Annotated in this window: 47 protein-coding genes and 1 pseudogene (2 of these 48 cut by a window edge); 30 read left to right on the top strand and 18 right to left on the bottom strand. The window is 63.0% G+C overall.

Annotated elements, in window-relative coordinates; genetic code table 11:
• The 5 genes from lpdA to FQ668_RS19860 all read left to right on the top strand — a co-directional run.
• Nucleotides 1–1,260, top strand: the 3' portion of a protein-coding gene (gene lpdA / locus FQ668_RS19880; RefSeq protein ID WP_010954949.1) for a dihydrolipoyl dehydrogenase. It extends 177 nt beyond the left edge of the window; the window shows 1,260 of its 1,437 coding nt (coding positions 178–1,437); its start codon lies off the left edge, out of view; the stop codon is at nt 1,258–1,260.
• A 171-nt stretch (nt 1,261–1,431) separates the two neighbouring features.
• Nucleotides 1,432–2,598: an ADP-forming succinate--CoA ligase subunit beta gene (sucC, locus tag FQ668_RS19875; RefSeq protein ID WP_003254205.1), complete on the top strand. Its 1,167-nt coding sequence runs from the start codon at nt 1,432–1,434 to the stop codon at nt 2,596–2,598.
• Entirely contained in the window at nt 2,598–3,482 is an 885-nt protein-coding gene (gene sucD / locus FQ668_RS19870; RefSeq protein ID WP_003254203.1) for a succinate--CoA ligase subunit alpha, read from the top strand. The genes sucC and sucD overlap by 1 nt, the downstream gene beginning before the upstream one ends.
• A 403-nt stretch (nt 3,483–3,885) precedes the next feature.
• Nucleotides 3,886–5,199, top strand: coding sequence for a branched-chain amino acid transport system II carrier protein (brnQ, locus tag FQ668_RS19865; protein ID WP_010954948.1), 1,314 nt, complete (start codon nt 3,886–3,888; stop codon nt 5,197–5,199).
• Between the two features lie 235 nt (nt 5,200–5,434).
• Nucleotides 5,435–6,184, top strand: coding sequence for a DUF599 domain-containing protein (locus FQ668_RS19860; RefSeq protein ID WP_019437948.1), 750 nt, complete (start codon nt 5,435–5,437; stop codon nt 6,182–6,184).
• A gap of 67 nt (nt 6,185–6,251) precedes the next feature.
• Here the strand turns inward: FQ668_RS19860 and FQ668_RS19855 are convergent, their stop codons facing one another.
• Nucleotides 6,252–6,524 (bottom strand): hypothetical protein, encoded by a 273-nt coding sequence (locus tag FQ668_RS19855; protein WP_019437947.1) that lies wholly within the window; start codon nt 6,522–6,524, stop codon nt 6,252–6,254.
• Between the two features lie 154 nt (nt 6,525–6,678).
• Here FQ668_RS19855 and FQ668_RS19850 point away from each other — a divergent pair, with 154 nt between their 5' ends.
• The 4 genes from FQ668_RS19850 (at nt 6,679) to FQ668_RS19835 (ending at nt 10,397) form a co-directional block, all read left to right on the top strand.
• Nucleotides 6,679–7,155, top strand: a complete 477-nt coding sequence (locus FQ668_RS19850) for a PaaI family thioesterase (RefSeq protein ID WP_014590271.1) — start codon at nt 6,679–6,681, stop codon at nt 7,153–7,155.
• Complete coding sequence (locus FQ668_RS19845) at nt 7,152–7,634, top strand: PaaI family thioesterase (RefSeq protein WP_014590272.1); 483 nt, start codon at nt 7,152–7,154, stop codon at nt 7,632–7,634. The genes FQ668_RS19850 and FQ668_RS19845 overlap by 4 nt, the downstream gene beginning before the upstream one ends.
• 69 nt (nt 7,635–7,703) lie before the next feature.
• Nucleotides 7,704–9,608 carry a molecular chaperone HtpG gene (gene htpG, locus FQ668_RS19840; protein WP_014590273.1) on the top strand — a complete coding sequence of 635 codons (1,905 nt, stop codon included), beginning with the start codon at nt 7,704–7,706 and terminating at the stop codon, nt 9,606–9,608.
• 63 nt (nt 9,609–9,671) lie between these two features.
• Nucleotides 9,672–10,397 carry a dienelactone hydrolase family protein gene (locus FQ668_RS19835; RefSeq protein WP_014590274.1) on the top strand — a complete coding sequence of 242 codons (726 nt, stop codon included), beginning with the start codon at nt 9,672–9,674 and terminating at the stop codon, nt 10,395–10,397.
• 138 nt (nt 10,398–10,535) lie between these two features.
• On the opposite strand, the gene FQ668_RS19830 is transcribed toward FQ668_RS19835, so the two are convergent.
• On the bottom strand, nt 10,536–11,399 hold the full coding sequence (locus FQ668_RS19830; protein WP_014590275.1) for a pirin family protein: 864 nt from the start codon (nt 11,397–11,399) through the stop codon (nt 10,536–10,538).
• A gap of 117 nt (nt 11,400–11,516) precedes the next feature.
• On the opposite strand from FQ668_RS19830, the gene FQ668_RS19825 reads away from it, so the two are divergent.
• Nucleotides 11,517–12,524, top strand: coding sequence for an amidohydrolase family protein (locus FQ668_RS19825; RefSeq protein ID WP_019437945.1), 1,008 nt, complete (start codon nt 11,517–11,519; stop codon nt 12,522–12,524).
• Nucleotides 12,525–12,681: 157 nt separating this feature from the next.
• Here the strand turns inward: FQ668_RS19825 and fabB are convergent, their stop codons facing one another.
• The 5 genes from fabB to FQ668_RS19800 form a co-directional block, all read right to left on the bottom strand.
• On the bottom strand, nt 12,682–13,902 hold the full coding sequence (gene fabB / locus FQ668_RS19820; RefSeq protein WP_003251511.1) for a beta-ketoacyl-ACP synthase I: 1,221 nt from the start codon (nt 13,900–13,902) through the stop codon (nt 12,682–12,684).
• 11 nt (nt 13,903–13,913) lie between these two features.
• Entirely contained in the window at nt 13,914–14,429 is a 516-nt protein-coding gene (gene fabA / locus FQ668_RS19815) for a 3-hydroxyacyl-[acyl-carrier-protein] dehydratase FabA (RefSeq protein ID WP_003251509.1), read from the bottom strand.
• Between the two features lie 207 nt (nt 14,430–14,636).
• Nucleotides 14,637–16,568: an ATP-binding protein gene (locus FQ668_RS19810; RefSeq protein WP_014590277.1), complete on the bottom strand. Its 1,932-nt coding sequence runs from the start codon at nt 16,566–16,568 to the stop codon at nt 14,637–14,639.
• Nucleotides 16,565–17,455 carry an ABC transporter substrate-binding protein gene (locus FQ668_RS19805; protein ID WP_019437944.1) on the bottom strand — a complete coding sequence of 297 codons (891 nt, stop codon included), beginning with the start codon at nt 17,453–17,455 and terminating at the stop codon, nt 16,565–16,567. Before FQ668_RS19805 ends, FQ668_RS19810 begins: the two co-directional genes overlap by 4 nt.
• Nucleotides 17,455–19,569: a TonB-dependent siderophore receptor gene (locus FQ668_RS19800; RefSeq protein ID WP_014590279.1), complete on the bottom strand. Its 2,115-nt coding sequence runs from the start codon at nt 19,567–19,569 to the stop codon at nt 17,455–17,457. Before FQ668_RS19800 ends, FQ668_RS19805 begins: the two co-directional genes overlap by 1 nt.
• A gap of 226 nt (nt 19,570–19,795) precedes the next feature.
• Here FQ668_RS19800 and FQ668_RS19795 point away from each other — a divergent pair, with 226 nt between their 5' ends.
• From FQ668_RS19795 to FQ668_RS19725, 14 genes are all read left to right on the top strand, one after another.
• Entirely contained in the window at nt 19,796–20,821 is a 1,026-nt protein-coding gene (locus FQ668_RS19795; RefSeq protein ID WP_014590280.1) for an NAD(P)H-dependent glycerol-3-phosphate dehydrogenase, read from the top strand.
• Nucleotides 20,822–20,857: 36 nt separating this feature from the next.
• On the top strand, nt 20,858–21,205 hold the full coding sequence (locus FQ668_RS19790; protein WP_003251499.1) for a DUF4389 domain-containing protein: 348 nt from the start codon (nt 20,858–20,860) through the stop codon (nt 21,203–21,205).
• Entirely contained in the window at nt 21,202–21,660 is a 459-nt protein-coding gene (gene sixA / locus FQ668_RS19785; RefSeq protein ID WP_019437943.1) for a phosphohistidine phosphatase SixA, read from the top strand. Before FQ668_RS19790 ends, sixA begins: the two co-directional genes overlap by 4 nt.
• Nucleotides 21,661–21,822: 162 nt before the next feature.
• Complete coding sequence (locus FQ668_RS19780; protein ID WP_019437942.1) at nt 21,823–22,197, top strand: hypothetical protein; 375 nt, start codon at nt 21,823–21,825, stop codon at nt 22,195–22,197.
• Between the two features lie 92 nt (nt 22,198–22,289).
• Nucleotides 22,290–23,078 (top strand): alpha/beta fold hydrolase, encoded by a 789-nt coding sequence (locus FQ668_RS19775; protein WP_026031896.1) that lies wholly within the window; start codon nt 22,290–22,292, stop codon nt 23,076–23,078.
• A complete protein-coding gene (locus FQ668_RS19770) occupies nt 23,075–23,929 on the top strand; it encodes an alpha/beta hydrolase (protein WP_019437941.1) in 855 nt (284 codons plus the stop codon). The genes FQ668_RS19775 and FQ668_RS19770 overlap by 4 nt, the downstream gene beginning before the upstream one ends.
• A 109-nt stretch (nt 23,930–24,038) precedes the next feature.
• A complete protein-coding gene (locus FQ668_RS19765) occupies nt 24,039–24,833 on the top strand; it encodes a DUF4892 domain-containing protein (RefSeq protein ID WP_010954931.1) in 795 nt (264 codons plus the stop codon).
• Between the two features lie 12 nt (nt 24,834–24,845).
• The gene (locus FQ668_RS19760; RefSeq protein WP_014590285.1) at nt 24,846–25,898 is read left to right on the top strand and encodes an AI-2E family transporter; all 1,053 of its coding nucleotides are present in this window, start codon (nt 24,846–24,848) and stop codon (nt 25,896–25,898) included.
• A gap of 217 nt (nt 25,899–26,115) precedes the next feature.
• Nucleotides 26,116–26,205, top strand: coding sequence for a K(+)-transporting ATPase subunit F (gene kdpF, locus FQ668_RS19750; protein WP_003251485.1), 90 nt, complete (start codon nt 26,116–26,118; stop codon nt 26,203–26,205).
• Nucleotides 26,206–26,214: 9 nt separating this feature from the next.
• The gene (gene kdpA / locus FQ668_RS19745; protein WP_019437940.1) at nt 26,215–27,909 is read left to right on the top strand and encodes a potassium-transporting ATPase subunit KdpA; all 1,695 of its coding nucleotides are present in this window, start codon (nt 26,215–26,217) and stop codon (nt 27,907–27,909) included.
• Between the two features lie 9 nt (nt 27,910–27,918).
• Nucleotides 27,919–29,973 (top strand): potassium-transporting ATPase subunit KdpB, encoded by a 2,055-nt coding sequence (gene kdpB / locus FQ668_RS19740; RefSeq protein ID WP_019437939.1) that lies wholly within the window; start codon nt 27,919–27,921, stop codon nt 29,971–29,973.
• Between the two features lie 10 nt (nt 29,974–29,983).
• A complete protein-coding gene (kdpC, locus tag FQ668_RS19735; protein ID WP_014590289.1) occupies nt 29,984–30,535 on the top strand; it encodes a potassium-transporting ATPase subunit KdpC in 552 nt (183 codons plus the stop codon).
• Between the two features lie 143 nt (nt 30,536–30,678).
• Nucleotides 30,679–33,333 carry a sensor histidine kinase KdpD gene (locus tag FQ668_RS19730; protein ID WP_014590290.1) on the top strand — a complete coding sequence of 885 codons (2,655 nt, stop codon included), beginning with the start codon at nt 30,679–30,681 and terminating at the stop codon, nt 33,331–33,333.
• On the top strand, nt 33,330–34,025 hold the full coding sequence (locus FQ668_RS19725; RefSeq protein ID WP_014590291.1) for a response regulator: 696 nt from the start codon (nt 33,330–33,332) through the stop codon (nt 34,023–34,025). The genes FQ668_RS19730 and FQ668_RS19725 overlap by 4 nt, the downstream gene beginning before the upstream one ends.
• A 57-nt stretch (nt 34,026–34,082) precedes the next feature.
• On the opposite strand, the gene FQ668_RS19720 is transcribed toward FQ668_RS19725, so the two are convergent.
• Nucleotides 34,083–34,988: a LysR family transcriptional regulator gene (locus tag FQ668_RS19720; RefSeq protein ID WP_014590292.1), complete on the bottom strand. Its 906-nt coding sequence runs from the start codon at nt 34,986–34,988 to the stop codon at nt 34,083–34,085.
• Between the two features lie 71 nt (nt 34,989–35,059).
• Complete coding sequence (locus tag FQ668_RS19715; RefSeq protein WP_144180596.1) at nt 35,060–37,990, bottom strand: aminotransferase; 2,931 nt, start codon at nt 37,988–37,990, stop codon at nt 35,060–35,062.
• Between the two features lie 191 nt (nt 37,991–38,181).
• Between FQ668_RS19715 and FQ668_RS19710 the strand changes: the two genes are divergently transcribed.
• A complete protein-coding gene (locus FQ668_RS19710; RefSeq protein WP_053868047.1) occupies nt 38,182–40,371 on the top strand; it encodes a TonB-dependent siderophore receptor in 2,190 nt (729 codons plus the stop codon).
• A 123-nt stretch (nt 40,372–40,494) separates the two neighbouring features.
• Here the strand turns inward: FQ668_RS19710 and FQ668_RS19705 are convergent, their stop codons facing one another.
• From FQ668_RS19705 to gloB, 7 genes are all read right to left on the bottom strand, one after another.
• Nucleotides 40,495–42,102, bottom strand: coding sequence for an ABC transporter ATP-binding protein (locus tag FQ668_RS19705; protein ID WP_014590295.1), 1,608 nt, complete (start codon nt 42,100–42,102; stop codon nt 40,495–40,497).
• A gap of 1 nt (nt 42,103) precedes the next feature.
• Nucleotides 42,104–43,123 (bottom strand): ABC transporter permease, encoded by a 1,020-nt coding sequence (locus FQ668_RS19700; protein WP_144180594.1) that lies wholly within the window; start codon nt 43,121–43,123, stop codon nt 42,104–42,106.
• A 1-nt stretch (nt 43,124) separates the two neighbouring features.
• Nucleotides 43,125–44,198, bottom strand: coding sequence for a microcin C ABC transporter permease YejB (locus FQ668_RS19695; protein WP_014590297.1), 1,074 nt, complete (start codon nt 44,196–44,198; stop codon nt 43,125–43,127).
• 1 nt (nt 44,199) lies between these two features.
• The gene (locus tag FQ668_RS19690; RefSeq protein WP_053868046.1) at nt 44,200–46,035 is read right to left on the bottom strand and encodes an extracellular solute-binding protein; all 1,836 of its coding nucleotides are present in this window, start codon (nt 46,033–46,035) and stop codon (nt 44,200–44,202) included.
• Nucleotides 46,032–47,861, bottom strand: a complete 1,830-nt coding sequence (locus FQ668_RS19685; protein ID WP_041166876.1) for an extracellular solute-binding protein — start codon at nt 47,859–47,861, stop codon at nt 46,032–46,034. Before FQ668_RS19685 ends, FQ668_RS19690 begins: the two co-directional genes overlap by 4 nt.
• A 220-nt stretch (nt 47,862–48,081) precedes the next feature.
• Entirely contained in the window at nt 48,082–49,509 is a 1,428-nt protein-coding gene (locus tag FQ668_RS19680; protein WP_014590300.1) for a lytic transglycosylase domain-containing protein, read from the bottom strand.
• A gap of 100 nt (nt 49,510–49,609) precedes the next feature.
• Nucleotides 49,610–50,389 carry a hydroxyacylglutathione hydrolase gene (gloB, locus tag FQ668_RS19675; protein ID WP_014590301.1) on the bottom strand — a complete coding sequence of 260 codons (780 nt, stop codon included), beginning with the start codon at nt 50,387–50,389 and terminating at the stop codon, nt 49,610–49,612.
• 85 nt (nt 50,390–50,474) lie between these two features.
• Here gloB and FQ668_RS19670 point away from each other — a divergent pair, with 85 nt between their 5' ends.
• From FQ668_RS19670 to FQ668_RS19655, 4 genes and pseudogenes are all read left to right on the top strand, one after another.
• Nucleotides 50,475–51,248 carry a class I SAM-dependent methyltransferase gene (locus FQ668_RS19670; RefSeq protein WP_014590302.1) on the top strand — a complete coding sequence of 258 codons (774 nt, stop codon included), beginning with the start codon at nt 50,475–50,477 and terminating at the stop codon, nt 51,246–51,248.
• A 15-nt stretch (nt 51,249–51,263) separates the two neighbouring features.
• On the top strand, nt 51,264–51,710 hold the full coding sequence (gene rnhA, locus FQ668_RS19665; protein WP_003251460.1) for a ribonuclease HI: 447 nt from the start codon (nt 51,264–51,266) through the stop codon (nt 51,708–51,710).
• A gap of 50 nt (nt 51,711–51,760) precedes the next feature.
• A complete protein-coding gene (dnaQ, locus tag FQ668_RS19660; RefSeq protein WP_014590303.1) occupies nt 51,761–52,519 on the top strand; it encodes a DNA polymerase III subunit epsilon in 759 nt (252 codons plus the stop codon).
• A 277-nt stretch (nt 52,520–52,796) separates the two neighbouring features.
• Nucleotides 52,797–55,045 (top strand): annotated as a pseudogene (locus FQ668_RS19655) (Orn/Lys/Arg decarboxylase N-terminal domain-containing protein).
• Here the strand turns inward: FQ668_RS19655 and FQ668_RS19650 are convergent.
• Nucleotides 55,029–55,247, bottom strand: a complete 219-nt coding sequence (locus tag FQ668_RS19650; protein WP_010954911.1) for a hypothetical protein — start codon at nt 55,245–55,247, stop codon at nt 55,029–55,031. The pseudogene FQ668_RS19655 and the gene FQ668_RS19650 overlap by 17 nt on opposite strands.
• Nucleotides 55,248–55,404: 157 nt before the next feature.
• Here FQ668_RS19650 and chrR point away from each other — a divergent pair, with 157 nt between their 5' ends.
• On the top strand, nt 55,405–55,965 hold the full coding sequence (gene chrR / locus FQ668_RS19645) for a class I chromate reductase ChrR (RefSeq protein ID WP_014590305.1): 561 nt from the start codon (nt 55,405–55,407) through the stop codon (nt 55,963–55,965).
• A gap of 102 nt (nt 55,966–56,067) precedes the next feature.
• Here chrR and FQ668_RS19640 read toward each other — a convergent pair whose 3' ends face one another.
• Nucleotides 56,068–57,671, bottom strand: the 3' portion of a protein-coding gene (locus FQ668_RS19640; protein WP_019438100.1) for a TonB-dependent receptor. The gene runs 469 nt beyond the window's last position; only the last 1,604 of its 2,073 coding nucleotides appear in the window; the start codon falls outside the window, past its right edge; its stop codon occupies nt 56,068–56,070.

Raw genomic sequence — 57,671 nt, 5'->3', positions numbered from 1 at the left:
CTGTTGGACAGCTCCTGGAAGTACAAGGAAGCCAAAGAGAGCTTCAACGTCCACGGTATCTCCACTGGCGAAGTGAAGATGGACGTCGCCGCGATGGTTGGCCGCAAGGCCGGTATCGTCAAGAACCTGACCGGTGGCGTTGCCACCCTGTTCAAGGCCAACGGCGTCACTTCGATCCAGGGCCACGGCAAGCTGCTGGCCGGCAAGAAAGTCGAAGTCACCAAGGCTGACGGCACCACCGAAGTCATCGAAGCCGAGAACGTGATCCTGGCTTCCGGCTCGCGCCCGATCGACATTCCGCCGGCCCCGGTCGACCAGAACGTCATCGTCGACTCCACCGGCGCCCTGGAATTCCAGGCCGTACCGAAGCGCCTGGGCGTTATCGGTGCAGGCGTGATCGGCCTGGAGCTGGGCTCGGTATGGGCTCGCCTGGGTGCTGAAGTGACCGTCCTTGAAGCCCTGGACACCTTCCTGATGGCTGCCGACACCGCCGTGTCGAAAGAAGCCCAGAAGACCCTGACCAAGCAAGGCCTGGACATCAAGCTGGGCGCTCGCGTCACCGGCTCGAAAGTCAACGGCAATGAAGTCGAAGTGACCTACACCAACGCCGAAGGCGAGCAGAAGATCACCTTCGACAAGCTGATTGTTGCAGTCGGCCGTCGCCCGGTGACTACCGATCTGCTGGCTTCCGACAGCGGCGTGACCATCGACGAGCGTGGCTACATCTTCGTCGACGATTACTGCGCCACCAGCGTTCCGGGCGTGTACGCCATTGGTGACGTGGTACGCGGCATGATGCTGGCCCACAAGGCTTCGGAAGAGGGCATCATGGTCGTTGAGCGCATCAAGGGCCACAAGGCCCAGATGAACTACGACCTGATCCCTTCGGTCATCTACACCCACCCGGAAATCGCGTGGGTCGGCAAGACCGAACAGGCCTTGAAGGCCGAGGGCGTTGAGGTTAACGTGGGCACCTTCCCGTTCGCGGCCAGCGGCCGTGCGATGGCTGCCAACGACACCGGTGGTTTCGTCAAGGTCATCGCCGATGCCAAGACCGACCGCGTTCTGGGTGTTCACGTGATTGGCCCATCGGCTGCCGAACTGGTGCAGCAGGGCGCAATCGCAATGGAATTCGGCACCAGTGCCGAGGATCTGGGCATGATGGTCTTCAGCCATCCAACCCTGTCCGAAGCGTTGCATGAAGCAGCGCTGGCGGTGAATGGCGGCGCCATTCACGTGGCCAACCGTAAGAAGCGTTAATTATAAGAAACCACGGCGGGCTGCCCGTCGTGAGTCTTGCGTGCATGACTCACCGCGGAAAGTCCGCCGGACCGGATCACACGGGAAACCCGGGGTCAACGGTCACAGGTGGTGCGGCGCCACTGATGGCGCAGCGCCGAAGCGCAGTACCTAACGAAGACGGTAAAAAGCATGAATCTTCACGAGTATCAGGGTAAGCAGCTGTTCGCTGAGTACGGCCTGCCAGTTTCCAAGGGTTTCGCAGTCGATACCCCTGAGCAAGCTGCAGAAGCCTGCGACAAGATCGGCGGGAACGAGTGGGTTGTAAAAGCCCAGGTTCACGCGGGTGGTCGCGGTAAAGCGGGCGGCGTAAAGCTGGTTCGCAGCAAGGAAGACGCCAAGGCGTTCGCTGCACAGTGGTTGGGCAAGAATCTGGTCACCTACCAGACCGATGCCAACGGTCAACCCGTCTCCAAGATTCTGGTCGAATCCTGCACTGACATCGCCAAAGAGCTGTACCTGGGCGCTGTAGTCGATCGTTCGAGCCGCCGTATCGTGTTCATGGCTTCCACCGAAGGTGGCGTGGACATCGAGAAAGTCGCTCACGAAACGCCTGAGAAAATCCTCAAGGCCACCATCGACCCACTGGTCGGCGCTCAGCCGTTCCAGGGTCGCGAGCTGGCTTTCCAGCTGGGCTTGGAAGGCAAGCAAGTTCAACAGTTTGCCAAGATCTTCGTTGGCCTGGCCAAGCTGTTCAAGGATCATGACCTGGCGCTGCTGGAAGTGAACCCGCTGGTGATCAAGGCCGATGGCGACCTGCACTGCCTCGATGCCAAGATCAACATCGACGCCAACGCCATGTACCGTCAGCCGAAGCTGAAAACCTTCCACGACCCGTCGCAGGACGACGCCCGTGAAGCCCACGCTGCCAAGTTCGAACTGAACTACGTTGCCCTTGAAGGCAACATCGGCTGCATGGTCAACGGTGCCGGCCTGGCCATGGGTACCATGGACATCGTCAACCTGCACGGCGGCAAGCCGGCCAACTTCCTCGACGTTGGCGGCGGTGCTACCAAAGAGCGCGTTACCGAAGCGTTCAAGATCATTCTGTCCGACAGCAATGTCGCGGCCGTTCTGGTCAACATCTTCGGCGGCATCGTTCGCTGCGACATGATTGCCGAAGGCATCATCGGTGCGGTGAAAGAAGTCGGCGTAAAAGTTCCGGTCGTCGTTCGCCTCGAAGGCAACAACGCCGAACTGGGCGCTAAAGTACTGGCAGAAAGCGGTTTGAACATCATTGCGGCAACCAGCCTGACCGACGCTGCTCAACAAGTTGTCAAAGCTGCGGAGGGCAAGTAATGAGCGTCCTGATCAATAAAGATACCAAAGTCATCTGCCAGGGCTTCACCGGCTCGCAGGGTACTTTCCACTCCGAACAGGCCATTGCCTACGGCACCAAGATGGTCGGCGGCGTAACCCCAGGCAAGGGTGGCACCACCCACCTGGGCCTGCCGGTGTTCAACACCGTCAAGGAAGCCGTGGAAGCTACCGGCGCTGACGCTTCGGTCATCTACGTACCGGCTCCGTTCTGCAAAGACTCGATCCTGGAAGCTGCCTTTGGCGGCATCAAGCTGATCGTCTGCATCACCGAAGGCATTCCTACCCTGGACATGCTGGATGCCAAGGTCAAGTGCGACGAGCTGGGCGTGACCCTGATCGGCCCTAACTGCCCAGGTGTCATCACCCCGGGCGAGTGCAAGATCGGCATCATGCCAGGCCACATCCACTTGCCAGGCAAGGTCGGTATCGTTTCGCGTTCCGGCACCCTGACCTACGAAGCTGTGAAGCAGACCACCGACGCCGGCTTCGGCCAGTCGACCTGCGTCGGCATCGGCGGTGACCCGATCCCGGGCTCCAACTTCATCGACATCCTGAAGCTGTTCCAGGAAGACCCGAAGACCGAAGCGATCGTGATGATCGGTGAGATCGGCGGTTCGGCTGAAGAAGAAGCTGCGGCCTACATCAAGGCCCACGTCACCAAGCCTGTCGTTTCCTACATCGCCGGTGTTACTGCACCTGCGGGCAAGCGCATGGGCCACGCTGGCGCCATCATCTCCGGCGGCAAGGGCACTGCGGACGAGAAGTTCGCCGCCCTGCAGGACGCGGGTGTGAAAACCGTGCGTTCCCTGGCTGACATCGGCAAGGCCCTGGCCGAGCTGACTGGCTGGGAAGCCAAGAAGTAATACTGCTACACCCCCCACGCGCACAGAGGCCACCTTCGGGTGGCCTTTGTCGTATGTGGGGTTCGTAGGAGCGGGTTTACCCGCGAAGAGGCCGGTGCTGGCAATAGAGATTCTTCGATAGGTTTGATAGGAATTTTCACGCAGACGAATGTTTCAATCCGAGGATAATACCTGCCGTCCTCGGTCACACAGACGACAAACATGTACGCACATCGGACAAGCAGCACTGTGCCAGTGCGTTTGACTGACAAACCAGTTACATTACGCGTTCACTCTGTGCCCGTACCCCAAAAGGGAACGACACGCTAAACGGGTCTGGCCTATCAAGCCGGGCAGCATTTCCCCTTACCCAAAGGGAAATCCCCTCTCGAATCCCGATTTCAGCAGTGTGGTACTACCTTAAATGAAAGTTCTCAAAGGCCAGGATATCCTGGCGCTTGGCTTTATGACGTTTGCGCTTTTCGTGGGTGCAGGCAATATCATCTTCCCGCCTATCGTCGGCCTGCAGTCTGGCCCGCACGTCTGGATGGCGGCCTTGGGCTTCCTGGTCACTGCCGTGGGCCTGCCGGTCATCACGGTGGTCGCTCTGGCCAAGGTCGGTGGCGGCATGGATGCACTGAGCAGCCCGATCGGCAAGTTCTTCGGCGGCCTGCTGGCAGCCGTGTGCTACCTGTCGGTCGGCCCATTGTTCGCCACCCCGCGTACGGCCACCGTGTCGTTCGAAGTGGGCGTTGCACCGCTGACCGGTGAAAGCCCGCTGGCGCTGTTCATCTACAGCCTGGTGTACTTCATCGTCGTGCTGGCCGTGTCCATGTACCCTGGCAAGTTGCTCGACACCGTGGGCCGCTTCCTGGCACCGTTGAAGATCATTGCCCTGGCAGTACTGGGCATCGCTGCCTTCGCGCTGCCCGCCGGTAGCATTGGTGACGCACAGCCTGCCTATGCCGCCGCTGCGTTCTCCAAGGGCTTCTCCGATGGCTACCTGACCATGGATACCCTGGGTGCCCTGGTGTTCGGTATCGTCATTGTCAATGCCATTCGCTCGCGCGGTGTCGAGTCGCCGAGGCTGATTACCCGCTACGCCATCATCGCCGGCCTGATCGCCGGTGTCGGGCTGGCCCTGGTCTACATCAGCCTGTTCCGCCTGGGTGCCACCAGCCACGACATCGCGGCTGACGCCACCAACGGTGCGGCGGTGCTGCATGCCTACGTACAGCACACCTTCGGCTCCCTGGGCAGCGGCTTCCTCGCCGTGCTGATCGCGCTGGCCTGCCTGGTGACCGCGGTTGGCCTGACCTGTGCCTGCGCCGAGTACTTCAGCCAGATCCTGCCGCTGTCCTACCGCGCGCTGGTGGTGATCCTTGCCGGCTTCTCGCTGCTGATTTCCAACCTTGGCCTGACCAAGCTGATCATGTTCTCGATCCCGGTGCTCACCGCCATCTATCCGCCGTGCATCGTGGTGGTTGGCCTGAGCTTCGTGAAAGACCTGTGGAACTCGCCAACGCGCATCCTGGCGCCCGTGATGCTGGTCTCGCTGCTGTTCGGTATGGTCGATGCGATCAAGGGCAGCAGCCTTGCCCACGTGTTGCCAGACTTCATGGCGCACCTGCCATTGAGTGATGCCGGCATGGCCTGGCTGGTACCTTCGGTGGTGACCCTGGTGGGTGCCGTGGCCTGCGACCGCATGCTCGGCAAGCCGCGCGAGGCGCTGGCCTGACTGGACAAGTTGAAGCCTGAGGGCGGCACCGGCCACAAGCCGAAGGGTGCCCGCCAAGGGTGAAAACAAGAGAGCCCCGTATCCGAAAGGATGCGGGGCTTTTTGCTGTTTGCCGGTTTCGGCCTCTTCGCAGCAGGTAAGGTATTTTTCAGTGTGCAGGTGTGCCTTTTGCCGCTTGCCAGCGTCGAAATCCGGTCCCTATCCTTTAGGCACATGGCCCTTTCGGTAACCCTGCATGAACTTCATCCAAAGCAACCTCAACAACCTGCTGGCCATCGCCTGGTTCGCCCTGTGCTGGGGTGGCTATACCCGCTATGCGATCTGGAAGGGGCGCGACACCGCGTGCCTGGCCAGCGTGCTGCACTTGTACCGCGAAGACTGGATGCGCCGCATGCTGCTGCGCGACAACCGCATCGCCGATGCCAGCGTGATCGGTAACCTGGAGCGCAACGCTTCGTTCTTTGCCTCCAGCACCCTGATCATTCTGGCTGGCATCCTCACCGTGCTCGGTGCCTCCGACCGGGCACTGTCGTTGCTGGCCGACCTGCCGCTGGTTCAGCAAACATCCCAGGGCATGTCGGAGATCAAGCTGCTGTGCCTGGCCATGGTATTTGTCTACGCCTTCTTCACGTTCAGCTGGTGCATGCGCCAATACAACTTTGCCGCCGTGCTGGTGGGCTCGGCACCTATGATCGGCGAACGGCTGGTCAATGAGCTGGAGCGCAAGGCGTTCGCCTCCCGCGCGGCGCGGGTATTGTCGTTGGCGGCTAACCAGTTCAACCTGGGGCTGCGTTCGTATTACTTCGGCATGGCCATGTTGAGCTGGTTTATCAGCCCATGGTTGTTCATGGCGATGAGTGTGGGCGTAGTGCTGATTCTGTACCGTCGAGAGTTCCATTCGGATGTACTCGATGTGATGGTGTTCACGCCGACCGAAAGTGTACTGTCGGAGCCGGCCAAGGAAAGCTCGGTTGTCTCCAGCTGAAACGATTAATCGAAAGTTCGCAGGCACAAAAAAACCCGACATCGTCGGGTTTTTTTGTTTTAGCCAATTACTGCTTGGCAGGTTCTGCCGGTGTAGTTGGAGCCGGAGTAGCCGGAGCGGCTTCTTCGGCAGCCTTCTGCTCGGCTTCGGCCTGATCTTTGGCAGCTTCGGCGTTTTCCTCGGCGGCTTCGTTCATCTTATCCTGAGCTTCACCCATTTTTTCCTGGGCTTGCTCGGCGTGTTGCTGTGCGTCCTGGGCTTTGTCTTCGCTCGCTTTATCGCAAGCAGCCAGGCCCATGGCAGCGGCCAGCATCAGAGCAAAAGCAAAAGGTTTACGCATGGGGGTGTTTCTCCTTGGTGGAATAAGTGACTTGTTCCTTCGAGTACAACTACGCGGAATAAGTTCAACGAAGATTACAGATATATAACGTCCCGTTCTACATGGACTTTTTAACGAATTTATGCCGCTGCCCTGCGGCCGATGGGAACAGCCGATGAGCGATTCAACCTTGATGGCAATGGCCGAGCGCTTTCTCACGGCGTTAAAACATTGTCAGTTGTTGCAGATGCGCGTGGCGCAGGCTGATGGCAATGGCATGACCCTGGTCCTGCCGTGGTCGCCGGCGATTGTCGGCAACCCGCAAACCGGTGCCGTGCACGGCGGTGCGCTGACCACGCTGATGGACACCACCTGTGGCATGGCCACGTTGTGTGTGCTGCCGCGCTTCGAAGTGTGCCCGACGTTGGACCTGCGCATCGACTACATGCACCCGGCTGAGGCCGGCAAGGACATCTATGGCCACGCCCAGTGCTACCGTGTTACCCGCGACGTGATCTTCACCCGTGGCACCGCCTATCAGGACGACCCCGACCAGCCCATCTGCCAGGTGGTGGGCACGTTCATGCGCCTGGGCCAGGACATCAAGGGCGGCATCCGTTTCGGCGACAGTCTGAAGGAGGGCAAGGCATGATTCCGCACGCGGTGCGCCAGCAGCTCAACGCCGCCCATGCGGTGGGCGACTATCGACCATTGCTGGCACTGATTCCCTATGCCGGGCTGATCGGCATCGAATGCGAGCGTCAGGGCGATGACCTGTTGTTCCGCCTGCCGGCCAGCCCGGACAATATCGGCAACCCACTGCTACCGGCCATCCATGGCGGCGTGATTGCCGGCTTCATGGAGCTGTCGGCCGCGCTGTACCTGCTGATCTACAGCGAGAGCGCAAGCATTCCGAAGATCATCGACTTTTCCATCGACTACCTGCGCGCCGGGCACTTTCGCGATACCTACGCCCAGTGCCAGCTGTGGCGCCAGGGCCGGCGTGTGACCAACGTGGCCATCACCGCCTGGCAGGGCGACAGGCAGTCGCCGATTGCCACGGCCCGTGCGCATTTCAAGATCGAACCGGAAAAGCCCTTGAAATCATCCGGGCAGCCCCCATCTGCATGACATCCGCCGTTAACGCTGGCCGAACCGGCCGCCAGGCGCCAACGCCATCAGATCGGAGTTTCGAAGACCATGACTGTGGAAACACAAAAGGAAACGCTGGGCTTCCAGACCGAGGTGAAGCAACTGCTGCACCTCATGATTCACTCGCTGTACTCGAACAAGGAAATCTTCCTGCGGGAGCTGATTTCCAATGCTTCCGACGCCGCCGACAAGCTGCGTTTCGAAGCCCTGGCCAAGCCAGAGCTGTTCGAGGGCGATGCTGACCTGAAGATTCGCCTGAGCTTCGACAAGGACGCCGGTACCGTCACCCTCGAGGACAACGGCATCGGCATGAGCCGCGAAGACGTCATTGCCCACCTGGGCACCATCGCCAAGTCCGGCACTGCCGACTTCATGAAGAACCTCACCGGTGACCAGAAGAAGGACTCGCACCTGATCGGTCAGTTCGGCGTGGGCTTCTACTCCGCGTTCATCGTTGCCGACAAGGTCGACGTGTACAGCCGCCGTGCGGGCCAGCCAGCGGCCGAAGGTGTGCACTGGTCGTCGAAAGGCGAGGGCGAGTTCGAAGTCGCCACCATCGACAAACCGCAGCGCGGTACCCGTATCGTCCTGCACCTGAAGAAGGACGAGCAGGAGTTTGCCGATGGCTGGCGCCTGCGCAACGTGGTCAAGAAGTACTCCGACCACATCGCCCTGCCGATTCAGCTGCCGAAAGAGCAGGCTGCCGCCGAAGGTGAAGAGCAGCCGGCTGAAGAGTGGGAAACCGTCAACCGCGCCAGCGCCCTGTGGACCCGTTCGCGCACCGAGGTGAAGGACGAGGAGTACCAGGAGTTCTACAAGCACATCGGCCATGACTTCGAAAACCCGCTGGCCTGGAGCCACAACAAGGTCGAAGGCAAGCTCGAATACAACTCGCTGCTGTACGTGCCGGCCCGTGCGCCGTTCGACCTCTACCAGCGCGAAGCGCCGCGCGGCCTGAAGCTGTACGTGCAGCGTGTATTCATCATGGACCAGGCCGAGTCGTTCCTGCCGCTGTACCTGCGCTTCATCAAGGGTGTGGTCGATTCCAACGACCTGTCGCTGAACGTGTCGCGTGAAATCCTGCAGAAAGACCCGATCATCGATTCGATGAAGACCGCGCTGACCAAGCGCGTGCTGGACATGCTGGAGAAGCTGGCGAAGAACGAACCCGAGAAATACAAGGGCTTCTGGAAAAACTTCGGTCAGGTGCTGAAAGAGGGCCCGGCCGAAGACTTCGCCAACAAGGAGAAAATCGCCGGTCTGCTGCGCTTTGCGTCCACCCAGGACGACAGCGGCGAGCAGAGCGTCGCCCTGGCCGACTACCTGGCCCGCGCCAAGGAAGGTCAGGACAAGATCTATTACCTCACCGGCGAGTCATACGCGCAGGTCAAGAACAGCCCGCACCTGGAAGTCTTCCGCAAGAAAGGCATCGAAGTGCTGCTGCTCACTGATCGCATCGACGAGTGGCTGATGAGCTACCTCAACGAATTCGACGGCAAGGCCTTTGTCGATATTGCCCGTGGTGACCTGGACCTGGGCAAGCTGGATTCGGAAGAAGACAAGAAAGCCCAGGAAGAAGTCGCCAAGGACAAGGAAGGTCTGGTCGAGCGACTGAAAGGTGCGCTGGGTGACAGCGTGGCCGAAGTACGCGTATCGCACCGCCTGACCGACTCGCCGGCGATCCTGGCCATCGGCGAACAGGACCTGGGCCTGCAGATGCGCCAGATCCTGGAGGCCAGCGGGCAGAAAGTGCCGGAGTCCAAGCCGATCTTCGAGTTCAACCCGAGCCACCCGCTGATCGAGAAGCTGGATCACGAGCAGAGTGAAGACCGTTTCGCCGAGCTGTCGCACATCCTGTTCGATCAGGCGGCCCTGGCGGCCGGTGACAGCCTGAAGGACCCTGCGGCGTACGTTCGTCGCCTGAACAAGCTACTGGTCGAGCTGTCTGCTTGAGTTGATGCACAGCAAAGCCCGCTTCGGCGGGCTTTTTTATGACGAGTGCCAAAGGAGTGCTTGATGAGCAAAGTAATCGTCGAATCGCTGGTTTATCACCTGTCTGGCAAGACCTACGAAAGCCGTTTGGTCTATGAGCCGGGTGCGCTGGGCCGCCCAGGGCTGGTGATGGCGCCGAACTGGATGGGCATTGGCGAAGGTGCCGAGCGCATTGCCAAGGAAGTGGCCGAGAAGGGCTATGTGGTGCTGATCGCCGACCTGTACGGGCAATCGGTGCGCCCGTCCAATGCCGATGAGGCAGGCGTGGCGATGATGCCGCTGAAGAATGATCGTGGCGAACTGCGCAAGCGCATGCAGGAAGCCTTGGCGCAATTGCTGGGGCAGTCGAAGGCGTTGCTGGAGCCTGGCAAGGTGGCCACCTTCGGCTTCTGCTTCGGTGGCTGCTGTGCCTTGGAACTGGCCCGTAGCGGCGCCGACCTGCGTGCGGCAGTGTCGTTCCACGGCACCCTGGACACGCCGAATCCTGAAGATGCCAAGCGCATCAAGGGCTCGGTGCTGGTGTTGCATGGTGCCTCCGACCCATTGGTGCCTAAAGAGCAGCTGCCGGCATTCGAAGATGAGATGAACGCAGCCAAGGTGGACTGGCAGTTGCTCAGTTTTGGCGGCGCGGTGCACTCGTTTACCGACCCGAATGCCAATATGCCGGGCAAGATGCAGTATGACCGACGCACTTCCGAGCGAGCGTTCCGTTCGATGCATAATCTGCTGAGTGAAGTGTTCCAGCGCTGAGATTGCAGGGGGCTGCTTTGCAGCCCTTCGCGGGTGAACCCGCTCCTACGCGACGGCCTGTGTCCAATCACCAATGTGTCCACCCTTGATTGGGCGTAGGAGCGGGTTTACCCGCGAAGGGCCGCAAAGCGGCCCTGATCACCGAGGCAACTCGATCCTAGAATGTTCCCCCGGCACCACCGGCCAATCCCCCGCAGCCCACCTGGCCCGGGCCCGCTCGATCAGTTCCGGGTCGCTGGCCACGAAATTCCAGTTCATCCGACGCGGCCCATCCAGCGGTGCACCGCCAATCAGTACCAATTGGCATTCACCCTCCGCATACAGCGTCACCTCTTCTCCCTCCGGCAGCACCACCAGGCTGCACGGTTCTACATCTTCATCGTTCATCGTCAACTCACCATCGAGCAGGTACAGCGCCCGCTGCACATGCTCATTCGGTACCAGCAAGGTGGTCGCCGGTTGCATCCGGACATGCGCATAAAGGGTAGGGGACAGCACCGGCACCGGTGACGCCAGGCAGAACCCGCTGCCAGCAATCATGCAGATACGTACACCCAGGCTGTCACTGACGGGCAAGCTCGCGGCGGGGTGATGGCTGTAGCTTGCCGGGCCTTGCTCAAACTCGCGTGGCGATGCCAGCCATACCTGTAGCCCATGCAGGCGCGACCCATGGGCCAGGCCATCTTCCGGGGTGCGCTCGACATGGGCGACGCCGCTGCCCGCAGTCATCCAGCTGACATCACCGGGCAGCACCCGCTGCGCCGAGCCAAGGCTGTCCTTGTGCAGGATTGCGCCTTCGAACAGGTAGGTCAGGGTCGACAAGCCGATATGCGGATGCTGGCGGATATCCATGCCATGCCCCGGGGCATAGTCTGTTTCGAGCATGTGGTCGAAGAACACGAACGGGCCGACGCTGCGGCACTGGGCTGACGGCAGCGGGCGCAGGATCGGCTGGCCCTCGACCGTCTCGGCTCGGGGGTGGATGACCAGTGGGCTGCTCATGGGGAAGGCTCCAGGCACGGTGGAAGTGCCTCAAGCATAGCGGTTTGCCCGCCGTGGCTGAACCGTCTTGGCGGCCGCCTGGTCTACTGGGTTCGTACTTGCATGAGGAAGATGACCATGACCGCCAGAGCGCTGGCTTGTGTGCTGTTGTTCGGCTGGCTGTGCCAGGCGGCCCAGGCGCGCGAGTACCGCTACAGTGATGCCCACCTGCACTATGTGGACTTCTTCCAGGAAAGTGAAGGCATGCCGGCGCTGATCAAGGCCATGGATGCCGCCGGGGTTGAGCAGTCGATGATTTCAGGCATACCGGTGGCCAAGAAATGGCACGAAGACGAGCCCAAGCGCCCGCGCTACTACGCCGGTGATGACGCCGACGCCTATTGGTACAGCGCCACCGATACTTACGTGGCGGCGGCGCTGCAGCAATTGCCAAGTGAGCAGCGCAAGCGCTTCCACCCGTTCCTAAGTGGTTTCAACCCGGTGGACAAGAATGCGGTCAGCCATATCGAGCGCATGCTCGATTTGTACCCGGGCCTTTGGCAGGGCATCGGCGAGGTGTTCACCCGACATGATGACCTGACAGCGCTGACCAGTGGCGACACGCCACGTGCCAATAATGAAGCCATGACGCGTATCTACCACCTGGCGGCCGAGCGCGACCTGCCCGTGCTGTTGCATTCCAACATCACCTCCAAGCGCGAGCGCAACCCGCTCTACCTGGCGGAGATCGAAGAGCCACTGCGCAATCATCCGCATACGCGATTCATTTGGGCGCATGCGGGCACCAGCATGGAGATACACCGCCACCAGACGCAGATGGACTTTCTACTGCCGGTACTGAGGCGATTGCTGGAGGACTACCCGAACCTGTATGTCGATCTGTCGTGGAGTGTGCTGCAGCCGTATTTGCTGGATGAGCAGAGTGTGCCGCGCAAGGAATGGCTGGCGCTGGTCGAGAAGTACCCGGAGCGGTTCATGCTGGGTTCGGATGTGGTGGGGCGGTTTGGCAGCCTGGGGGAGCAGATGCACGGGTTCAAGCCGTTTCTGGATGCCTTGCCGGAGTCGGTGGCGCACAAGGTGGCCCTGGAGAACTTTCTGGCGGTGTTGCCCAGGGTACAGCAGTGACCTGTGCTGGCCTCTTCGCGGGTAAACCCGCTCCTACAAGGTGGGCACAGCGCTGAAGGCTTGTGTGGTGGGTTTGCCCGCGAAGAGGCCAGCACAGGCAACACAAACAAAAACGCCCCGAACCAGTCGGGGCGTTTTCATTTACAGCGGCAGCGTCTTACTTGCCTTCCCAGCGCTTGAGCACCAGAGTGGCGTTGGTGCCGCCGAAGCCGAAGCTGTTGCTCATGACCGTGTCGATCTTGGCGTTTTCTTCGGTTTTACGCAGGATTGGCAAGTCGGCGACTTCCGGATCCAGCTCGTCGATGTTGGCAGAGCCGGCGATGAAGTTGTTTTCCATCATCAGCAGGCAGTAGATCGCCTCGTGCACACCGGCAGCGCCCAGCGAGTGACCCGACAGGCTCTTGGTAGAGCTGATCTTCGGAGCCTTGTCGCCGAACACGGCACGCACGCCCTTGATCTCGGCCACGTCACCTACCGGGGTCGAGGTACCGTGGGTGTTCAGGTAGTCGATCGGGGTGTCGACAGTGGACAGCGCCTGCTGCATGCAGCGGATGGCGCCTTCGCCGCTCGGTGCAACCATGTCGTAGCCGTCGGAAGTCGCACCGTAGCCAACGATTTCGGCGTAGATCTTGGCGCCGCGGGCCAGGGCGTGTTCCAGCTCCTCAACCACGACCATACCGCCACCGCCAGCGATGACGAAACCATCACGGTCAGCGTCGTAGGCGCGCGAGGCCAGTTCAGGGGTTTCGTTGCGCTTGGTCGACAGGGCGCCCATGGCATCGAACAGGAACGACTGGCTCCAGTGCTCTTCTTCACCACCACCGGCGAAGACGATGTCCTGCTTGCCCCACTGGATCTGCTCCAGTGCGGTACCGATGCAGTGAGCCGAGGTGGCGCAGGCCGACGAGATCGAGTAGTTGATACCCTTGATCTTGAACGGGGTGGCCAGGCATGCCGAAACGGTGCTGCCCATGGTGCGGGTAACGCGGTATGGACCGACGCGCTTGACGCCTTTTTCACGCAGGGTGTCCAGCGCTTCCATCTGGTTCAGGGTCGAGGCGCCGCCGGAACCCGCCACCAGGCCGGTACGCGGGTTGGAAACCTGCTCTTCGGTCAGGCCAGCGTCCTTGATCGCGTCCTGCATGGCCAGGTAGGCGTAGGCAGCCGCATGGCCGACGAAACGGTAAACCTTGCGGTCGATCAGTTCTTCGAGGTTGAGGTCGATGGACCCGGAAACCTGGCTACGCAGCCCCATTTCCTTGTATTCCGGGTTGAAGCGGATACCCGGACGGCTGTTGCGCAGGTTTTCGGTGACGGTAGCTTTGTCATTGCCCAGGCACGATACGATGCCCAGACCAGTGATAACGACGCGGCGCATGCGAATAACCCTTAGAAATTGTCAGTGGAGGTGAACACGCCGACCCGCAGGCCTTCGGCAGTGTAGATCTCGCGGCCGTCGACGCTGACCGAGCCATCGGCGATGGCCATGTTCAGCTTGCCCTTCAGGACGCGCTTGATGTGAATGTTGTACGTGACTTTCTTGGCTTCAGGCAGTACCTGGCCAAAGAATTTCACCTCGCCCGAACCCAGGGCGCGGCCACGGCCCGGCAGGCCCTGCCAGCCGAGGAAGAAGCCAACCAGTTGCCACATGGCGTCGAGGCCCAGGCAGCCCGGCATTACCGGATCGCCTTCGAAATGGCAGGCGAAGAACCACAGGTCCGGGTTGATATCCAGCTCGGCGACCAACTCACCTTTGCCGTACTTGCCGCCTTCTTCGCTGATATGGGTGATGCGATCGACCATCAGCATGTTCGGCGCGGGCAGTTGCGCATTACCTGGGCCGAACAGCTCACCGCGACTGCAGCGCAGCAGGTCTTCCCGAGTAAAGGCGTGTTGTTTGGTCATGCGAGCTCCTCAATAACCCCCTGCGGCAGGGGATGAATCTTCCCGGCCGGCCCGAAAACCAAGCGCTTCGAGACGGCAGCCTACAGGTAGACTATTGCGTTGTGGTGAAAGTCACAGCGCACCTGGTGAAAGAAGTACAGGTGTGCACTGAAACGTCTATTTTCAGGTCCGATGAAGGTCCTGTCCAGTGTTTAAGACTGCCGCACTTTAGCATTTATCGCCAGTCGCGGTTGTCTGACCGGGTAACCAGCGCTGCAGCACCTGCTGCAATTCGGTGCGGCGCAAGGGTTTGCTCAGGTAATCGTCCATACCGGCGGCCATGCAACGTTCACGGTCGCCCTGCAAGGCATTGGCGGTCAGGGCGATGATCGGTAGCCCAGCGCCGTTGGGCAATTGGCGGATGCGTCGGGTGGCTTCATAGCCGTCCAGGTGTGGCAGGCGGCAATCCATCAGTACGGCAGCAAAGCGCTGCCGGCCGACCAGTTCGACGGCTTCAAGGCCATCTTCTGCCGTGCATACTGCCAGCCCCAGGCTGCGCAGCATGGCTTCTACGACACTCCGGTTGACCGGATTGTCCTCCACCAGCAGTACCTGATCATTGTCCGGCACCGTCGTTCGTGCAGTCGTTGGCGGCGTCAACGGGACGGGGGCAGGGTTGGCGAGGGCCAACGGCATCTCCAGGGTGAAGGTCGAACCCAGGCCCTCACGGCTTTCACCGCGTAGCTTGCCGCCCATGCGCTCGGCCAGGGTACGAGCGATCGACAGCCCCAGCCCGGTGCCGCCATAACGACGGGAAATCGAGCTGTCGGCCTGCTGGAAGGCGACGAACATCATTTCCAGGCGGTCGCTGTCGATGCCGATGCCGGTGTCGCGCACGCTGCAGGTCAACCAGATCAACTGCCGGTCGAGCACCTGCCAGCGTGCGTCGACTTGCACCTGGCCGCGTTCGGTGAACTTCAGGGCGTTGCCTACCAGGTTCAGCAGGATCTGGCGGATGCGCGTGGGATCGCCGTTCACCTGCAGCTGCTCGATGCCGGCCGGCAGTTGCAGGTGCAGGCCCAGGCCGCGTTGCTGGGCGCTGTGCTGGAACGACTGCACACTGTTGGTGATCAGCTCGCCGAGGTTGAAGTCGATGTGCTCCAGTTGCAGCGCGGCGCGTTCGATGCGCGAAAAATCGAGGATGTCGTTGATGACCTTGAGCAAATGCCCGGTGGACTCGCTGGCCACTGCCGTGTAATCGGCCTGTTCACTGCTCAGCGGTGTGGTTTCCAGCAGTTGCAGCATGCCTAGCACGCCATTCATCGGGGTGCGCAACTCATGGCTCATCATCGCCAGGAAATCCGATTTGGCACGGTTGGCCTGTTCGGCCTCCTCGCGGGCCTGGATCAGTTCGGCGATGGCCTGCTTCTGTTCATCGCTGGCCTGTTCCAGGGCGCTGGCCAGGTTATTGATGTGGCGGGCCAAGTGGCCCAGCTCGCTGTCGTCGACGACCGGCAAGGGGGTGTCGTACTCGCCTTGCTGAATAGCCTTGACCGCATGGCCCATGTCGCTGATCGGCTTGGCCAGGCTCATGGCCAGGCGGCGTGCCAGCAAGAAGGTGAACAGCAGGGCGAACAACGCCAGGATCCCGGCCTTGATCACGATTTCCTGCTGACGCTGACTGAAGGCGTCATCGGACATGCCGACGATCACGCGGCCCAGGTAGTCGTCACCGATGGCCGGGGTGGTGGCTTTGCCCTGCTGCAGGAAGTCGTTGTCCAGGCGGATTTGCTGCAGGCGAATGGGCGCCTGGAAAACCTCGACCTGTTGCGCGCGGTTGGCACTTTCATCGGACTGCTCAACGTACACGAGGATGTGGTTGCGGCTGTCCTGCACTTCCAGAAAGCGCACATGCGGGATGCTGAGGGTTGCACGCATCAGCCCTTCAAGCACTTCGTTGTTGCCCGAAATCACCCCATATTCCGACGCCGGTGCCAACTGGTTGGCGATCAGTTGCCCGGTGTGGTTGAGTTCCTGGCGCAGGTCCTGGATGCGTACGAAGGTAAAGAAGCTGATCAAGAGCAAGGTCAGTAGCAGGGCGGGGCCGAGACTGATGATCTGCGTGCGGGTATGAATGTCCCAGCTCAAGCGTTTGCTCATGGGGTGGGTTCTCCCTCGGCCAGGGCCTTGACGGCGGCGTTCTGATCGATTGGTTCAAGACCCAGGGCACGGGCCACCTGCTGGTTGCCACTGACGCCGTAACGCACCGGGTACAGGCTGCGCGGCCAGCGCGTCGGCGGCTGGTCGAGCAACTGGTCGAGCACCCACAGCCAGTCGTCCTGGTCGCTGTAGGTACTGGCCAGGGCGCCGGCGCGAACGAAGCCGGCGTTCGGGCCGATCAGTGCCATCTGCCGGCCATAACTGCTCAACAGCAGGTTCTTTGCAGTCTTGGAGTTGTACAAGTCAGGGTCGTCCAGGCCCAGTAGCACATCGCTATTGCCCAGCAGGTGCTGCAGCGGCCGGTTGTCACGCGGGTCGGACCAGTCCTGGGCAACGATCTCCAGGCCTAGCGGCCGTGCAGCATGGCGCAGTTCGTCCAGCAGAAAGCTGCTGTGCTCGCCATACAGCACGCCAACGCGCCTGGCCTGCGGCAACAGGTAGCGTGCCAGGCGCAATTGCCGTCCCAACGGTGCGTCGCTCCACAACAGTGTGAGGAACGCGGGGCGGGACTTTCCCAGGCGCTGTTCAGCCTGTACTCGGCTGACCCGCATGACCAGTGCCGGCGGGCCGGCGGTTTCCACCAGGCGCCATTCAAGTGCTGCGTTGTCGAGCAGGATCAGGCGTTGGTCGGCTTTGAGCTTGCCCGGGCGTGGCAGGTTGGCGGTGGTTTGAAACTGCACATGATCGTGGGGCCGGCGGCTTTCCAGTGCGGCGATGAAGCTGCGGACACCGGGCTGGTCCTCAGCCCCCACCAGCAGGACTTCGCTGGCGGACAAAGGCCCCAAAGGCCACAGGCAGAGCAGCAACAGGCGCAGCAGCAGGGCCATCAGAACTCCAGCTCCGCGCTCACGCTCAGGCGGTGACGGCTGTCGTAGCGGTTCTGCAGGGCCGAGGTCGGTTCATCGTCCAGGCGCTGCTGCCACAGCGCCGCCAGCTCCAGGTTGCTGCCATACACCCGAAAGCGCTTGGCCAGGCGCAGGTCAAGACGCTCGTAGCGGTACTGGTTGAGGGCATCGTCGCCGTAGTAGAACAGCGCGCTCGACCAGCCGGAACCCCATTCGCGCATCCACCCGGCCGAGCCGCTGTTACGGGCGCTGAGGCGACGGTCGTCGGGGTTGCTGGCCCACGCATCGACGTAGGCATAGGTCAGGCGCAGGCGGTCGCGCAGGGTGGGGCGCCAGTCCATTTGCGCCTCGCTGCCGCTGAAACGGGCCTTGTTGGCGTTGCTGGCGATGTACTGGTTGTTCCTCAGAGGCTCGCTGATCATGCCGGTGATCTCGTCGTAGAACAGCTTCACATCCAGGCTTAGGTCGAGGTCGCTGAAATAGCCGTTGTAGCCTAGCTCGCGCGAGCGCATGCGCTCCTGTTCAAGGTCGCCAGGGCCACGGGTCTTGACGAAATACTCACCGTTTTGCAGCCCGAATGAATTGGGGGTGAGGTTCTTGACTGTGTAACTCCAGTTGACGTTGTTCTCGAACATGTCGGGCGAGCGCACCGCTTCGGAGTACACCGCACGCAGGCCGTGGCGCGGGGTGATCAGGTAGTTGACCGCGACGCGCGGGGTCAGCGAACTGCCAGACAGGCGCGAGTCTTCGAACATGGCCCCACCTTGCAGTATCCAGTGCTCGTCGGCGCGCCATTCCAGCTGGCCGAACAGGCGCCAGGTCTGGTCGTCGATGCTGCCGTTGAAGTAGGTCTGCGAGTCGGCGCGATCATAGCGGTAGTTCATGCCACTGAGCAGACGCAGGCTGTCGGTCAGGCTCAGGGTGTCCTGGATTTCCAGGTCATAGCGGGTTTCACGGGTGCTCTGATCGACATCGCCGCAGACCTGCTCCCGTCCTCCCTGCTCCCATTGCTGCTGCACTTTCTGCAGAAGCCCTTCAAGGGCAGGGTCGTCAGTGGAAAGGGGGGCGCCAGTCGCAATGCCGCGCGCCACTTTCTCGGCGAAGTCGGGGTTCATCTGCCAGAGCTGGGTCAGTTCGGGGCTGAACGACTGCAAGGCATCACAGGCGCGCCACACTTGCTGGCGATCAAAATGCTGGGCGGAACCCTGGATATAAAGGCTGTGTTCAGCGCTGAAGTCTTTGGTCCAGCGCAACGAGCCCGCATAGTCCTTGGCGTTGACGTCGGCATTGTTCCCGGACTCGTACTGCTGGAACACCGGCTGGTAGGTGTAGGGCCGCTGATTGCTGCCTTCCTTGGCCGCCAGTTGCCACTCCAGGGTCTGGTCGACCGCCAGGTTGTGGTTGGCGCTGAGGTTGAAGCGAGTCAGGCGGCGGCTGTCGCGGTAGTCCTGGCCGAACTGGTTCTCATCGAAGCCGTCGTCCTGTTGGCCCGACAGCGACAGGCGCAGGTCGCCACCGTCCCAACCCAAGCCGTGGCTGGCATAGAAGTCGTTGATGCCGTCCTGGCCGCGTGTCACTTTCAGCCGCGTACCGTGGCTGTCGGCGGGTTTGCGGGTGAGGATGTTGACCACCGCCATCAGCGCGTTGGCGCCATAGCTGACTGTATTCGGGCCGCGGAACACCTCGATGCGCTCGATATCCTCCATGGCCAAGGGGATGTCGCTCCAGTCCACCGTGGCCAGGCCTGCGCGGTATACCGAGCGGCCATCGATCAATACCTGCATGCGCCGTGCGTCGTTGACGTTGCTGCCGTGGTAGTTGACCGTGGGTTGATTACCGGCACCGTAGCCGATCATCATGCCCGGTACCAGGCGCAGCAGTTCGGGGATGTCACGGGCACCGCTGGCGCGAATCAGTTCGCTGTCGAGGACGGTCATGCTGCCCGGGACAGCGGCGGGGGATTGTTTCAGGCGTGTGGCGGTCAGAACCTGTGGCAGGTCGGTGTTGTCGATGAACAGGTCGTCGGCCACGGCCTGACCGCCGAGCAGGGCGGTCAATAACAGCAGGCGCGGGTACGGGGGCGTGCCAGGGAACACGGAGCGGCCTTTGTTTCAGGATTGAAACAGGCATGGTAACTGACCGTGGGGGTTTTGCCAGTGGTTGTCGGGCGTACATCTTGAAATGTGCTGCGTGGCGGCGCTCGATCTCGACGGCCCCGAAATGCCATGGCGAGTACCGCAAACGCCCAGACACTGGTTCTGTAGCAGGCGAGCCGTATAATGGCGGGGTCGCCACTTAACTTTTGGCTTTAATGGATTGGATATGACTGAACAGCAACCTGTTGCGGTTCTGGGCGGCGGCAGCTTCGGCACCGCCGTGGCGAACCTGCTGGCGGAAAACGGTGTGCCGGTGCGCCAATGGATGCGCGACCCGGCGCAGGCCGAGGCCATGCGTGTGAATCGCGAGAATCCGCGCTACCTCAAGGGTATCCGCCTGCACGATGGGGTTGATCCGGTCAACGACTTGCTGGCCACCCTGCAGGCCAGCGAGCTGATCTTCGTTGCCCTGCCATCGAGTGCCTTGCGCAGCGTGCTGGCACCGCATGCCGAGCTGCTGCGCGGCAAGGGCCTGGTCAGCCTGACCAAGGGCATCGAAGCGCAAAGCTTCAAGTTGATGAGCCAGATCCTCGAAGAAATCGCCCCCGAGGCGCGCATCGGCGTTTTGTCGGGGCCCAACCTGGCGCGCGAAATCGCCGAACATGCGCTGACTGCCACAGTGGTGGCCAGTGAGCACGAAGACCTGTGCCAGCAGGTACAGGCCGTGCTGCACGGGCGCACCTTCCGCGTCTACGCCAGTGCCGACCGTTTTGGTGTCGAACTGGGCGGTGCACTGAAAAACGTCTACGCGATCATCGCCGGCATGGCTGTTGCCTTGGGGATGGGCGAGAACACCAAGAGCATGCTGATTACCCGGGCCTTGGCCGAGATGACCCGTTTCGCCGTCAGCCAGGGCGCCAACCCCATGACGTTCCTCGGCCTGGCCGGTGTCGGTGACCTGATCGTCACCTGCTCCTCGCCCAAGAGCCGCAACTATCAGGTTGGCTACGCACTGGGGCAGGGCCAAAGCCTGGAAGAGGCGGTCAGCCGCCTGGGCGAAGTGGCCGAGGGGGTCAACACGCTCAAGGTGCTCAAGACCAAGGCCCAGCAAGTGCAGGTGTACATGCCGCTGGTGGCTGGTCTGCATGCCATCCTGTTCGAAGGACGCACGCTGAACCAGGTGATCGAGCACCTGATGCGCGCCGAGCCCAAGACCGATGTCGATTTCATTTCCATCAGCGGTTTCAACTGAGCCCTTGGCGGCTCTGACACGAGCAAGGAGCAACACATGAACGATACGCCCGAACGCGCCCAGCGCGAGTCGATCATCCTGCGGGTGCTGTGGATGCTGGTGTTCCTGGTGGTCTGGCAACTGGCCGAGTTGCTGCTGGGTGGCCTGGTGCTGGTACAGCTGATCTACCGACTGGTGTATGGCGCGCCCAGCGCCAGCCTGATGAACTTCGGCGACAGCCTGAGCCAGTACCTGGCACAGATCGGCCGCTTCGGCAGTTTTCACAGCGACCAGAAGCCATGGCCGTTCGCAGACTGGCCGGCCCCGCGTGCGCCGGAAGGTGAAGCAGCGCACGCCGTGGCACCGGCCGCGCATCCGGTGCGTGACGAGGAACCCAAGCTGTGAAGCTGTGGGTGCTGCGCCACGGTGAAGCTGAGCCGCGGGCCAAGACGGATGCCGAGCGCCGGCTGACTGCCCATGGTCGCGAGCAGGTGCTGCACAGTGCGGCTTACCTGATCGGGCAGCCATTGCAGGCGATTGTCGCCAGCCCTTACGTACGCGCCCAGCAGACCGCCGCGCTGGTGCATGACACTTTGGGCTTCGCCGAACCCGTGCGCACCGTGCCCTGGCTGACGCCCGAGGGTGATGTGCAGCAGGTCATCGGCGAAATCGAGCGACTGGGGCTTGAGCATGTGCTGCTGGTCAGCCACCAGCCGCTGGTAGGTACCTTGGTCGGTGCGCTGGAGCACGGCCACAGGCAACAGCCGGCAGCCATGAGCACTGCCAGCCTGGCGGAGCTGGAAGGTGAGTGGCCGCTGGCCGGGTTGATGACGCTGCAGGCCATCCACTCACCCGCTTGAACTTCCCATGGCTTGTGCAGGCCACTGTTTCGCTCGCGTCTGCATGCTGGCATGGGTAAAGATCGATAAGGCAACTGGCATTTTTGTCAGTTGTCGCGCTTCACCACCGCTTGCTAGCGTTGCCACATGGCAAACATCAGGGAACGGCGAATGAGGGGTGAAATGCTGGAGCTGTTGCGCTCCCTGGACCTGCAACCCACCCTGGAACAGGTTGACCAAGGTACTTCGCTGGATTTCGCCCAATACAGCCGGCTGCGTGAATCGGCCGATGCCAAGCTTTACCACCTGATGCGCAAGGTGAACGACAACCCTGGGCTGGACCCTGCTGCGAGGCAACAATGCGAGCAGGACCTGCGTACGCTGCAGGATGCCTGCCTGCGGGTCTCGCACCTGCTGCAAACCAGTTGTCTGGCCTTGCGCCGCCTGCAACTGGACTACCAGGACCAGCGTCTGGCCCGCGAGGCGCTGGAGAGCCAAGTGGCCTACATGCAGGCCTGCCTGCGTCGGTCGCTGAGCAGTTTCGACCGCTCGGCATGACCTGATCCCCCTCGCCGATGACCTTTATGGACATTGCCGAACTGCCCCGCGATGCCGACAATGGGCCATCATTCCGGTCCGGACCAGGCGCCATGTCGCAGCAGATCTTCTTCGCCCATGCCAACGGTTTCCCATCGGCCACCTACGGCAAGCTGTTTGCAGCGCTGGCGCCGGACTATCAGGTGCAGCACCTTGCCCAGCATGCACATGACCCGCGTTTTCCCGTGGATGAAAACTGGCAAAGCCTGGTCGATGAATTGTTGCATCACCTGGCGCAGCAGGACCAGCCGGTCTGGGGCGTCGGCCATTCGCTGGGTGGCGTGTTGCACCTGCACGCGGCATTGCGCTGCCCCGAGTACTATCGGGGGCTGGTGATGCTCGACTCTCCGGTGCTCACCCGCGCTGATCAATGGCTGCTGCGCACAGCCAAGCGCTTTGGTTTCATCGACCGCATCACACCGGCCGGGCGCACCTTGGGGCGTCGCGAAACGTTCAATGACCGCGACAGCGCCCGGGACTATTTCGCTGGCAAATCACTGTTCCGCCATTTCGATCCCGATTGCCTCGACGCATATGTAGAACATGGTCTGCAGGTGGTGGGGCAAGGGCTGCAGTTGCGCTTCGACCCTGCTACTGAAATCAGCATCTACCGCAGCATCCCGCACACCAGCCCCGCCCCCGCGCACCAGTTGCAGGTGCCGCTGGCCATGGTGCGCGGCAACCGCAGCAACGTCATTCGTCGCCACCACACCTTGGCTGTGCGCGGCATGCCCAAAGGTGAATACCACAGCGTACCGGGTGGGCACATGTTCCCGCTGGAGCGCCCGGCCGACACTGCCAGCCTGATCAAGGGCCTGTTCGACCGCTGGAGCCAGGCATGAGCGCGCACGTAGAGGAAATTCGCCTGAGCCTGGGCCATATCGAGCTGGCTGCACACCTGTTCGGCCCCGAAGACGGGCTGCCGGTGATTGCCCTGCATGGCTGGCTGGACAACGCCAACAGCTTTGCCCGCCTGGCACCGCAACTGAAAGGTCTACGCCTCGTCGCCCTGGACCTGGCCGGCCATGGTTATTCGGAGCACCGCCCGCTCGGCGCCGGGTATGCCCTGGCCGACTATGCCCATGACGTGCTGCGCGTGGCCGAGCAATTGGGTTGGCCGCGTTTTGCCCTGCTGGGGCATTCGCTGGGCGCGATCATTTCGGTGCAACTGGCCGGTGCATTGCCCGATCGGGTCAGTCACCTGGCGCTTATCGACGGCGTCATCCCGCCGACCGGCGCCGAGCAGGACGCAGGCGAGCGTTTGGGGATGGCGCTGCAAGCCCAGTTGCGGCTGGATGGCAAACGCAAGTCGGTGTATGCGACATTGGAAGCAGGGGTGCAAGCCCGGATGAAAGGCATGGTCGCGGTCAGCCGTGAAGCGGCCGAGCTGCTGGCCCAGCGTGGCCTGATGCCGGTGCCCGGTGGCTACAGCTGGCGCAGCGACAGCCGGCTGACCCTGCCCTCGCCGGTGCGCCTGAGCGAGGCCCAGGCCATGGCCTATGTGCGGCGGGTGAGTTGCCCGGCGCTGTTGGTGGTGGCCGCCGACGGCATGCTGGCGCGCCACACAGAGTTGCTGGAGCAGCTACCCTTTGAACAGGTGACGCTGCCCGGCGGCCATCACCTGCACCTGAACGATGCGCAGGGCGCGGCCCTTGTTGCAGACTGTATCAATCGCTTCTTTGGCTTTGCTTGACTTGCACCGGACAAGTGTCGAGGCTTGGCGGGTTGAACAGGGAGACAACCATGCAACTGCCAGACATCCTGGAGCTTCAATTCGGCGCTGAGCGCCGCCTGGTTCGCCAATGAGCGTGCCCGTTTCCATACGCACTGCCTTGGCTGCCTGCCTGGTGCTCGCCACCCCCGTGTCGTGGGCCGGCAGCCTGCCGGTCCCGCAGGACGCCAAGGTGGTCGATCAACGCCCGGCGACGGAGCAGGAGCGGGTCTACCCGATGGGCCCGCTACGCAAGATCAGTGGCCGCCTGCGGGTCGATGACAAAGTCGAGAGCCGCGGTCAGGTCAGCTCGGTGACCTACGAATTGCCCGTCGAGCGGACTGCACGCGAGGCCTTCACCAGTGCCCGCGAAGCACTTGTACGCGAGGGTGGCTACCCGTTGTTCTGGTGTCAGGGGCGTGATTGCGGTGAGGCCAGCCTGTGGGCCAATGATGTGTTCGCCAATGCCCGCCTTAACGGAGGCGACGAGCAGCAGGCGTTCATCCTGCTGCGCCGCTCGGCAGACGAGGCCGACACCCTGGTCGCGCTGTACAGCGTTACCCGTGGCAACCGCCGTGCCTATCTGCATGTGGAAGAGTTCATCTCAGGCAGCCCGCTGGGCGAGCTGCTGCCAACCGCCGCTACGGTGCTGCGCGAAATGCGTGACACCGGCAAGCTCGACTACCCTGACCTTGCTGCACCGCAAGACGCCTGGGTAAACCTGCTGGCCCGCAGCCTGAACCTTGACAGCACCTTGCGCGTCAGCCTCAGTGGCGCCCAGGCTGAGGCCTGGCGCGAGGCGCTGGTCAAGGCCGGGGTGCGCAATCGCCGTCTTGAAGTCGGCAGTGCGCCTACAGACGGCCTGCACCTTGAACTGATCCCTTGAACGAGCACCCTCATGGTTAACAATGATCGCCTGCTGGTCCAGATTCTGCTGGTGGCATTGCTGGGGGCCGGCCTGTGGGTGATGGCACCCTTCATATCGGCATTGCTGTGGGGGGCCATCCTGGCCTTTGCCAGCTGGCCGTTGATGCGCTTTCTTACGCGCCTGCTGGGCGGTCGCGAGACGCTGGCCGCCGGCCTGCTGACCATGGCCTGGATCCTGATCGTGGCACTGCCGCTGGTGTGGCTGGGGTTCAACCTGGCCGATCACATTCGCGACGCTACGGCGTTCGTGCGTGACGTGCAGGTCGACGGCCTGCCCGATGCACCGGCCTGGCTGGGTGGCATTCCTTTCGTTGGCGAGCGTCTGGTCAACGGTTGGCAATCGCTGGACCAGCAAGGCGCAGCCTTGCTTGCCTCGATCAAGCCTTACTTTGGGCAGGTGGGCAACTGGTTGCTGGCGCGCAGCGCGCAGATCGGCAGCGGCGTGCTGGAACTGACCCTGAGCCTGGTGTTCGTGTTCTTCTTCTACCGCGACGGGCCACGCTTGGCGGCATTCGTGCTGCGCTTGCTGCACCGGCTGGTGGGCGAACGCGCCGAGTATTACCTGGACCTGGTAGCCGCTACCGTGCAGCGGGTGGTCAACGGGGTGATCGGCACGGCGGCCGCGCAGGCCCTGCTGGCACTGATCGGCTTCCTGATCGCCGGGGTGCCTGGGGCGATCGTGCTGGGGTTGGTCACCTTCATGCTCAGCCTGATCCCCATGGGGCCGCCACTGGCCTGGATCCCGGCCACCGCTTGGCTGGTGTGGAAGGGCGAATACGGCATGGCGGTGTTCCTGGGTGTGTGGGGCACGTTCGTCATCAGCGGCGTGGACAACGTGCTCAAACCTTACCTGATCAGCCGTGGCGGCAACCTGCCGCTGGTGATCGTGCTGCTGGGCGTGTTCGGCGGCTTGCTTGCCTTTGGCTTCATTGGCCTGTTCATCGGGCCGACCTTGCTGGCGGTAGGCTACAGCCTGCTGCTGGACTGGAGCCGTAACGCGGCGCAGCAGCCGCCACAACAATAAGCCTGTAACGGCCCTTTCGCGAGCTTGCCCGCTTCCACAGGTACCACACAGGCCTTGAAGGCTGTGCAGTACCTGTGGGAGCGGGCGTGCCCGCGAAGAACGCTGATTTTTACGCATTCTTTATACCCACCCCCACCCCCCGATCTCGCCCCTTTACGCCTCTCCCTCGGACAATTTCCCCAAAGCGGCCCAAGCCGTAACACGGGGAGATCCACACATGAACATGCTCGACGGGCTGTCACTGCTACTGGCAGTGGCATTGGCGTTTTATCTGCTGGTGGCGCTGCTGCGCGCCGATCGCAGCTAGGGAGCGGCCATGCACAGTTACGATTTCGCCTTGCTCTTGGCATTCTTTGCCATCGTGCTGCTACCTGCACCCTGGCTCGGGCGGTTCTACTACAAGGTCATGGAAGGCCAGCGTACCTGGCTGACCCCTGTGCTGGGGCCGGTCGAGCAGGGCTGTTACCGGCTGGCGGGTGTGAACGCCAGCCAGGAGCAGAACTGGCGGCAATACGCCCTGGCCCTGTTGGCGTTCAACCTGGTCGGTTTCCTGCTGCTGTTCGCCGTGCTGCTGTTGCAGGGCTACCTGCCACTCAACCCTCAGCACCTGCCTGGCCAGGAATGGTCACTGGCGTTCAACACCGCCGTCAGTTTCGTTACCAACACCAACTGGCAGGCCTACAGCGGTGAGGCGTCGGTCAGCTACCTGAGCCAGATGCTTGGTCTGACCGTGCAGAACTTTGTCAGCCCTGCCACCGGCCTGGCCGTGCTGGTTGTCCTGTGCCGCGGTATCGCCCGGCGCAGCGCGACGACGCTGGGCAACTTCTGGGTCGACATGACCCGTGCCACCCTCTACGGCCTGCTGCCGCTGTGCTTGCTGCTGGCGCTGCTGCTGGTATGGCAGGGCGTACCACAGACCTTTGCCGACTACGCCCACGCGCTGACTTTGCAAGGTGCCGACCAGACCATTCCGCTGGGGCCGGCCGCCAGCCAGATCGCCATCAAGCAGCTGGGTACCAATGGCGGTGGCTTCTTCGGCGTCAACTCGGCGCACCCGTTCGAAAACCCAACGGCCTGGAGCAACCTGTTCGAGGTGGCATCGATCATCCTCATTCCGGTGGCGTTGGTGTTCACCTTCGGTCACTACGTGAAGGACCTGCGTCAGAGCCGCGCCATCCTCGCCTGTATGCTTGCCCTGTTCCTGATCGGTGGCAGCACGGCGCTGTGGTCCGAGCATCAGCCAAACCCGGCCCTGGAAAGCACGCAGGTGCAACAGACCGCCCCCCTGGAGGGCAAGGAAAGCCGCTTCGGCACCACCGGTTCGGTGCTGTGGGCGGTCACCACCACCGCCGCCTCCAACGGTTCGGTCAATGCCATGCACGACAGCCTGAACCCGCTGACCGGTATGGTGGCGATGGTCAACATGATGGTCGGCGAGGTGATATTCGGCGGCGTCGGCGCGGGCCTCTACGGCATGCTGCTGTTTGTCCTTATCGCGGTGTTCCTGGCCGGGCTGATGATTGGCCGTACCCCGGAATACCTGGGCAAGAAGCTGCAGGCCCGTGAAGTGCAGCTTCTGGTGGCAACCCTGCTGGTGATGCCGGTTGGCGTGCTGGTACTTGGCGCCATCGCCGCCAGCCTGCCCGGCCCGGCCGGGGCGGTCACCAACCCGGGGGCGCATGGTTTCAGCCAGTTGCTGTACGCCTATACCTCGGGCTCGGCCAACAACGGCTCGGCCTTTGCCGGGTTTGGCGCCAACACCGTGTACCACAACCTGATGATCGGCCTGGCCATGCTCATCGGCCGCTTCGGCTACATCCTGCCGATACTGGCGTTGGCCGGCAGCCTGGCGGCGAAAAAAAGCGCGACGCTGGGGCAGAACAGCTTCCCGACCCACGGCCCGCTGTTCACCGGCTTGCTGCTGGTGACCATCCTGCTGGTCGGTGGCCTGACCTTCCTGCCGACCCTGGCCCTTGGGCCAATCGCCGAACACCTTAGCCTGGGTTTTTGAGGACCGATCATGAACATGCCCATTCCTGAAGTGAATAGCCGGCACAGTGCCAAGGACCAGACCCGCTTCGCCGCGCTGTGGCGCCCGGCGCTGGTGCAGGCGTTCGTCAAGCTCGACCCGCGTCAGCTCAAGCGCTCCCCGGTAATGCTGGTGGTGGCCCTGACCGCGGTGCTGACCACCGTGCTGTGTTTTGCCCCCGGCGGCGGCGTGAGCACCGGCGTTGCGGTACAGATTGCCCTGTGGCTGTGGTTCACCGTGTTGTTCGCCAACTTCGCCGAGGCGTTGGCCGAAGGCCGTGGCAAGGCCCGCGCCGACAGCCTCAAGGCCGGCAGCCAGGGCCTGACCGCCCAGCGTCGTCTGCGTGATGGCAGCTACGAGACGGTGGCTGCCAGTGCGCTGCGCAAGGACGACGTGGTCCGCGTGGTCGCCGGCGAAGTGATCCCCGGCGACGGTGAGGTGATTGAAGGCATCGCGGCCGTCAACGAGGCCGCCATTACCGGCGAATCCGCACCGGTAATACGCGAATCAGGTGGCGACCGCTCGGCGGTGACCGGCAATACGCGGCTGGTCTCCGACTGGCTGCTTATCCGCATCACCAGCAACCCCGGCGAGTCGACCCTGGACCGGATGATCGCCCTGGTCGAAGGTGCCAAGCGGCAGAAGACCCCGAACGAAATCGCCCTCGACATCCTGCTGATCGGCCTGACCCTGATTTTCCTGATCGTGGTGGTGACCTTGCAGCCGTTCGCCCACTTCGTGGGTGGCAGCCTGCCGCTGATCTTCCTGGCCGCGCTGCTGGTGACGCTGATCCCGACCACCATCGGCGGCCTGCTGTCGGCCATCGGTATCGCCGGCATGGACAGGCTGGTACGGCTGAATGTCATTGCCCGCTCGGGCCGCGCCGTCGAGGCGGCCGGGGACGTGCATACGCTGATGCTCGACAAGACCGGCACCATCACCTTCGGTAACCGCCGCTGCAGCGCACTGCATGCTGCACCGGGCATTACCGCCAAGGAACTGGGGGAGGGCGCATTGCTGGCCTCGCTGGCCGACGACACCGCCGAAGGCAAGTCGATTGTCGAATACCTGCGCCAGTTGCATGACTTCGTCGACCCGCCTGCCGGGCAGTTCGAAGCGGTGGCTTTCAGTGCCGAGACACGCCTGTCGGGCATCGACTTCGAACAGCACCGCTACCGCAAGGGCGCCGTCGATGCGGTGCTGGCATTCGTCGGTATGCAACGCCTGGAAATGCCGGCGGCGCTGGCCCGTGAAGTCGAACGCATCGCGCAGAGTGGCGGCACCCCGTTACTGGTGTGCGTCGACAAGCGCTTGCTGGGTGTGATCCACCTCAAGGACGTGGTCAAACCTGGTATCCGCGAGCGCTTCGCCGAGCTGCGCAAGCTGGGCATCCGCACGGTCATGGTGACCGGCGACAACCCGTTGACTGCGGCCGCCATCGCCGCCGAAGCGGGGGTCGATGACGTGCTGGCCGAGGCCACGCCCGAGAAGAAGCTGGCGCGCATTCGCCAGGAGCAGAATGAAGGCCGCCTGGTTGCCATGTGTGGCGACGGTGCCAACGACGCCCCGGCACTGGCCCAGGCTGACGTAGGCATGGCCATGAACGACGGCACTCAGGCTGCGCGGGAGGCCGCCAACATGGTCGACCTGGACAGCGACCCGACCAAGCTGCTGGACGTAGTCCAGGTCGGCAAGGAGCTGCTGGTCACCCGCGGTGCGTTGACAACGTTCTCCATTGCCAACGACGTGGCCAAATACTTCGCCATCCTGCCGGCGCTGTTCGCTGCCATCTACCCGCAACTGGGTGTGCTCAACCTGATGCAACTGGCCAGCCCGCAGAGCGCCATCCTGTCGGCGATCGTGTTCAACGCGCTGATCATCATCGTGCTGATCCCGCTGGCGCTGCGTGGGGTGCGCGTGCAGGCGGCCAGTGCGGCGCACCTGTTGCGGCGCAACCTGCTGATCTACGGGCTGGGTGGCATTGTGGTGCCGTTTGCCGGGATCAAGCTGATCGACCTGCTGCTCAACGCCCTGAACCTGGTCTGAGGAGGCCGCCATGACTGCTTATCTACGCCCGGCATTGAGCCTGGCTTTGTTGATGACCCTGGTGACGGGCGCTCTGTATCCGCTGGCGGTGACCGGTATTGCCCAAGTCGCTTTTCCGAACCAGGCCAACGGTAGCCTGGTACGCGATGCGCAAGGCCAGGTGCGGGGTTCGGCACTGATCGCCCAGGACTTCCAGGGCGATGGCTGGTTCCACTCGCGGCCCTCGGCAGGTGCCTACGCGACCGTGGCCAGCGGCGCCAGCAACCTGTCGCCGAGCAACCCGGCGCTGGCTGAGCGGGTAAAGGGCGATGCGGCCACGTTGTATCAGGCGCAGCAGGGGCCAGTGCCGCAGGCGCTGCTGACCACCTCGGGCAGCGGCCTGGACCCGCACTTGCCACCGGAGGCCTTGGCCTATCAGATCCCGCGGGTGGCGGCGGCACGGCAGCTGCCGGTAGAGCGCTTGCAAGCCTTGCTGGAACAGGCCACCCTCCACCCATTGATCGGCCCGCCGGTGGTCAACGTGCTGGCGTTGAACCAGGCCTTGGAAAAGCTCGCCAGGTAACGCTGGCAGGAAGCCTGTAGGAGCGGGTTCACCCGCGAATGCGGTGGTGGTGCCACTGACGTATTCGCGGGTAAACCCGCTCCTACAAATTAAGGGGGCTTTCCCTGAAGTGGCCGACTGCTGGAAAAAGCAAAGGATGAAACATGAGTGACTCCGCCCGCGCCGATGCGCTGTTGGCCAACCTCCCACGCACCGGCCGGGGCCGGCTGAAGGTGTTCCTCGGTGCTGCCCCCGGCGTCGGCAAGACCTTCGCCATGCTCCAGGCTGCACACGCCCAGCAACGCCAGGGCGTGCAGGTGTTGGCCGGGGTGGTCGAAACCCATGGCCGCGCGGAAACCGAAGCGTTGCTCGGTGGGCTGCATCAGCAGCCCTTGCTGCGCAGCCAGTACCGTGGCGTCACCCTTGAGGAAATGGACCTCGACGGCCTGCTGCGTGCCGCGCCGGCCTTGGCCCTGGTGGACGAACTGGCCCACACGAACGCCCCCGGCAGCCGCCACGCCAAACGCTGGCAGGACGTGCAAGAACTCTTGGCCGCGGGCATCGACGTGTACACCACGGTCAACGTCCAGCACCTGGAAAGCCTCAACGACAAGGTCCGCGACATTACCGGCGTGCAAGTGCGCGAGACCCTGCCGGACTGGGTGCTGCAGGAAGCGTTCGAGCTGGTGCTGATCGACCTGCCTCCGCGAGAGCTGCTCGAACGCCTGCGTGAAGGCAAGGTGTACGTGCCCGAGCAGGCTAGGGCGGCCATCGATGCGTACTTTTCGCAAACCAACCTCACCGCCCTGCGCGAGCTGGCCATGCAGACCGCCGCTGCTCAGGTCGATGCCGACCTGGCCCACGGCTATCGTCAGCGCGGCCAGGAGGCGCCGGCCTTGCGCGGCCGGTTGCTGGTGGGCATAGACGGTGACGATCAGGCCGAACGCCTGGTGCGCCATGCCAGCCGCGTGGCCCAGCGCCGTCACCTGCCTTGGAGCCTGGTGCATGTGGACAACGGCCGCCTGCGTGACGAAACCGCACGGCATCGTTTGCAAGCCGCGCAGCAACTGGCCGAGCGGCTGGGCGGGGAGGTGGTGCTGCTGCGTGCTGGGGAAGTGGCCCGTACGCTGATCCAGCATGCGGTCGAGCGGCGGGCCAGCCTGGTGCTGGTCGGGCAGTCCCGCAACCGCCTGCGTCGGCGTTTGTTCGGCGCGGGTGTGGCGGCGCGGCTGCTGCGCGAAAGCCGTGGTCTGGAAATCAACGTGCTGGACCGCGACGTGCAGCCGCCAGCGCCGCGTTCAGCCGTGCGGCGGGTGTGGGTGTGGCGTCATTACCTGCTGGCGCTGCTGGCCACCGTGATGGCTGCGGGTCTGGCCTGGGCGGTGTCCAGTGTGCTCGCGTTGCCCAATATCTCGCTGGTGTTCCTGGCGGCGGTGTTGCTGGTCGCGGTGCGCAGTAGCCTGGGACCTGCGCTGGCTTGCGCCGCGCTGTCGTTCCTGGTCTATGACTTTCTGTTCATACCGCCCAACTTCTCGTTCACCATCCAGCGCGAAGAAGACGTGCTGACCTTGGTGTTCTTTCTGTTGATGGCTGCGCTCACCGGCAACCTGGCCGCGCGCCAGCGTCGCCAATTGCAGGCGCTGCGCGAGACCCAGGCGCAGACCAGCCAGTTGCTCGACCTGTCTCGCCGGTTGACGGTAGCCACCGACCGCCAAGCCATATTCAAGGCTGCCGGCCAGCACCTGGACGGCTGGCAGGACGCCCAGGTGTGCTTGCTGGAGCGCAACGCCGAGGGCCAGTTGCAAGTGGCCAGCGGGGAAGCCTGCACCTTCAGCGACACCGAACGGGCGGCTGCCGATTGGGCCTGGCAGCATGGGCAGGCCGCCGGCCACGGCAGCGATACCCTGCCAAATGGCCGTTGGTGGTGGTGGCCATTGGCGGTGGACGATCAGCCGCTGGCGCTGCTGGGCGTGCGCCCGCGCAACGGGCAGCCGCTCAGCGACCCACGCCGGCGCCTGCTTACCGCCCTAGGCCAGCCCCTGGCCCAGGCCCTGGCCCGCGCACGCCTGGCCGAACAGCTGGAAGCCGCACGCCTGCACGGCGAAACCGAGCAACTGCGCAGCGCCCTGCTGGCTTCCGTATCCCATGACTTGCGCACGCCGTTGACCGCCATGCGTGGCAGCATCGACAGCCTGCTGGCGTTGGGCGATGCGATCCCGGCTGAAGACCGCCGCGAGCTGCTGGAGGGCACCCGCAACGAGGCTGAACGCCTCGACCGCTACATCCAGAACCTGCTGGACATGACCCGCCTGGGCCATGGCGGCCTCAAGCTGGCCCGCGACTGGGTGGCCCCGGCGGATATCGTCGGCAGTGCGCTCAACCGCCTGCGGGTGGTGCTGGCGCCGCTGCGTGTGCACACGGACGTGCCGGCCGAGCTGCCATTGCTGTTCGTGCATGCGGCGTTGATCGAGCAGGCACTGGTCAACGTGCTGGAAAACGCCGCACGCTTTTCGCCGGCCAATGGTCGGCTTGAGCTGCAGGTGTCGGTGCATGACGACCAACTGCGCTTGACCGTCAGCGACCAGGGCCCCGGCATTCCCGAAGCCGACCGCGAGAAAATCTTCGACATGTTCTACACCGCCGCCCGTGGCGACCGCGGCGGGCAGGGTACCGGGCTGGGCCTGGCTATCTGCCAGGGCATGATCGGTGCCCATGGCGGGCAGATTCTGGTAGGCGAAGGCATTGATGGCCAAGGCACCAGCATCACTCTATGCTTGCCGCTGCCTCCTCAACCTGAAGCCGAAAGCGAAACCCCATGAGTCAGTCCGCCACCCTGTTGGTCATCGACGATGAACCGCAGATCCGCAAGTTCCTGCGTATCAGCCTGGCCTCGCAAGGCTACAAGGTGCTGGAGGCCGCCACCGGTGCCGAAGGGTTGGCCCAGGCGGCACTGGGCAAGCCGGACCTGGTGGTGCTCGACCTGGGGCTGCCGGACATGGACGGCCAGCAGGTACTGCGTGAGTTGCGCGAATGGAGTGCAGTGCCGGTGATGGTGTTGTCGGTACGTGCCAGTGAAGTGCAGAAGGTCGATGCGCTGGATGGTGGCGCCAATGACTATGTGACCAAGCCGTTCGGTATCCAGGAGTTTCTCGCCCGCGTGCGGGCGTTGCTACGCCAGGTGCCACAAGCCGGCGGCTCGGAAGTGGCAGCCAGCTTTGGGCCGCTGACGGTGGATTTTGCCTTCCGCCGGGTGACGCTCGAGGGTGTGGAGGTGGCATTGACACGCAAGGAGTATGCTTTGCTGGCGCTGTTGGCCGGGCACCCCGGGCGGGTGATTACCCAGCAGCAGCTGCTCAAGGATATCTGGGGGCCGACCCATGCGGAGGATACCCACTACCTGCGCATTGTGGTCGGGCATCTGCGACAGAAGCTGGGCGATGACCCCACGGCGCCGCGGTTCATCATTACTGAGGCGGGGGTTGGCTACAGGTTGGTGGCGCCGACAGCATAACCCCCAGCCCAAAGGGCCGGGCGACCACCTGCCGGGTCTGGACGCGCGCAAGGGATATCAGGCCCTGGGGGGCTCCTTCTCGAACAGCTGGCGCATGACTTCCAGGTAGCGTCGCGCGCCCAGGCCCAACGGGCGCGACTTGATCCAGATGATGTCTACCCACAAGCGCAGGCGGCTGGCCATGTTGTCGAAGCGCACCTCGGCCAGTGCGCCCGAGGCAATCAGCGGTTCGACCAATGGCTGCGGCAGGTAGGCCCAGCCCAGCCCGGACTGCACCAGGTCCAGCGTGGCCAGGTAGCTATCGGTCAACCAGATGCGCCGGGACAGCACCATGCGCGGGTCCGACCCGGTGGCCTTGCCCGAAGCCACGATGATCTGCCGTTGTTCGGCAAAGGCCTCTTCAGGCAATGGCGTACCGCTGTTCTGCCCGGCTGGATGGCGCGGTGAGGCAACGGCCACCAGCAGTTGGCTGCCGGCCTCGAGGAATGACTCGCGCTCATCGATGCCGGGCCGTTCGAACACCAGGGCCAATTGCACACTGCCGTCATGCAGCAGGCGAATGGCTTCGGTCTGGGTGGCCGAGCGTACCTCGATTTCCAGGCTGGGAAATGCCTGGGCGAGGATTTCCAGCGGTTGGTTCCAGGGGCCGGTCTGCAACTCGGGCGCCATGGCGATGGTCAGGCGCTTTTCCAGGCCTTTGTGCAATTGCAGGGCCTGGGCGTCCAGCAGGTTGAGTTGGCAGATGACCTGCCTGGCCTGGGGCTCCAGCGCCAGGGCGGCGTTGGTGGGCAAGGCTTTGCGCGTGGCCCGGTCGAACAGGGGCAGGTCCAGTTCCGCTTCCAGTTGGGCGATTGCCATGCTCACGGCTGAAGGCACACGGCCCAGCTTGCGGGCGGCGGCGGAGAACGAGCCGGCATCGAGCACCGCGAGGAAAATCGCCAGGGAGTCGCTGGTAAAGGCCATTGTCAGTAAACCTGATGACGGGAACGTTGTGGCCGAAAAGTATGAACACTCATCGGCCAGCTTCACAATCCCTACAGCCCTTCACCCAGTACCTGATCAATACAATCGACAAAGTAGTCCACGCTCGCCCGGCTGGTGCACATCGGTGGCTTGATCTTGAGGATGTTCAGGTAGTCGCCGGTCGGCTGCATGAAGATGCCCAGGTCACGCAGGCGATTGCACAGCATCATGGTTTCTTCGGTGGCCGGCTCCAGGGTGGTGCGGTCGCGCACCAGTTCCAGCCCCAGGTAGAAGCCCGAGCCATGTGCCGCTCCGGCCAGCGGATGCTTGTCGACCAGCGCCTGCAGGCGTGCCTTGAAGTAGCGCCCGGTGTCACGGGCGTTGTCCCACAAACCTTCCTCCTGCATGACATCCAGCACCGCCATGCCGATGCGGCAACTGACCGGGCTGCCACCGGCCGAGGAGAAGAAGTAGCCCTCGGCCTCCAGCGCCTCGGCGATTTCCCGACGGGTGATGACCACGCCCAGTGGCTGGCCGTTACCCATGCCTTTGGCCATGGTAATGATGTCCGGCACCACGCCCTGTTCCTCGAAGCCCCAGAAGTACTCGCCCAGGCGGCCATAACCCACCTGCACTTCGTCGGCGATGCACACCCCGCCGCGCGCGCGGACCTTGGCATAGGCTGCGCGCAGGTAGCCTGCGGGCAGCGAGATACCGCCGGCATTGCCGTACACCGGTTCGCAGATGATGCCCGCCAGCTGACGGCCACGGGCGTCGAGGTCAGCCAGCTTGGCGTCGACGTCTTGCAGGTAGTCGGCGGCGCTGTCGGCCCCGCGGAAACGACCGCGGAAGGTGTTCGGTGCTTCGACCGGGTGTACCCAGTCCGGGCGGGTTTCCAGGGCTTGCGGGTTGTCGGCGATCGACGTGGAGATGGCATCGGTGGCCACCGACCAGCCGTGGTAGGCCTCCAGCACACTGAGCAGGTCGCGCCCGCCACTGTAGGCCCAGGCCAGACGAATCGCCAGGTCGTTGGCCTCTGTGCCGCTGTTGACCATGAACACCCGGTCGAAACCTTCGGGGGCCAGGTCCAGCAGGCGCTCGGAGAATTCGGTGATTGCTGCGTAATGGAAGCGCGAGTTGGTGTTCAGCAGCGACCACTGCCGCGCCGACTCGGCAACCATGCGTGGATGGCCATGGCCCAGCACTGCGACGTTGTTGAGCATGTCCAGATAGGAACGGCCTTGCATGTCGATCAGGTAGTTGCACCAGCCACGCTCAATGTGCGGCGGTTGCGCGTAGTAGTGCTTCTGCGAGCGGGCGAAGCTGGCATCGCGGCGGGCCAGCAGCGCTTGCGGATCGGGTAGCGGCTCGGCATCGCAATCGAAGCCCAGCAGGGCGGCCGGTGACGGGCACAGGGCCAGCCAGGCGGCGGCTTGTGAAGGCGTGGCGAAGCGCGGCGGATGGATGCCATTGTCCAGGCACAACTGCACGCTGAGGAAGCCGCAGCTGCTGCCCAGGAACTGGCCCTTTTCCACGGCCTGGCCGTCTGCCGGTGCGTCTTCCAGGCCTTGCAGCCACAAAGCCCAATGCGGGGTGCGCAAGCAGCCCCGGCCGTCGCCGCGGTGCAGCCAGGTGCCGGCTGCCGGCGCTTGCACCTGGCTGCCGTTGGGCACATGCAGCTCGACGCCAAGGGCGCAGGTGGCGGGTTCGTCGGGGCGGTCGATATGGGTTTGCGACAGGCGATACTGCCCGTGCAGGCTGCAGGCTGGGGCAGGGTGCAGGGTTAATAGACGTTGGTCGAAGCCGGGTTGCTCCCAGTTGCCCGCTTCACAATGCTCGCTGAGCACGCCGAGGTCCACGCGCGTCACCGGTTGCCCCGCAAGTTCGGGCAGCAGCGGCGCGCAGCCGGTCAGGTCTGGCGTGGCGGGCTGCAGGCCGGCAGCTTGCAGGATGGCCGCTTGCATTAGCGCGAAAGGCACGGCGGTGGCGGTGTCGAAGATTTCCCACTCATGGGCGACGTTGTCGCGGGTGTACTGGTTGCCCGGGTCCACGGCTAGTTGCTGCGCACTGCTCAGCACCAGCACTGCCGCGCGGTTCAGTACCAGAGGCCACAAGGCACGCAGCTCGGCGTCGGTCAGCGGGTTGAGCGCCTGGTAGGCGCTGATCGCCGGCAGGATCCGCAGCGGGTCGCCTTCGGCGTGATGCAGCAGCGCCGCGCAGGTCACCGACAGGTCGGCGATGCGCCAGGTGCGCAGCAGGTCGCCGAAGTCGATCACCCCTTGCAACTGCCACTGGCGCTCGCCATCACGGGCCCAGACGGTGTTGTCGTCGGTAATGTCCAGGTGCACGGCCTGGCTTGGCAGCCGATCAACCAGCGGTGCGAGGTGTTCGTCGGCGACGCGGGTGGCGTGGTCGATGCGGACGCGTTGCTCGGTGTTGTGCAGGACGGGCAGCAGATGCTGGATCAACGCCTGGGCGTGTTGCGGGTCCCACTGCAGGGTGCGCGCAAGGCCGGGGTGGTCGAAATCGGCCAGGGCGCTGTCGAGTCGCGCGCACAGCCTGCCCATTTCGGCCATCAACTGCGCCGGCATGTGCTTGAGACGCGTCAACGGTTGACCGTCGATGTAGTCGAGCAGGCGTACCCGCAGCGGTTGGCCATCAACCTCCACGGCCAGCAAGTTTTCGCCGCTGTGCGCCGCACGTACTGCGGGCACCGACAGGCCGTGCTCACGCAGGTAGGCGAGGGCGGCATGCTGCGCCTCCAGCTCCACCTTGGCGTAGCTGTCATGACAGGCCTTGAGCACGAACTGCCCTTCAGCCGTGTCGACCCGGAAGTTCAGGTCCTGCTGACTGCCCAATGCCGACAACCCACCGGCAACGCCGTAGTGCATCTGCAGCAAGGCATGCGCCTGGGCTTCGCTGAGCGTGGGGCCTGGCAGGCTGGCGCGCTGGATCAGCTGCTCGAGGGCAGGGGAGACGTTTTTTTGTTGTTGACTGGGCATGGGCTCTACCGTTGGAGCAGGGGTGACAGCAGCGACTGTATGCCCGATCTGGCTGATGATGAAAGACGATCGTGATCAGAAATCCTGATAAATGGCAGCCCTTTGCCACGTACCTGGGTTGATGTTTGTGTTTGGTAAGCATTACCATTTACATTTAGTTTCACTTCCTCAGCGCTGTCAGGAATTTACAAATGCCTTCCCGTATTCCCTCACGCCCCGCATTACTGGCGATCTGCTGTTCCGTAACCCTGATGGCGCAGGCTGCCGAGCCGATCCAGCTGGAGGCGACCGATGTCAGCGCCGATGCGTTGAAAGCGCGGCCCGACGCGTTACCGGACGAGTTTGCCGGAGGCCAGGTTGCCCGTGGCGGGCGGATGGGCGTGCTGGGTAACCAGGACTACATGGATGTGCCGTTTACCATGACCAGTTATACCGCCAAGGTGATCGAGGACCAGCAGGCGGAGGATATCGGTGACGTTTTGGCCAACGATCCTTCGGTGCGTGAATCATTCGGCTTCGGCAACCAGTCCAAAGTGTTCGTGATCCGTGGTTTGCCGTTGGCTGGCGACGATATTTCATTCAATGGCCTGTACGGCATCTTGCCGCGACAGATCATGTCCACCGACGGCGTCGAGCGGGTCGAAGTGTTCAAGGGGCCTAATGCCTTCCTCAATGGCGTAAGCCCGACTGGCACCGGCCTGGGCGGCAACGTCAACCTGCAGCCCAAGCGCGCCGGCGATGAGCCGACCCGCCGCTATACCCAGGACATCAGCTCTGATGGCCGCATTGGCGAGCACCTGGATATCGGCCAGCGCTTCGGTGAGGACAACCGCTTCGGCGCGCGCCTGAACCTCAGCCAGCGCGAAGGTGAAACCGCCGTCGACGACCAGGACCAGCGCACCAAGCTGTTCACCGTTGGCCTGGACTACCGCGGCGACAACTTCCGCGTGTCGACTGATATCGGCTACCAGAAACAGCGCATCAACCACCTGCGCAATTCGGTGCGCCTGGGCAGCACCGCGACCAAGGCTCCGACCGCCCCGGATGCCAGTCACAACTATGGCCAGAACTGGAGTTACAGTGAGTCGGAAGATACCTTCGGCATGGTTCGTGGCGAATGGGACCTGAGCGACAACTGGACCGCCTACCTCGCCGGCGGCGCCCGTCACACGCGCGAGCATGGTACCTACGGCACGCCGGTACTGGTCGGCAACAGCGGCGCAGCGACGATGACCGCTTCGGACATCGTGCACGGCGAAGACAACACCAGCTTCAGTACCGGCCTGAATGGGCGGCTGCAGACCGGGCCGATCAGCCACCAGATCGCCGTGGGAGCCAATACCATGTGGACCCAGGCGGAAAACGCCTACATCTTCTATTCGCCAATCAACACCAACATTTACGACACCGTGCAGCAGGCCAAGCCGGGCACGGTCACCAGCACGGGTGGCGACATGGGTGACCCTGGTGTCACCGGCAAGACTCGCGCGCGGAGCATCGCGATTTCCGACACCATTGGCGTCTTCGATGACCGCCTGCTGCTGACTTACGGCTTGCGACGGCAGCAACTGCGGGTGGAAAGCTACACCTACGATGGCACTGTTTCCCAAGGGCAGCCCAACCTGGCGAATGACGGCAGCCGCAAAGGCGACCCGTACGAGGAGTCCATCACCACACCGGTCTATGGCATCGTTTTCAAGGCCACCGACAGCATTTCCTTGTATGCCAACCGCATCGAAGGCCTGGCGCAGGGGCCGACGGCGCCAGCCAATGTGTCGAACGCCAACGAGATGTTCCCGCCAGGCCGCACCAAGCAGCTTGAGGCTGGTATCAAGTTCGACCGACAGACCTTTGGTGCGAACCTGGCCGTGTTCCGTATCGAGAAGCCTTCGGACGGCTACACCTTGAACAATGTCTTCATTCGCGACGGCGAGCAGGTCAACAAAGGCCTGGAGTTGAGTGTGTTCGGCGAGCCGGTCCAGGGCTTACGCCTGATGGCCGGCGGCACGCGCATGACCTCGGAGCAGAAAAATACCGCTAACGGCAGCAACGATGGCAACCATGCCATCGGCGTGCCGACGTTCCAGCTCAATGCCAGCGTCGACTGGGACGTGCCCGGCGTGTCGGGTCTGGCGCTGAATGCAAGGATGCTGCGCACCGGTGGCCAGTTCGTCGATGCGGCGAACAATGTCAGTCTGCCGACCTGGAACCGTTTCGATGCCGGTGCCCGCTACAAGTTGAAGGTAGCGGAGAAAGACCTGACCTTGCGGGTGAATGTGGAGAACCTGACCGACAAGAACTACTGGGCTTCGGCTAACGGCGGTTACCTGACCCAGGGTGACCCGCGACTGGTGAAGTTCTCCGGGACCATTGATTTCTGATAACCCGGGCGTACGTAATCTCCAGGTGTTCTACGCCCGATTGCGTCAGGGCACCTGCCTTGGGTTTTGCGGTGTTGCGTAGATCGAGCGCCGCAAGAATCAAGGCGAACACACACCCTTCTCCTACAAATCCTCAACCTCCAAAAACGCCGCCTCCAGCAACTGCCGCGTATAGGGATGCTGCGGCGCATGGAAGATTGCCTGCGCGTCCCCTTGCTCTACCACATGCCCATGCTTGATCACCATCAATTGGTGGCTCAACGCCTTGACCACTGCCAGGTCATGGCTGATGAACAAGTAGGTCAGGTTGTACTTCTGCTGCAGATTACGCAGCAGCTCGACCACTTGCCGCTGTACGGTACGGTCCAGCGCCGAGGTGGGCTCATCCAGCAGAATCAGCGCCGGCTTCAGCACCAGCGCCCGGGCAATCGCTATGCGCTGGCGCTGGCCACCCGAAAACTCATGCGGGTAGCGATGCCGCGTGCGCGGGTCCAGCCCCACTTCCTCCAGCGCCGCGATGATCGCCGCTTCCTGTTCCTGCGCATTGCCAATACCGTGAATGCGCAACCCTTCGCCGACGATATCCGCTACGCACATGCGCGGGCTCAGGCTGCCAAACGGGTCCTGGAACACCACCTGCATTTCCCGCCGCAAGGGTCGCACGGCTTTCTGGTTCAGCCCTTCGAGGTTCTGCCCATGAAAGCGAATGCCGCCCTGGCTGGAAATCAGCCGCAAGATCGCCAGGCCCAATGTGGACTTGCCCGACCCGGATTCGCCAACAATGCCCAGCGTCTGGCCCTGGGGCAAGCTGAAGTTGACCCCGTCCACCGCCTTCACATGGTCGACCGTGCGTTGCAGAAAGCCCTTCTTGATCGGGAACCAGACCTTGAGGTCATCCACCTCCAGCAACGGCGCGCCCACCGGATTGTGCGCCGGCAGCCCGCTGGGTTCGGCATTGATCAGCATCTGGGTGTAATGGTGCTGTGGCGAACTGAACAGCGTGGCGCATTCGGCCTGCTCGACAATTTGCCCACGCTGCATCACGCACACGCGGTGAGCGATGCGGCGTACCAAGTTCAGGTCATGGCTGATCAGCAACAGGGCCATGCCCATACGTGCCTGCAATTCCTTGAGCAGCTCGAGTATCTTCAGCTGCACGGTCACATCCAGCGCCGTGGTCGGCTCGTCGGCAATCAGCAGCTCGGGCTCGTTGGCCAGCGCCATGGCGATCATTACCCGCTGGCGCTGCCCGCCCGACAATTCGTGGGGCAGGGCCTTGAGGCGCTTGCGCGGCTCTGGAATGCCGACCATATCCAGCAACTCCAGGGTGCGCGCAGTCGCTTCCTTGCCGGTCAGGCCCTTGTGCAGCAGGAGGATTTCGTTGATCTGCTTCTCGATGCAATGCAGCGGGTTGAGTGAGGTCATCGGCTCCTGGAAGATCATCGCAATGCGGTTACCGCGAATGCGCTGCAGGGTCTTCTCGTTCTGCTGCAGCAGGTCCTTGCCTTCGTAGCGGATGCTGCCGCTGGGGTGCCGGGCCAGGGGATAGGGCAGCAGGCGCAGGATCGAGTGCGCGGTGACCGATTTGCCCGAGCCACTTTCGCCCACCAGGGCCAGTGTCTCGCCTTTGCGAATATCGAAGCTGACGCCGTCCACCACCCGGTTGACCTGGTCCCCGGTCACGAACTCCACGGCCAGGTCCCGCACTTCGATCAGGTTCTGTTCACTCATGTCACTTCCTCGGGTCGAAGGCGTCGCGGGCGGATTCGCCGATGAACACCAGCAGGCTCAGCATCAGCGCCAGCACGGCAAAGGCGCTGATGCCCAGCCATGGCGCTTGCAGGTTGGACTTGCCCTGCGCCACCAGTTCGCCCAGCGAGGGCGAACCGGCGGGCAGGCCGAAGCCGAGGAAGTCCAGGGCGGTGAGGGTGCCGATGGCACCGGTGAGAATGAACGGCATGAAGGTCATGGTCGAGATCATGGCGTTGGGCAGGATGTGCCGGTACATGATTGCGCCGTTGCGCATGCCAAGTGCACGGGCGGCGCGCACGTATTCCAGGTTGCGCCCGCGCAGGAACTCGGCGCGTACCACATCCACCAGGCTCATCCACGAGAACAGCAACATGATGCCCAGCAGCCACCAGAAGTTGGGTTGTACGAAGCTGGCCAGGATGATCAGCAGGTACAGCACAGGCAGGCCGGACCAGATTTCCAGAAAGCGTTGCCCGGCCAGGTCGACCCAGCCACCGTAGAACCCCTGCAGGGCGCCTGCGATGACGCCAATAATGGAGCTGGCCGCGGTCAAGGTGAGGGCGAACAGAACCGAAATGCGGAAGCCGTAGATCACCCGCGCCAGCACGTCGCGGCCCTGATCGTCGGTGCCCAGCCAGTTGTCCGCCGAAGGTGGGGCGGGGGCGGGGACACGCAGGTCATAGTTGATGCTCTGGTAGCTGAACGGAATGGGCGCCCACAGCACGAAGCTGTCTTTCTTCGCCAGCAGTTCGCGGATGTAGGGGCTCTTGTAGTTGGCTTCCAGCGGGAATTCCCCGCCGAAGGTGGTTTCCGGGTAACGCTTGAACGCCGGGAAGTACCATTCACCGTCGTAACGTACGGCGATCGGTTTGTCGTTGGCGATCAGTTCGGCGCCCAGGCTCAGCCCGAACAGAATCAGGAACAGCCACAACGACCACCAGCCACGGCGGTTGGCCTTGAAACGCTCGAAGCGCCGGCGGTTGAGGGGGGACAAGGCCATGTCAGTGCTCCCGGCTGGCAAAGTCGATGCGCGGATCGACCAAGGTGTAGGTCAGGTCGCCGATCAGTTTCACCACCAGCCCCAGCAGGGTGAAGATGAACAGGGTGCCGAAGACCACCGGGTAGTCGCGGTTGATGGCCGCTTCGAAACTCATCAGGCCGAGGCCGTCGAGACTGAAGATCACCTCGATCAGCAAGGAGCCTGTGAAGAAGATGCCGATGAACGCCGAAGGGAAACCGGCGATCACCAGCAGCATGGCGTTGCGGAACACGTGGCCGTACAGCACCCGTGATCGGCTCAGGCCTTTGGCTTTGGCGGTGACCACGTACTGTTTGTTGATTTCGTCGAGGAAGCTGTTCTTGGTCAGCAGGGTCATGGTGGCGAAGTTGCCGATGACCAGCGCGGTGATCGGCAGCACCAGGTGCCAGAAGTAGTCCAGCACCTTGCCGGTGGTGCTCAGTTCGTCGAAGTTGTTGGAGGTGAGGCCACGCAGCGGGAACCAGTCGAAGTAGCTGCCACCGGCGAACAGCACGATCAGCAGGATGGCGAACAGGAACGCCGGGATGGCGTAGCCGACGATGATCGCCGAACTGGTCCACACGTCGAAGTGGCTGCCGTGGCGCACGGCCTTGGCGATCCCCAGCGGGATCGACACCAGGTACATGATCAGCGTGCTCCACAGCCCCAGCGAGATCGAAACCGGCATCTTCTCGGCGATCAGGTCGATCACCTTGGCGTCGCGGAAGAAGCTGTCGCCGAAGTCCAGCCGGGCATAGTTCTTGACCATGATCCACAGGCGCTCGGGCGGCGACTTGTCGAAACCGTACATGCGCTCGATTTCAGCGATCAGCGCCGGATCCAGGCCCTGGGCGCCGCGGTAGCTGGAGCCGGCCACGGAAACCTCGGCGCCGCCACCTGCAATGCGGCTGGTGGCGCCTTCGAAGCCTTCGAGCTTGGCGATCATTTGCTCGACCGGGCCACCGGGGGCGGCCTGGACGATGATGAAGTTGATGATGAGGATGCCGAACAGGGTCGGAATGATCAGCAGCAGGCGGCGCAGGATGTAGGCCAGCATCTTAATTGGCCTCGTCCGCAGTCGCTTCGCTGACCGCCGGGGTTACATCGGGCTTGATCCACCAGGTGTCGATGCCGATGTCGTACTTGGGCGACACGTTCGGGTGGCCGATGTGGTTCCAGTAGGCCACACGCCAGGTCTTGATGTGCCAGTTGGGAATCACGTAATAGCCCCACAGCAGCACGCGGTCGAGGGCGCGGCAGTGGTCGATCAGGCTCTGCCGAGAGTCGGCGTTGATCAACTGGTCCACCAGTTGGTCGATGGCCGGGTCGCGCAGGCCGATGAAGTTGCGGCTGCCGGGGTTGTCGGCGGCGGCGCTGGACCAGAACTCGCGCTGCTCGTTGCCTGGCGAGTTGGATTGCGGGTAGCCGCCAACGATCATGTCGTAGTCACGCGAGCGCAGGCGGGTTATGTACTGCGAAACGTCGACGCGGCGAATGTTCAGCTCGATACCGAGGTCGGCAAGGTTGCGCTTGAACGGCAGCAGAATGCGTTCGAACTCGGTCTGCGCGAGCAGGAACTCGATGCTTGCCGGCTTGCCTTGGGCGTCGACCATCTTGTCGTCGACGATTTTCCAGCCGGCTTCCTGCAACAGCTTGTAGGCCTGGCGCTGTTGCTCGCGGATCATGCCGCTGCCGTCACTGACCGGGTTGTGGAAGACCTCGGTAAATACTTGCTCGGGCACTTTGCCGCGCAGTGGTTCGAGGATTTTCAGCTCGTTGGGGCTGGGTAGGCCGCGGGCGGCCATTTCCGAGTTCTCGAAGTAGCTGCCGGTACGGGTGTAGGCGCCGTTGAACAGCTGCTTGTTGGTCCACTCGTAGTCCAGCAGCAGGCTCAGTGCCTGGCGCACGCGCACATCCTGGAACACCGGGCGGCGGATGTTGAAGATGAAGCCCTGCATACCGGTGGGGTTGCCGTTGGGCAGCTCTTCCTTGATCAGGCGACCTTCGCGCACGGCGGGCACGTTGTAGGCGGTGGCCCAGTTCTTTGCACTGACTTCCAGGCCATAGTCGAATGCCCCGGCCTTGAGGGCCTCCAGGGCGACGGTGGTGTCGCGGTAGGAGTCGAACGTCATGGCATCGAAGTTGTAGAAGCCGCGGTTGATGGGCAGGTCCTTGGCCCAGTAGTCCTTGACCCGTTCGTAGCGCACCGAGCGCCCGGCCTTGACCTTGGCGACCTTGTACGGGCCGCTGCCCAACGGGATTTCCAGGTTGCCGCGGTTGAACTCGCGGTTTTCGTACCAGTGCTTGGGCAGTACCGGCAGCTGGCCGAGAATCAGTGGCAGCTCGCGGTTGTTCTTGTGCTTGAACTTGAACAGCACCTTCAGCGGTTCTTCGGCGACCACTTCGGCGACGTCGGCGTAGTACTGGCGGTACAGCGGGGCGCCGTCCTTGATCAGGGCGTTGAAGGTGAACACCACGTCGTCGGCGCGCATCGGATGGCCATCATGGAAGCGCGCTTCAGGGCGCAGGTAGAAGCGCACCCAGCTGTTGTCCGGGGCCTTTTCGATCTTGCCGGCCACCAGGCCGTATTCGGTGAACGGTTCATCCTGGCTCTGGCGCATCAGGGTGTCGTAGATAATGCCGATGTTCTCGGCCGCCACGCCTTTGTTGATGAACGGGTTGAGGCTGTCGAAGCCGCCGAAGCTGGACTGGCGGAAGGTGCCGCCCTTGGGCGCATCCGGGTTGACGTAGTCGAAGTGCTTGAAGTCGGCGGGGTACTTGGGTGGCTCATCGTAAAGGGTGAGCGCGTGCTGCGGTGCGGCCAGCGCGGGAAGGCTCAGGCAGGCGAGCAACAGGCTGCCTGCCAGCCGGCGCAGACGGTGCGTTGGCGTCATTGGGCTTTCTCCGAAGTCTTGATCCACCAGCTGTTCAGCCCAAGGGTGTAGGGCGGCGTGGTGACGAAGGCGAACCGGTTGCGGTAGGCCAGGCGATGGTTGTCGAGGTACCAGTTGGGGATCATGTAGTAGTGCCATGAGAGCACGCGGTCCAGGGCGCGGGCAGCGGCGACCTGGTCATCGCGGGTGCGGGCGGCGAGCAGGGTGTCGAGCAGGTGGTCGACCACCGGGTCCTTGACCCCAGCATAGTTCTTGCTGCCCTTTGTCACGGCCTGGCTGGAATGGAAGTACAGCCACTGTTCGAGGCCGGGGCTGAGGGTCTGGTTCAGGGTCATCAGAATCATGTCGAAATCGAACTGGTCCAGGCGTTGTTTGTACTGGGCACGGTCCACGGTGCGCAAGCGCGCATCGATGCCGATGCTGGACAGGTTTTCGACATAAGGTTGCAGGATGCGTTCAAGGTTGGGATTTACCAGCAGCAGTTCCATGCGCAATTGCTGGCCCTTGCTGTCGACCAGGCGCTGGCCGTGCAGCTTCCAGCCGGCCTCGGCGAGCAGGCCCAGGGCCTGGCGCAGGGTCTGGCGGCTGATACCCCGGCCATCGGTGTGGCTGACCTTGTACGGTTCGCTGAACAGCTTGGCCGGCAACTGGTCACGGAACGGCGCCAGCAGCAGCCACTCCTTGCCGGTGGGCAGGCCGCTGGCGGCGAACTCGCTGTTGGGGTAGTAGCTGGTCGAGCGGCGGTAGGCGCTGCTGAACAGCGCGCGGTTGGTCCACTCGAAGTCCAGCATCAGCCCCAGCGCCTGGCGTACCCGCGGGTCACTGAACGCGGCCCGGCGGCTGTTCATGAACAGGCCCTGTGTTTGCGTGGGGATGCTGTGCGGGATTTGTGCCTTGATCACTTCACCCCGGCGCACGGCAGGGAAGTTGTAACCGTTGGCCCAGTTTTTTGCCTGGTGCTCGATATAGATGTCGAACTCGCCGGCCTTGAATGCTTCGAAGGCCACCGTCGCGTCACGATAGAACTCGTATTCGACCCGATTGAAATTGTACTTGCCACGGTTGACCGCCAGGTCTTTGCCCCAGTAGTTCTTCACCCGTTCAAACACCAGGCGTCGTCCGGGTTGTACCTGGGTGATGCGGTAGGGCCCGCTGCCCAAGGGGGGCTCGAAGGTGGTGGCCTTGAAGTCGCGCTTCTGCCAGTAGTGTTTGGGCAGCACCGGCATTTCGCCCAGACGCAGGATCAGCAGCGGGTTGCCGGCGCGTTTGAACACGAAGCGGATGCGTAGCGGGCCGAGGATGTCCACCCGCTGCACTTCCTGCAGGTTGGTGCGGTAGATCGGGTGGCCATCCTTGAGCAGCGTGCGGTACGAGAAGGCCACGTCAGCCGAGGTGATGGGCTGGCCGTCATGCCAGCGGGCTTCGGGGCGCAGGTTGAACACCACCCAGCTGCGGTCCTCGCTGTACTCCACCGAGCGGGCGATCAGGCCATAGCTGGAGGTCGGCTCGTCACCGGACGGGTCGTACTGGCCCGTGCCGACCATCAGTGGCTCGTTCAGCTCGCTGATGCCGTACTGCTGGAAATTGGGCGTGGTAATCGGGCTCGACCCTTTGAAGGTGTAGGGGTTGAGCGTGTCGAAGGTACCAAAAGCCATGGCCCGCAACGTGCCGCCCTTGGGCGCTTGCGGGTTGACCCAGTCGAAGTGGGTGAAGGTGGCTGGGTACTTGAGCGTGCCGAACTGCGCGTATCCGTGGCTTTCGCTCACCATCGCGGCTGCGGGAAAGCTCAAGGCCAGGCTGAGTGACAGCAGGAGGGGACGTATCAAGTCGGCATCCGATCCAGAGGCGTTGGGCTTTGATCGAGTACAGTAACAGCTTGGTGGGGTTGGAAAAAGAGAGGGGCTGGGGTTTTCCAGTGGCTGGGTTTTCAGGCCTATTCGCGGGCACGCCCGCTTCCACAGGTACAGCACCGGCTTTGAGGGCTGTGAAAAACCTGTGGGAGCGGGCGTGCCCGCGAATGGGCTGCAAAGCAGCCCCTGTAACGACTCAATGCCCGAGGTAGACGGTCAGGGTCTGGCCTGGCTTGAGGGCATGGCCGCTGCGTGGGTTCCAACGCTTGAGGTGCTTCATTTCCACATTGAAGCGCTTGGCCACCAGGTACAGGGAGTCGCCCTTGCGGACCTTGTATTGCGTGGAGCGCTTCCCGGAGGCGGCAACCCGGTTGCCGGCGGCGCTCGGTGCACTGCCGCCGCGCAGGGCCAGAACCTGGCCAGCACGCAGACTGTTGCCGGACAAACGGTTCCAGCGCTTGATGTCCTTGACCGACACACGGTTGGCCTTGGCGATGGCGCTCAGGTTATCGCCACGCTTGACCCGGTAGCTGCGCGCCGTCGGTGCCTTGGCTTCGGCCACGGCCCGGGCAAACGCTGCTTTCGGCGGTTGCAGGCTGACCAGTTGCTCCGGGTTGAGGTTGGACAGGCTGGCACTGAGCAACTGCGCCTTGGCGGTGGGCACCAGCAGCTGTTTCGGGCCATCGACGGTCATGCGCTTCTTGAATGCCGGGTTGAGCTGGATCAGCTCGTCCTCGTCGATGTTGGCAAAGGCCGCGACCCGGGTAAGGTCCAGGCGGTCATTGATCGCCACCGCTTCGAAGTACGGTTCGTTGGCGATCGGGGTAAGATTGACACCATAGGCTTCTGGCGTGGACACCACCTGCGACAGTGCCAGCAACTTGGGCACGTAGTCGCGGGTTTCCTGTGGCAGCGGCAGGTTCCAGTAGTCGGTCGGCAGGCCGAGCCTTTCGTTGCGCTCGATGGCTCGGCTGACGGTGCCTTCGCCGGCATTGTAGGCCGCCAGGGCCAACAGCCAGTCGCCGTTGAACATGTCGTGCAGGCGGGTCAGGTAGTCCAGCGCGGCGTTGGTCGACGCGGTGACATCGCGGCGGCCGTCATAGAAGTTGGTCTGGCGCAGGTTGAAGTGGCGACCGGTAGCCGGCATGAACTGCCACATGCCGGCAGCGCTGGCGCGTGAGTAGGCCATGGGGTTGTAGGCACTTTCGATGGCTGGCAGCAGGGCCAGTTCCAGCGGCATGTCGCGTTCTTCAAGGCGCTCGACGATGTAGTGCAGGTAGAGGCTGCCACGTTCCCCGGCGCTTTCGATGAAGGTCGGGTTGCTGGCGAACCACAAGCGCTGCTGCTCGATGCGCGGGTTGACGTCGATGCTGTCCTGCAGGGCGAAGCCCTGGCGCATGCGCTCCCAGACATCCTGCGGCGCCTGTTCGGCCGGCTTGACCAGCAGCGGTGAAGGTTTGTGCTTGATCCGTGCCTGGTAGTTGTGCGCGCGAACGCTATCGGATTCGTCGAGCTGACGGGTGCTCTGGCAGCCCACCAGCGTGGCGGCCAGGGCCAGCGCGCTGATTTGGGCCAGGCGCGTCAGGGCGGCGGAATGAGAGGTTCTGCGGCTACGGGAAGACATCGGCTGACACGGGTATCCGGGCGAAAAATTTCGGCGATTCTAGAAACCGCTCCGGCCCCGGTCAACCTTCTACCCTCACTTGCGATATATCTTGCGGTTATCAGAAGGTGTCCTTCCAAGACCTCAAGGCAGCAAAAACAGCGACATGCGAGGTGTTTGAATGTCCCTTCCATTCGTCTGCTTTTTGTTTAACTAATGTTTCAGAGGTACGCAGAAAGGGGTTGGTCAGGCGCTCCAGGCCGATCGTTGAGGGCAAGCTGATGCGATTTTCGGCGCGCAAACGGGTAACGTCCTCGAAGCGTTGCTGAACGTGCGGGTTGGTCGGTTCCACAGCCTTGGCGAAGCGCAGGTTGCTGAGGGTGTATTCATGGGCGCAGTACACTTGTGTCTGCTCTGGCAGGGCCGCCAGGCGGGCGAGGGCGGGCTGCATCTGTTCGGGTGTACCCTCGAACATGCGCCCGCAACCGGCGGCGAACAGGGTGTCGCCACTGAACAGGATGGGCGTTGCTGGCTGGTCGCTGAAGAAGGCGATATGCCCCAGGGTGTGGCCGGGTACCGCCAGTACCTGGAACGTCACACCCAGTACGTCCACCCTGTCGCCTTCGTCCAGGGCCAGGTCGCGGCCGGGAATGCGCTCGTTGGCAGGGCCACAGACCCGTGCGCCGGTCAATTGCCTGAGCCGTTCCACCCCGCCGACATGGTCATTGTGGTGGTGGGTGACGAGGATGTCGCTCAGCACCCACTCCGGGTTGGCAGCCAGCCAGCGCTCCACTGGGCCGGCATCGCCCGGGTCGACCACCGCACAACGGCGTTTGGCAGTATCCTGTAACAACCAGATGTAGTTGTCGGAGAAAGCGGGGAGAGCTTCGATCTGTATCATGGTGCGGATCCGATTCGCCTAGCGTGGCACATGAGGGCATCTTAGCCGCGATGGCGCGGTGGGAGAACCTTCGAGGGAGAGCGCAATGACCGACCAAGCCTTTGCCCAGGCCGACCCGGACTGGGTCGAGCTGATCAGCCTGGCCCGTGAGTGGTTCAACGGCCCACTTGGGCAACTGATGCTCAAGGAGGAGGACAAACTGCTGGAAGAAGAGCTCGGGCGCTTCTTTGGCGGCTATCTCGTGCATTACGGGCCCTGCGCCGAGCCACCGCCCAGAGCCCCCCAGGTGCAGCGTAACGTGCGCCTTGGTGCGCCCTTGCCGGGTGTGGAGATTGTCTGCGAAGAGCAGGCCTGGCCGTTGAGCGAGCACGCTGCCGACGTGGTGGTGCTGCAGCATGGCCTGGACTTCTGCCTGTCACCCCATGGCCTGCTGCGCGAGGCCGCCAGTGCCGTACGCCCGGGCGGGCACCTGCTGATCGTGGGGATCAACCCCTGGAGCAGCTGGGGCATGCGCCATTTCTTCAGTCACGGTGCTCTGCGCAAGGCGCGCTGCATCTCGCCGTCACGGGTGGGCGACTGGCTCAACCTGCTGGGCTTCGCGCTGGAGAAACGTCGCTTCGGGTGCTATCGTCCGCCGCTTGCCTCACCGGCCTGGCAGCAACGCCTGGAGGGCTGGGAACGACTGGCCGGCGGCTGGCAGGGCTCCGGTGGCGGGGTGTACCTGCTGGTGGCGCGCAAGATGGTGGTAGGCCTGCGGCCTTTGCGGCCGGAACGTCGCGAGCCGATGGGCAAGCTGCTGCCGCTGCCACTGGCGAAGGTCAACCGCACCGTAGCCAACCCCGAAACTGACAAGCACTGAATTCAAGAGTGGTACATGAGCGATAGCGTCGAGATGTTTACTGATGGTGCCTGCAAGGGCAACCCTGGCCCGGGTGGCTGGGGCGTGCTGATGATCTACAAGGGCGTCGAGAAGGAACTGTGGGGCGGCGAACGTGAGACCACCAACAACCGCATGGAGCTGATGGCCGCGATCCAGGGCCTCATGTCGCTCAAGCGTGAATGCGAGGTGGTGCTGACCACCGACTCGCAGTACGTGATGAAGGGCATCAACGAATGGATGGTCAACTGGAAGAAGCGCGGCTGGAAGACCGCCGCCAAGGAGCCGGTGAAGAACGCTGACTTGTGGCAGCAGCTCGATGAGCAGGTCAACCGCCACAAGGTAACCTGGAAGTGGGTGCGCGGCCATATTGGCCACCCCGGCAATGAACGCGCCGACCAGCTGGCCAACCGTGGGGTCGATGAGGTACGCGCCCAGCGTTGAGCTGGGGTACAATTGCGGCCTTTGTAACGGATGCAAGTTGGAGCGCCCGCGTGGAGCAGCAGCAAGATAAACGGTTCGTCATTCTCGATACCGAAACCACGGGTATGCCGGTTGGCGAAGGCCACCGGATCATCGAGATCGGCTGTGTCGAGGTCATCGGCCGGCGCCTGACCGGGCGACACTTCCACGTCTACCTGCAGCCCGACCGCGAGAGTGACGAGGGCGCGATCAACGTTCACGGCATCACGGATGCCTTCCTGGTCGGCAAGCCACGGTTTGGCGATGTCGCCGAGGAGTTCTTCCAGTTCATCCAGGGCGCCACGCTGGTCATCCACAACGCGGCGTTCGACGTTGGCTTCATCAACAACGAATTCGCCTTGCTGGGCCAGCAGGACCGCGCTGACATTTCGCAGCACTGCACCATTCTTGACACCCTGCTGCTGGCACGTTCGCGCCACCCGGGGCAGCGCAACAGCCTGGACGCGCTGTGTAAACGCTACGACATCGACAACTCGGGCCGTGAGTTGCACGGCGCACTGCTCGACTCGGAACTGCTGGCCGACGTTTACCTGGCAATGACCGGTGGCCAGACGAGCCTGTCGTTGGCTGGGAATGGGGCAGATGCCGAAGAGGACGGGCAAGGCGCTGGCGGCAGCGAGATCCGCCGGATTGTCGGGCGTACGCCGGGGCGGGTGATCATGGCCAGCGCTGAAGAGCTGGAGGCGCATGCCGAGCGGCTGGCAGCCATTGCCAAGTCGGCGGGTGGGCCTTCGCTGTGGCAGGCCCTGACTGAGACGCCAGCCGGCTGATCTTTCGCCCTGCAACAGAAGTGGAGATCGTTGCAGGAGCGGGTTTACCCGCGAATACGGTGGCGCCTGCGGCGGTGAATGGCGGGGGGCAGATTGGCCAGCAGGCCCGGCCCTTTCGCGGGTAAACCCGCTCCTACGACGCCTGTGTCCAATCACCGACCGGTGTCCACCACCAATCAGGTGTAGGGGCGGCTTCACTCGCGAAAGGGCCAGTACAGGCAATACAAGGCTCAACTACCCTGAAATGGACGCCATGTCCTTCGGAGGTAGCCACCTGATGTACAAGGACCTCAAGTTCCCGATCCTCATCGTCCACCGCGCCATCAAGGCCGACAGTGTTGCTGGCGAGCGTGTGCGCGGCATCGCCGAGGAATTGCGCCAGGATGGCTTTGCCATTCTCGCCGCCGCTGACCACGCCGAAGCACGGCTGGTCGCCGCCACCCACCACGGCCTGGCCTGCATGCTCATCGCGGCCGAAGGCGCTGGCGAGACACCCATCTGTTGCAGAACATGGCCGAGCTGATTGGCCTGGCCCGCTTGCGTGCACCCAACCTGCCGATCTTCGCCCTGGGCGAGCAGGTGACCTTGGAAAATGCCCCCGCCGAAGCCATGAGCGAGCTCAACCAGCTGCGTGGCATCCTTTACCTGTTCGAAGACACCGTGCCGTTTCTCGCCCGCCAGGTAGCGCGTGCTGCACACACCTACCTCGACGGCCTGCTGCCGCCGTTCTTCAAGGCGCTGGTGCAGCACACCGCGCAGTCCAACTATTCCTGGCACACTCCAGGCCATGGTGGCGGTGTGGCCTATCATAAAAGCCCGGTAGGCCAAGCCTTTCACCAGTTCTTCGGGGAAAACACCCTGCGTTCGGACCTGTCCGTTTCCGTGCCGGAGCTGGGTTCGCTGCTCGACCACACAGGCCCGCTGGCCGAAGCCGAGGCCAGGGCGGCGCGCAACTTTGGCGCCGACCACACCTTCTTCGTCATCAATGGTACCTCCACGGCCAACAAGATCGTCTGGCACGCCATGGTCGGCCGTGACGACCTGGTGCTGGTGGACCGCAACTGCCACAAGTCGGTGGTGCACGCGATCATCATGACGGGTGCCATCCCGTTGTACCTGTGCCCGGAGCGCAACGAACTGGGCATCATCGGCCCGATCCCGCTCAGCGAGTTCAGCCCCGAGGCGATCGCCGCGAAGATTCAGGCCAACCCCCTTGCCCGGGATCGGGGGCAGCGTATCAAGCTGGCGGTAGTGACCAACTCCACCTACGACGGGCTGTGTTACCACGCCGGGCTGATCAAGCAGGCCCTGGGTGCCAGTGTCGAGGTGCTGCACTTCGACGAGGCCTGGTTTGCCTATGCCGCGTTCCACGACTTTTTCACCGGGCGCTACGCCATGGGCACCGCCTGCGCGGCAGACAGCCCGCTGGTGTTCAGTACCCACTCCACCCACAAGCTGCTGGCGGCGTTCAGCCAGGCCTCGATGATTCATGTGCAGGACGGTGCCAGGCGGCAGCTGGACCGGGACCGTTTCAACGAAGCGTTCATGATGCACATCTCTACCTCGCCGCAGTACAGTATTCTCGCCTCGCTGGATGTGGCTTCCACCATGATGGAAGGGCCGGCTGGGCGCTCGCTGCTGCAGGAGATGTTCGACGAGGCCTTGAGTTTTCGTCGTGCCCTGGCCAACCTGCGTGAGCACATTGCCGCAGAGGACTGGTGGTTCAGCATCTGGCAGCCGCCAAGTGCCGAGGGCATGCCCCGTCTGGCCGCGCAGGACTGGCTGCTGCAGCCGGGGGCGCAATGGCATGGGTTTGGTGAAGTGGTGACCGACTATGTGCTGCTCGACCCGCTGAAGGTAACCTTGGTAATGCCGGGCCTGAGCGCAGACGGTGTGCTGGGCGCGCGCGGCATCCCGGCGGCGGTAGTCAGCAAGTTTCTCTGGGAGCGCGGGCTGGTGGTGGAAAAAACGGGCCTGTACAGCTTCCTGGTACTGTTTTCCATGGGCATCACCAAGGGCAAGTGGAGCACCTTGCTCACCGAGCTGCTGGAGTTCAAGCGCCACTATGACGGCAACACCCCAATCAGCAGCTGCCTGCCCAGTGTGGGGGCTGCCGACGCCTTGCGCTACCAGGGCATGGGCCTGCGCGACCTGTGCGACCAGTTACATGACTGCTACCGCGCCAATGCCACGGCCAAGCAGCTAAAGCGGCTGTTCACCCGTTTGCCGGAGGTGGCCGTCAGCCCGGCCCAGGCCTATGACAAGATGGTGCGTGGCGAAGTGGAGGCGGTGCCGATCGAGGCACTGCTGGGGCGTGTGGCGGCGGTGATGCTGGTGCCGTACCCACCTGGCATCCCATTGATCATGCCGGGTGAGCGGTTCACCGAGGCGACCCGCTCGATCCTTGATTACCTGGCATTCGCCCGAGCATTCAACCAGGGCTTTCCCGGCTTTGTCGCCGATGTGCACGGCCTGCAGCACGAAGGGGGCCGCTACACGGTGGATTGCATCACGGAATGCGCGTGATCTCGACGCCGGAACGTGCCAGCTCGAAACGGTTTTCACCCAAGTGGTTGACCTTGTCGCCGATGGCCAGGCGGTAGGTGGTGATGGGGGCGCCCAGCGTGCTGCCGTCGAGTTGCAGGGTGGATTCCTGAAACTCGTGCACGGGGTAGATGCGGCCTTCGGCGTCACGGGCGTGGAATTGGCCGACCATTACTGCTGCCATTTGGGTGGAAACCTCTGAATTACGTAGGAAATGTATGAAGGCATAGACCGTGAAACAGATGCGGAAGTTTTTGCCCTGTGGAAAAAAAAACTCAGGCGCCGGAGAACGGTCATCTATAACTACAACGTCTATTTAACCCGCAAAGGTTGGAATTGCCATGAGCCAGGTGTATTCGGTAGCAGTCGTCGTGGGCAGCTTGCGCAAGGAGTCCTACAACCGCAAGGTCGCCCGCGCACTTTCGGAGCTGGCGCCGTCCAGTCTTGCGCTGAAGATCGTCGAGATTGGCGACCTGCCGCTGTACAACGAAGATATCGAAGCCGAGGCACCGCCGGAAACCTGGAAGCGTTTTCGCGATGAGATCCGCCGCAGTGATGCAGTGCTGTTCGTCACCCCGGAATACAACCGCTCGGTGCCGGGCTGCCTGAAAAATGCCATTGATGTGGGTTCGCGTCCTTACGGGCAAAGTGCCTGGAGCGGCAAGCCGACGGCGGTGGTGAGTGTGTCGCCGGGGGCGATTGGTGGCTTTGGCGCCAACCATGCGGTGCGCCAGTCGCTGGTGTTTCTCGACATGCCCTGCATGCAGATGCCCGAGGCTTACCTTGGCGGTGCGGCGAGCTTGTTCGAGGATTCGGGCAAGCTCAACGATAAGACGCGACCGTTCTTGCAGGCGTTTGTCGACAAGTTTGCTTCATGGGTGAAGTTGAACAGGGCGGTCTGAACCCCGAATCATGCTGTGCAGCGCCCCCCGCAGGAGCGGGTTTACCCGCGAATGCGTCATTGACTTTGCCGACGCATTCGCGGGTAAACCCGCTCCTACCCGTCAGCGGAAGCTGTAGGATACCCCCGCATATACGCCAAACCCTTCGCCCGGTGTCGAACGGGCATTGTCCTTGCCAGCGTCGTTGTAGGCCGGCGTCACGGTCGCTGCATAGCGCTGGTTGGTCAGGTTGCGCAGGTCCAGCCAGGTCTGCCAGTCCTGTTTCGGTGAGTCCCAGCCAACGCGTGCGCCGAGCAAGGCATATTCATCGGCGTGGTAGCTATTGGCGTAGTCCACCTGCACCTTCGAAGCCATTTGTGTGTTGACCCCGGCATAGAAGCCGCTCGGCCAGTCATAGCGCAGCTCGGCCTGGTAGTAGTGCATGGGGATGCCGGGCAGACGGTTGTCGCCAAACGTGTCGTCATCACGGTAGTGGAAGTCGCTGAAGGTGTAGGCCTGGCGCAAGCTCAGCTTGCCAGTGCCCGCGCGCTCCCACAGGGTGCTGTCGAGGCCGGCTTCCACGCCTTGGTGCACGGTAGCGCTGGCGTTGAATTCCGAGGTGAAATTTGGCACTACCTCAACGGCCAGCAGTTCGTGGCGTACTTGCGAGTAGTACCAGGCCAGGTCCCAGCGGCCGAGGGCCGAGTCGCCACGGGCGCCCAGTTCGAGGGTGGTGGCTGTCTGGTTTTGCATCTCGATCGGCTGGATCTGCTTGCCGCCTGTGCTGGGCGCGCTCCAGATCAGCGACCATGGGTGTGGCGGCTCTACCGAACGGCTCAGGTTGCCGTACACCTGCAAGTCCGGGCGGATGTCGTAGCGCAGCCCCAGGCGGGGGGCATAGTCCCAGTCATGCATGCTCACCTTGCCGCCTTCAGCGGGGTAGGTCACGTCACTTTCGCGGCGCGTGTAGATCATGGCCAGGCCGGTGCTCAGCCACAGGTTGGGGACCAGTTCCAGGTCGTTGCCAACATGCAGCACGGTGTCCGAGCCCTGGTAGGTGAAGTCACGGGTGCGCTCGCCAAACACATCGCCATTGCGGGTAAATTGCGAAGCGCCGCTGTTGGGCAGGTGCTTGGTGGTACGCCAACCGACGGTGGTCTTGCTCTCGCGGCCGAACAGTGTGTCGCGGCGGAAATAGTTCAGCGTGCCGCTGACATCGGTGTAGGCGACCTTCAGGCGCATGGGGCCTTCGCGCAGATCCATCGGGTAGTCGTGATAGACCAGGCCGGCTTCCAGGCGTGCCTCGTCGTCGAGGTAGAAGGTCGTCTTGTTGCCCACCCAGGTGCTGCCTGGTTGCGGGCGGCTGTCGTCGCGTGCCAGATAGTTGGGGTTGGCCGCGCGCGGGTGGTGCTTGATCTGGTCCTTGGTCAGGCGGCCTGGCAGTTCGTTTTCAGTTTCCCGATAGCGCAGGTAGAAGCGGGTTTCCAGGTTGGGGTTGAAGCGGTAACCGACATTGGCGGCAATGCCCTTGGCGCTGCCGCTGCTGTGCGCCTGGTAGCCGTCATATTCCGAATCGGTCAGGGCCACGTAATAGTCGAGATTGCCCAGCACCTGGCCCGAACTGATGTGCCGATGCTGGTAGCCGCGGCTACCGACCTCGTAGCGTACTTGCAGTGCAGGCGCGTCGTAGCCGGTGTGGGTGACGTAGTTGATCGCACCGCCCAAGG

This window comes from Pseudomonas sp. Kh14 (genome assembly GCF_900291005.1).
Lineage (GTDB): Bacteria > Pseudomonadota > Gammaproteobacteria > Pseudomonadales > Pseudomonadaceae > Aquipseudomonas > Aquipseudomonas alloputida.
This window is presented reverse-complemented; position numbering and strand designations above follow the sequence as displayed.

Coding starts and splice junctions, on each gene's coding strand:
- sucC (WP_003254205.1), top strand. CDS start 1,432: ATGAATCTTCACGAGTATCAGGGTAAGCAGCTGTTCGCTGAGTACGGC.
- sucD (WP_003254203.1), top strand. CDS start 2,598: ATGAGCGTCCTGATCAATAAAGATACCAAAGTCATCTGCCAGGGCTTC.
- brnQ (WP_010954948.1), top strand. CDS start 3,886: ATGAAAGTTCTCAAAGGCCAGGATATCCTGGCGCTTGGCTTTATGACG.
- FQ668_RS19860 (WP_019437948.1), top strand. CDS start 5,435: ATGAACTTCATCCAAAGCAACCTCAACAACCTGCTGGCCATCGCCTGG.
- FQ668_RS19855 (WP_019437947.1), bottom strand. CDS start 6,524: ATGCGTAAACCTTTTGCTTTTGCTCTGATGCTGGCCGCTGCCATGGGC.
- FQ668_RS19850 (WP_014590271.1), top strand. CDS start 6,679: ATGAGCGATTCAACCTTGATGGCAATGGCCGAGCGCTTTCTCACGGCG.
- FQ668_RS19845 (WP_014590272.1), top strand. CDS start 7,152: ATGATTCCGCACGCGGTGCGCCAGCAGCTCAACGCCGCCCATGCGGTG.
- htpG (WP_014590273.1), top strand. CDS start 7,704: ATGACTGTGGAAACACAAAAGGAAACGCTGGGCTTCCAGACCGAGGTG.
- FQ668_RS19835 (WP_014590274.1), top strand. CDS start 9,672: ATGAGCAAAGTAATCGTCGAATCGCTGGTTTATCACCTGTCTGGCAAG.
- FQ668_RS19830 (WP_014590275.1), bottom strand. CDS start 11,399: ATGAGCAGCCCACTGGTCATCCACCCCCGAGCCGAGACGGTCGAGGGC.
- FQ668_RS19825 (WP_019437945.1), top strand. CDS start 11,517: ATGACCGCCAGAGCGCTGGCTTGTGTGCTGTTGTTCGGCTGGCTGTGC.
- fabB (WP_003251511.1), bottom strand. CDS start 13,902: ATGCGCCGCGTCGTTATCACTGGTCTGGGCATCGTATCGTGCCTGGGC.
- fabA (WP_003251509.1), bottom strand. CDS start 14,429: ATGACCAAACAACACGCCTTTACTCGGGAAGACCTGCTGCGCTGCAGT.
- FQ668_RS19810 (WP_014590277.1), bottom strand. CDS start 16,568: ATGAGCAAACGCTTGAGCTGGGACATTCATACCCGCACGCAGATCATC.
- FQ668_RS19805 (WP_019437944.1), bottom strand. CDS start 17,455: ATGGCCCTGCTGCTGCGCCTGTTGCTGCTCTGCCTGTGGCCTTTGGGG.
- FQ668_RS19795 (WP_014590280.1), top strand. CDS start 19,796: ATGACTGAACAGCAACCTGTTGCGGTTCTGGGCGGCGGCAGCTTCGGC.
- FQ668_RS19790 (WP_003251499.1), top strand. CDS start 20,858: ATGAACGATACGCCCGAACGCGCCCAGCGCGAGTCGATCATCCTGCGG.
- FQ668_RS19780 (WP_019437942.1), top strand. CDS start 21,823: ATGCTGGAGCTGTTGCGCTCCCTGGACCTGCAACCCACCCTGGAACAG.
- FQ668_RS19775 (WP_026031896.1), top strand. CDS start 22,290: ATGTCGCAGCAGATCTTCTTCGCCCATGCCAACGGTTTCCCATCGGCC.
- FQ668_RS19770 (WP_019437941.1), top strand. CDS start 23,075: ATGAGCGCGCACGTAGAGGAAATTCGCCTGAGCCTGGGCCATATCGAG.
- FQ668_RS19765 (WP_010954931.1), top strand. CDS start 24,039: ATGAGCGTGCCCGTTTCCATACGCACTGCCTTGGCTGCCTGCCTGGTG.
- FQ668_RS19760 (WP_014590285.1), top strand. CDS start 24,846: ATGGTTAACAATGATCGCCTGCTGGTCCAGATTCTGCTGGTGGCATTG.
- kdpF (WP_003251485.1), top strand. CDS start 26,116: ATGAACATGCTCGACGGGCTGTCACTGCTACTGGCAGTGGCATTGGCG.
- kdpA (WP_019437940.1), top strand. CDS start 26,215: ATGCACAGTTACGATTTCGCCTTGCTCTTGGCATTCTTTGCCATCGTG.
- kdpB (WP_019437939.1), top strand. CDS start 27,919: ATGAACATGCCCATTCCTGAAGTGAATAGCCGGCACAGTGCCAAGGAC.
- kdpC (WP_014590289.1), top strand. CDS start 29,984: ATGACTGCTTATCTACGCCCGGCATTGAGCCTGGCTTTGTTGATGACC.
- FQ668_RS19730 (WP_014590290.1), top strand. CDS start 30,679: ATGAGTGACTCCGCCCGCGCCGATGCGCTGTTGGCCAACCTCCCACGC.
- FQ668_RS19725 (WP_014590291.1), top strand. CDS start 33,330: ATGAGTCAGTCCGCCACCCTGTTGGTCATCGACGATGAACCGCAGATC.
- FQ668_RS19720 (WP_014590292.1), bottom strand. CDS start 34,988: ATGGCCTTTACCAGCGACTCCCTGGCGATTTTCCTCGCGGTGCTCGAT.
- FQ668_RS19715 (WP_144180596.1), bottom strand. CDS start 37,990: ATGCCCAGTCAACAACAAAAAAACGTCTCCCCTGCCCTCGAGCAGCTG.
- FQ668_RS19710 (WP_053868047.1), top strand. CDS start 38,182: ATGCCTTCCCGTATTCCCTCACGCCCCGCATTACTGGCGATCTGCTGT.
- FQ668_RS19705 (WP_014590295.1), bottom strand. CDS start 42,102: ATGAGTGAACAGAACCTGATCGAAGTGCGGGACCTGGCCGTGGAGTTC.
- FQ668_RS19700 (WP_144180594.1), bottom strand. CDS start 43,123: ATGGCCTTGTCCCCCCTCAACCGCCGGCGCTTCGAGCGTTTCAAGGCC.
- FQ668_RS19695 (WP_014590297.1), bottom strand. CDS start 44,198: ATGCTGGCCTACATCCTGCGCCGCCTGCTGCTGATCATTCCGACCCTG.
- FQ668_RS19690 (WP_053868046.1), bottom strand. CDS start 46,035: ATGACGCCAACGCACCGTCTGCGCCGGCTGGCAGGCAGCCTGTTGCTC.
- FQ668_RS19680 (WP_014590300.1), bottom strand. CDS start 49,509: ATGTCTTCCCGTAGCCGCAGAACCTCTCATTCCGCCGCCCTGACGCGC.
- gloB (WP_014590301.1), bottom strand. CDS start 50,389: ATGATACAGATCGAAGCTCTCCCCGCTTTCTCCGACAACTACATCTGG.
- FQ668_RS19670 (WP_014590302.1), top strand. CDS start 50,475: ATGACCGACCAAGCCTTTGCCCAGGCCGACCCGGACTGGGTCGAGCTG.
- rnhA (WP_003251460.1), top strand. CDS start 51,264: ATGAGCGATAGCGTCGAGATGTTTACTGATGGTGCCTGCAAGGGCAAC.
- FQ668_RS19650 (WP_010954911.1), bottom strand. CDS start 55,247: ATGGCAGCAGTAATGGTCGGCCAATTCCACGCCCGTGACGCCGAAGGC.
- chrR (WP_014590305.1), top strand. CDS start 55,405: ATGAGCCAGGTGTATTCGGTAGCAGTCGTCGTGGGCAGCTTGCGCAAG.